Source organism: Oerskovia sp. NPDC060338 (genome assembly GCF_042726295.1).
Taxonomy (GTDB): Bacteria; Actinomycetota; Actinomycetes; order Actinomycetales; family Cellulomonadaceae; genus Oerskovia; species Oerskovia merdavium.
Window position 1 is genome coordinate 1 of sequence record NZ_JBHXCQ010000016.1, and the last position, 57,321, is coordinate 57,321.

51 protein-coding genes and 1 tRNA gene (1 of these 52 only partly in view) are annotated in these 57,321 nt (G+C 71.0%); 25 read left to right on the forward strand and 27 right to left on the reverse strand.

From position 1 onward, the window contains the following. The 4 genes from ACFWGN_RS18555 to ACFWGN_RS18570 form a co-directional block, all read left to right on the forward strand. The coding region (locus tag ACFWGN_RS18555; RefSeq protein WP_377618944.1) for a hypothetical protein at nt 1-1,377 on the forward strand (1,377 nt) is incomplete at its 5' end. A gap of 872 nt (nt 1,378-2,249) precedes the next feature. Beyond that, entirely contained in the window at nt 2,250-2,858 is a 609-nt protein-coding gene (locus ACFWGN_RS18560; RefSeq protein WP_377618945.1) for a hypothetical protein, read from the forward strand. Beyond that, nucleotides 2,858-4,036: a hypothetical protein gene (locus ACFWGN_RS18565; protein ID WP_377618947.1), complete on the forward strand. Its 1,179-nt coding sequence runs from the start codon at nt 2,858-2,860 to the stop codon at nt 4,034-4,036. The genes ACFWGN_RS18560 and ACFWGN_RS18565 overlap by 1 nt, the downstream gene beginning before the upstream one ends. A gap of 1,602 nt (nt 4,037-5,638) precedes the next feature. Further along, nucleotides 5,639-5,950, forward strand: coding sequence for a hypothetical protein (locus ACFWGN_RS18570; protein ID WP_377618949.1), 312 nt, complete (start codon nt 5,639-5,641; stop codon nt 5,948-5,950). Nucleotides 5,951-6,285: 335 nt separating this feature from the next. Here ACFWGN_RS18570 and ACFWGN_RS18575 read toward each other — a convergent pair whose 3' ends face one another. Next, complete coding sequence (locus ACFWGN_RS18575; protein ID WP_377618951.1) at nt 6,286-6,897, reverse strand: LysE/ArgO family amino acid transporter; 612 nt, start codon at nt 6,895-6,897, stop codon at nt 6,286-6,288. A 69-nt stretch (nt 6,898-6,966) separates the two neighbouring features. Between ACFWGN_RS18575 and ACFWGN_RS18580 the strand changes: the two genes are divergently transcribed. The 5 genes from ACFWGN_RS18580 (at nt 6,967) to ACFWGN_RS18600 (ending at nt 12,222) form a co-directional block, all read left to right on the forward strand. Next, on the forward strand, nt 6,967-7,836 hold the full coding sequence (locus tag ACFWGN_RS18580) for a LysR family transcriptional regulator ArgP (protein WP_377618953.1): 870 nt from the start codon (nt 6,967-6,969) through the stop codon (nt 7,834-7,836). 34 nt (nt 7,837-7,870) lie between these two features. Then, the gene (locus tag ACFWGN_RS18585) at nt 7,871-9,157 is read left to right on the forward strand and encodes a class I SAM-dependent methyltransferase (RefSeq protein ID WP_377618955.1); all 1,287 of its coding nucleotides are present in this window, start codon (nt 7,871-7,873) and stop codon (nt 9,155-9,157) included. Nucleotides 9,158-9,279: 122 nt separating this feature from the next. Beyond that, complete coding sequence (locus ACFWGN_RS18590) at nt 9,280-9,504, forward strand: heavy-metal-associated domain-containing protein (protein ID WP_377618957.1); 225 nt, start codon at nt 9,280-9,282, stop codon at nt 9,502-9,504. Beyond that, entirely contained in the window at nt 9,501-11,522 is a 2,022-nt protein-coding gene (locus ACFWGN_RS18595) for a heavy metal translocating P-type ATPase (protein ID WP_377618959.1), read from the forward strand. Before ACFWGN_RS18590 ends, ACFWGN_RS18595 begins: the two co-directional genes overlap by 4 nt. Beyond that, complete coding sequence (locus ACFWGN_RS18600; RefSeq protein ID WP_377618961.1) at nt 11,506-12,222, forward strand: Crp/Fnr family transcriptional regulator; 717 nt, start codon at nt 11,506-11,508, stop codon at nt 12,220-12,222. Before ACFWGN_RS18595 ends, ACFWGN_RS18600 begins: the two co-directional genes overlap by 17 nt. A 70-nt stretch (nt 12,223-12,292) precedes the next feature. Here ACFWGN_RS18600 and ACFWGN_RS18605 read toward each other — a convergent pair whose 3' ends face one another. Next, entirely contained in the window at nt 12,293-12,697 is a 405-nt protein-coding gene (locus ACFWGN_RS18605; RefSeq protein WP_056645814.1) for an FKBP-type peptidyl-prolyl cis-trans isomerase, read from the reverse strand. Between the two features lie 199 nt (nt 12,698-12,896). Between ACFWGN_RS18605 and ACFWGN_RS18610 the strand changes: the two genes are divergently transcribed. From ACFWGN_RS18610 to ACFWGN_RS18625, 4 genes are all read left to right on the forward strand, one after another. Continuing rightward, nucleotides 12,897-14,921, forward strand: a complete 2,025-nt coding sequence (locus ACFWGN_RS18610; protein WP_377618963.1) for a glycoside hydrolase family 15 protein — start codon at nt 12,897-12,899, stop codon at nt 14,919-14,921. An 81-nt stretch (nt 14,922-15,002) separates the two neighbouring features. Further along, nucleotides 15,003-15,863: an alpha/beta fold hydrolase gene (locus tag ACFWGN_RS18615; RefSeq protein ID WP_377618964.1), complete on the forward strand. Its 861-nt coding sequence runs from the start codon at nt 15,003-15,005 to the stop codon at nt 15,861-15,863. Continuing rightward, nucleotides 15,856-16,452, forward strand: coding sequence for a TetR/AcrR family transcriptional regulator (locus ACFWGN_RS18620; RefSeq protein WP_377618965.1), 597 nt, complete (start codon nt 15,856-15,858; stop codon nt 16,450-16,452). The genes ACFWGN_RS18615 and ACFWGN_RS18620 overlap by 8 nt, the downstream gene beginning before the upstream one ends. Before the next feature lie 46 nt (nt 16,453-16,498). Then, nucleotides 16,499-17,197, forward strand: a complete 699-nt coding sequence (locus ACFWGN_RS18625; protein ID WP_377618967.1) for a hypothetical protein — start codon at nt 16,499-16,501, stop codon at nt 17,195-17,197. 76 nt (nt 17,198-17,273) lie between these two features. On the opposite strand, the gene ACFWGN_RS18630 is transcribed toward ACFWGN_RS18625, so the two are convergent. From ACFWGN_RS18630 to ACFWGN_RS18640, 3 genes are read right to left on the reverse strand one after another with little or no spacing between them, the layout of a single operon-like run. Beyond that, entirely contained in the window at nt 17,274-18,680 is a 1,407-nt protein-coding gene (locus ACFWGN_RS18630; RefSeq protein ID WP_377618968.1) for a cystathionine beta-synthase, read from the reverse strand. Nucleotides 18,681-18,687: 7 nt separating this feature from the next. Then, nucleotides 18,688-19,179 carry a hypothetical protein gene (locus tag ACFWGN_RS18635; RefSeq protein WP_377618970.1) on the reverse strand — a complete coding sequence of 164 codons (492 nt, stop codon included), beginning with the start codon at nt 19,177-19,179 and terminating at the stop codon, nt 18,688-18,690. 59 nt (nt 19,180-19,238) lie between these two features. Next, nucleotides 19,239-20,108 carry a Bax inhibitor-1/YccA family protein gene (locus ACFWGN_RS18640; RefSeq protein WP_377618972.1) on the reverse strand — a complete coding sequence of 290 codons (870 nt, stop codon included), beginning with the start codon at nt 20,106-20,108 and terminating at the stop codon, nt 19,239-19,241. Between the two features lie 286 nt (nt 20,109-20,394). On the opposite strand from ACFWGN_RS18640, the gene ACFWGN_RS18645 reads away from it, so the two are divergent. From ACFWGN_RS18645 to ACFWGN_RS18665, 5 genes are all read left to right on the forward strand, one after another. Next, nucleotides 20,395-21,369 carry an ABC transporter ATP-binding protein gene (locus ACFWGN_RS18645; RefSeq protein ID WP_377618973.1) on the forward strand — a complete coding sequence of 325 codons (975 nt, stop codon included), beginning with the start codon at nt 20,395-20,397 and terminating at the stop codon, nt 21,367-21,369. Beyond that, a complete protein-coding gene (locus tag ACFWGN_RS18650) occupies nt 21,366-22,250 on the forward strand; it encodes an ABC transporter permease (RefSeq protein ID WP_377618975.1) in 885 nt (294 codons plus the stop codon). The genes ACFWGN_RS18645 and ACFWGN_RS18650 overlap by 4 nt, the downstream gene beginning before the upstream one ends. Before the next feature lie 65 nt (nt 22,251-22,315). After that, nucleotides 22,316-23,758 (forward strand): sensor histidine kinase, encoded by a 1,443-nt coding sequence (locus ACFWGN_RS18655; protein WP_377618976.1) that lies wholly within the window; start codon nt 22,316-22,318, stop codon nt 23,756-23,758. Between the two features lie 128 nt (nt 23,759-23,886). Next, nucleotides 23,887-24,531, forward strand: coding sequence for a response regulator transcription factor (locus ACFWGN_RS18660; protein ID WP_197486996.1), 645 nt, complete (start codon nt 23,887-23,889; stop codon nt 24,529-24,531). 104 nt (nt 24,532-24,635) lie between these two features. Beyond that, complete coding sequence (locus ACFWGN_RS18665) at nt 24,636-25,913, forward strand: alpha/beta hydrolase family protein (RefSeq protein WP_377618978.1); 1,278 nt, start codon at nt 24,636-24,638, stop codon at nt 25,911-25,913. A gap of 86 nt (nt 25,914-25,999) precedes the next feature. On the opposite strand, the gene ACFWGN_RS18670 is transcribed toward ACFWGN_RS18665, so the two are convergent. Next, complete coding sequence (locus ACFWGN_RS18670; RefSeq protein WP_377618980.1) at nt 26,000-29,206, reverse strand: efflux RND transporter permease subunit; 3,207 nt, start codon at nt 29,204-29,206, stop codon at nt 26,000-26,002. A 166-nt stretch (nt 29,207-29,372) separates the two neighbouring features. Here ACFWGN_RS18670 and ACFWGN_RS18675 point away from each other — a divergent pair, with 166 nt between their 5' ends. Continuing rightward, nucleotides 29,373-29,879 carry a MarR family winged helix-turn-helix transcriptional regulator gene (locus ACFWGN_RS18675; RefSeq protein ID WP_377618982.1) on the forward strand — a complete coding sequence of 169 codons (507 nt, stop codon included), beginning with the start codon at nt 29,373-29,375 and terminating at the stop codon, nt 29,877-29,879. Between the two features lie 78 nt (nt 29,880-29,957). Here the strand turns inward: ACFWGN_RS18675 and ACFWGN_RS18680 are convergent, their stop codons facing one another. Beyond that, the gene (locus ACFWGN_RS18680; protein WP_377618984.1) at nt 29,958-31,193 is read right to left on the reverse strand and encodes an MFS transporter; all 1,236 of its coding nucleotides are present in this window, start codon (nt 31,191-31,193) and stop codon (nt 29,958-29,960) included. Nucleotides 31,194-31,314: 121 nt separating this feature from the next. On the opposite strand from ACFWGN_RS18680, the gene ACFWGN_RS18685 reads away from it, so the two are divergent. Then, nucleotides 31,315-31,842 carry a MarR family winged helix-turn-helix transcriptional regulator gene (locus tag ACFWGN_RS18685; protein WP_377618986.1) on the forward strand — a complete coding sequence of 176 codons (528 nt, stop codon included), beginning with the start codon at nt 31,315-31,317 and terminating at the stop codon, nt 31,840-31,842. Nucleotides 31,843-31,927: 85 nt separating this feature from the next. Here the strand turns inward: ACFWGN_RS18685 and ACFWGN_RS18690 are convergent, their stop codons facing one another. Continuing rightward, complete coding sequence (locus ACFWGN_RS18690) at nt 31,928-32,434, reverse strand: hypothetical protein (RefSeq protein WP_377618988.1); 507 nt, start codon at nt 32,432-32,434, stop codon at nt 31,928-31,930. Nucleotides 32,435-32,541: 107 nt separating this feature from the next. On the opposite strand from ACFWGN_RS18690, the gene ACFWGN_RS18695 reads away from it, so the two are divergent. From ACFWGN_RS18695 to ACFWGN_RS18710, 4 genes are all read left to right on the forward strand, one after another. Further along, complete coding sequence (locus tag ACFWGN_RS18695; RefSeq protein ID WP_377618989.1) at nt 32,542-33,180, forward strand: ArsR/SmtB family transcription factor; 639 nt, start codon at nt 32,542-32,544, stop codon at nt 33,178-33,180. Beyond that, nucleotides 33,177-33,404, forward strand: coding sequence for a hypothetical protein (locus ACFWGN_RS18700; RefSeq protein ID WP_377618990.1), 228 nt, complete (start codon nt 33,177-33,179; stop codon nt 33,402-33,404). The genes ACFWGN_RS18695 and ACFWGN_RS18700 overlap by 4 nt, the downstream gene beginning before the upstream one ends. Before the next feature lie 108 nt (nt 33,405-33,512). Next, complete coding sequence (locus tag ACFWGN_RS18705; protein WP_377618992.1) at nt 33,513-34,148, forward strand: ClpP family protease; 636 nt, start codon at nt 33,513-33,515, stop codon at nt 34,146-34,148. Beyond that, nucleotides 34,148-34,753, forward strand: a complete 606-nt coding sequence (locus ACFWGN_RS18710) for an ATP-dependent Clp protease proteolytic subunit (RefSeq protein WP_377618993.1) — start codon at nt 34,148-34,150, stop codon at nt 34,751-34,753. The genes ACFWGN_RS18705 and ACFWGN_RS18710 overlap by 1 nt, the downstream gene beginning before the upstream one ends. 82 nt (nt 34,754-34,835) lie before the next feature. Here ACFWGN_RS18710 and ACFWGN_RS18715 read toward each other — a convergent pair whose 3' ends face one another. Beyond that, entirely contained in the window at nt 34,836-35,600 is a 765-nt protein-coding gene (locus tag ACFWGN_RS18715) for a DUF6882 domain-containing protein (protein WP_377618995.1), read from the reverse strand. A 229-nt stretch (nt 35,601-35,829) separates the two neighbouring features. Further along, nucleotides 35,830-36,255: a helix-turn-helix domain-containing protein gene (locus ACFWGN_RS18720; protein ID WP_377618996.1), complete on the reverse strand. Its 426-nt coding sequence runs from the start codon at nt 36,253-36,255 to the stop codon at nt 35,830-35,832. Between the two features lie 172 nt (nt 36,256-36,427). Here ACFWGN_RS18720 and ACFWGN_RS18725 point away from each other — a divergent pair, with 172 nt between their 5' ends. Then, entirely contained in the window at nt 36,428-36,643 is a 216-nt protein-coding gene (locus ACFWGN_RS18725; protein ID WP_377618998.1) for a VOC family protein, read from the forward strand. A gap of 554 nt (nt 36,644-37,197) precedes the next feature. Here ACFWGN_RS18725 and ACFWGN_RS18730 read toward each other — a convergent pair. The 17 genes from ACFWGN_RS18730 to mfd all read right to left on the reverse strand — a co-directional run. Continuing rightward, a tRNA-Leu gene (locus ACFWGN_RS18730) sits at nt 37,198-37,271 on the reverse strand. Between the two features lie 63 nt (nt 37,272-37,334). After that, on the reverse strand, nt 37,335-38,189 hold the full coding sequence (locus ACFWGN_RS18735) for an oxygenase MpaB family protein (protein WP_377618999.1): 855 nt from the start codon (nt 38,187-38,189) through the stop codon (nt 37,335-37,337). Nucleotides 38,190-38,283: 94 nt separating this feature from the next. Beyond that, a complete protein-coding gene (locus ACFWGN_RS18740; RefSeq protein ID WP_377619000.1) occupies nt 38,284-39,843 on the reverse strand; it encodes an NAD(P)/FAD-dependent oxidoreductase in 1,560 nt (519 codons plus the stop codon). A gap of 200 nt (nt 39,844-40,043) precedes the next feature. Beyond that, entirely contained in the window at nt 40,044-41,486 is a 1,443-nt protein-coding gene (locus tag ACFWGN_RS18745; RefSeq protein ID WP_377619002.1) for a hypothetical protein, read from the reverse strand. Beyond that, nucleotides 41,486-41,818 carry a PadR family transcriptional regulator gene (locus ACFWGN_RS18750; protein WP_191800339.1) on the reverse strand — a complete coding sequence of 111 codons (333 nt, stop codon included), beginning with the start codon at nt 41,816-41,818 and terminating at the stop codon, nt 41,486-41,488. The genes ACFWGN_RS18745 and ACFWGN_RS18750 overlap by 1 nt, the downstream gene beginning before the upstream one ends. Nucleotides 41,819-41,994: 176 nt before the next feature. Beyond that, nucleotides 41,995-42,948 carry an exopolyphosphatase gene (locus ACFWGN_RS18755; protein WP_377619004.1) on the reverse strand — a complete coding sequence of 318 codons (954 nt, stop codon included), beginning with the start codon at nt 42,946-42,948 and terminating at the stop codon, nt 41,995-41,997. Between the two features lie 68 nt (nt 42,949-43,016). After that, complete coding sequence (locus ACFWGN_RS18760) at nt 43,017-43,526, reverse strand: DUF501 domain-containing protein (RefSeq protein WP_318244329.1); 510 nt, start codon at nt 43,524-43,526, stop codon at nt 43,017-43,019. A 216-nt stretch (nt 43,527-43,742) separates the two neighbouring features. Further along, a complete protein-coding gene (locus ACFWGN_RS18765; protein ID WP_377619005.1) occupies nt 43,743-44,696 on the reverse strand; it encodes a septum formation initiator family protein in 954 nt (317 codons plus the stop codon). Nucleotides 44,697-44,932: 236 nt separating this feature from the next. Next, the gene (gene eno / locus ACFWGN_RS18770; RefSeq protein ID WP_377619007.1) at nt 44,933-46,213 is read right to left on the reverse strand and encodes a phosphopyruvate hydratase; all 1,281 of its coding nucleotides are present in this window, start codon (nt 46,211-46,213) and stop codon (nt 44,933-44,935) included. Between the two features lie 182 nt (nt 46,214-46,395). Further along, entirely contained in the window at nt 46,396-47,202 is an 807-nt protein-coding gene (locus tag ACFWGN_RS18775; RefSeq protein WP_377619009.1) for a MazG family protein, read from the reverse strand. A 67-nt stretch (nt 47,203-47,269) separates the two neighbouring features. After that, a complete protein-coding gene (locus ACFWGN_RS18780; protein ID WP_377619011.1) occupies nt 47,270-49,597 on the reverse strand; it encodes a carbohydrate-binding module family 20 domain-containing protein in 2,328 nt (775 codons plus the stop codon). Nucleotides 49,598-50,022: 425 nt separating this feature from the next. After that, complete coding sequence (locus ACFWGN_RS18785) at nt 50,023-50,850, reverse strand: ABC transporter ATP-binding protein (RefSeq protein ID WP_377619013.1); 828 nt, start codon at nt 50,848-50,850, stop codon at nt 50,023-50,025. Further along, nucleotides 50,847-51,668: an ATP-binding cassette domain-containing protein gene (locus tag ACFWGN_RS18790; protein WP_377619015.1), complete on the reverse strand. Its 822-nt coding sequence runs from the start codon at nt 51,666-51,668 to the stop codon at nt 50,847-50,849. Before ACFWGN_RS18790 ends, ACFWGN_RS18785 begins: the two co-directional genes overlap by 4 nt. Further along, nucleotides 51,665-52,600 (reverse strand): ABC transporter permease, encoded by a 936-nt coding sequence (locus ACFWGN_RS18795; protein WP_377619017.1) that lies wholly within the window; start codon nt 52,598-52,600, stop codon nt 51,665-51,667. Before ACFWGN_RS18795 ends, ACFWGN_RS18790 begins: the two co-directional genes overlap by 4 nt. Beyond that, nucleotides 52,597-53,565 carry an ABC transporter permease gene (locus ACFWGN_RS18800; protein WP_056645730.1) on the reverse strand — a complete coding sequence of 323 codons (969 nt, stop codon included), beginning with the start codon at nt 53,563-53,565 and terminating at the stop codon, nt 52,597-52,599. The genes ACFWGN_RS18795 and ACFWGN_RS18800 overlap by 4 nt, the downstream gene beginning before the upstream one ends. Before the next feature lie 10 nt (nt 53,566-53,575). Then, a complete protein-coding gene (locus tag ACFWGN_RS18805; RefSeq protein ID WP_377619019.1) occupies nt 53,576-55,078 on the reverse strand; it encodes an ABC transporter substrate-binding protein in 1,503 nt (500 codons plus the stop codon). Nucleotides 55,079-55,557: 479 nt separating this feature from the next. After that, nucleotides 55,558-57,321, reverse strand: the final stretch of a protein-coding gene (mfd, locus tag ACFWGN_RS18810; protein WP_377619020.1) for a transcription-repair coupling factor. 1,935 nt of this gene lie beyond the right edge of the window; 1,764 of the gene's 3,699 nt are visible here — the last part of the coding sequence; its start codon lies off the right edge, out of view — the gene reads right to left on this strand; the stop codon is at nt 55,558-55,560.

Consider the following 57,321-nt stretch of genomic DNA (forward strand, 5'->3'; position numbering starts at 1 on the left):
GGGCGGTGTCAGAACTCCCATCATCGGAAGACCTCGACCTCTATCCCCGGATCGACGCGCCGACCCGCTCTACACCCTCAACTGCGAAGAGCCCGACTAGGACCGGCTTTCGAGAGCCTTACAACGTGGATCGAGACCAAGGGTGCTCCCCTTGCTCAGGAACTTGGCGACAAGTTCAAGACCAACGTTCTTCCTCCGCTCAAGGAGTTGGGCAACTTCATCACGGGCACCGTGGTTCCTGGCCTCATCTCCTTTGGAGAGTGGATCGTCAAGAACAAGGATTGGCTCCTAGCCCTAGGCGTATCCGTTGTCACGGTCGTTGCAGGCATCAAGGCCTACCAAACGGCTATGGCTATCTGGAAGACGGCTACAGCAGCAGCAACCGCTGTTCAGTTGGCGCTCAACGTTGCCATGTCCGCAAACCCAATCGGCATCATCATCCTTGCCATCGCGGCACTTGTTGCCGGGTTGGTCTATTTCTTCACACAGACCGAGACCGGCAAGGTCATCATCGAGAAGGTATGGGGAGCCATCAAGACCGCTATCAGTGCGGTAACCGATTGGTGGACCAACACAGCACTCCCAGCGCTCAAGGGCGGCTGGGAAGCCATCAAGGGGTTCTTCACCTCAGGTGGTAAGGCTGTCGGTCAAGTCATGAACACCGCTTGGGACATCATCAAGAAGGTTTGGTCCTACTCCCCTATTGGCCTCATCACAGGCAACTGGGACAAGATCATGGGATTCTTTGCTGGCATCCCCGGCAAGGTCGGTTCGTTCTTCGGCAACGCTATCAACTGGCTCAAGCAAGCCGGTACCAACATCCTGACCGGACTCAAGAACGGTCTTGATTCGTTCTGGGGAAGGATCACCGGATTCTTCGGTGACATCCCCGGCAACATCACACGCTCTCTCGGAGACATGGGCAGCCTGTTGAAGCAAGCGGGTATCCGTATCCTTACCGGCTTCCTCGGAGGTCTCAAGGACAAGTTTGAGGATGTCAAGGACTTCGTAGGCGGCATCGGTTCATGGATCGCAGCCCACAAGGGTCCTAAGGCTTATGACCTTGCCCTCTTGGTTCCTGCCGGTGGCTGGATCATGACCGGTCTTAACAAGGGTCTCAAGGACCAAGTTCCTACTCTCCGCAAGACCCTAGGCGGCATCTCGGACGTCATCAGCGGTTCCGAGTTCGGTTCCCTCACAGCACCGAACCTGGCACTCACGTCCTCCCGCACAACTGAAATTGAACTTAAGAACACACAGCCGGTCGTCAACGTCTACCTCGGCAACGAGGTAATCAACGATCACATCACGGTTGTGGTTGACGGAGCACTTGCAGGTCAAGCCCGCTCCGCATCCGGCTACAGAGGCATTAGATAATGGCAGTATTTACGAATCAAATAGTAAACCCGTCTTTCGAGACAGACCTTACAGGCTGGGCTACCTCAGGCGGTACATCAATCCGCACGGGTGCCTATGATACGCAGATGTGGTCCGCTCTAGGCCTACGCTCCGGTTCCTACATGTTGCAAGCAACAGCCGATGCGACAAGCCGTAACCTGACCATTGCCCGCCTGACTTCCACAGCCTTTGCTGTATCAGCCGGGCAGTGGGTAGCGGTCTCGATGCTTGTTGCATCTGACATCCCCGCTCCTGGCGGGGTGCGTTGCGATGTTGTTTGCTTCGGCACGGCGACGACTTACCACGCCTCGGGAGCCTTTGAGCCTTCCCCGTTCTACGCGGGTCGTCGGATCACGTACTCATTTCAAGTCCCCGCAACGGCAACCACTGGCGCAGTGCGTATCCAAGGTGACTCGGGCAGTGCAACATTCCTCACTGCGACTAACCGCATCTGGGCTGACAACGTTAATGTCTGTGTCGCTTCCACTAAGGCAGAGGCAGAGGCCGGAGTTGCTACGTACTTTGACGGATCAACCCAGAACTACATCGATGGTCAGACGGCTCACGATTTCGCATGGACAGGCACCGCTCACGCGTCTACCTCCACGCACACCGTGCGCCCTGCAACAGGTCTCCACCTAGAGCCATTCACAGATGCTCCCTGCCCTCGCGTCGGGATCACGATTGACGGGCTATCGGACTCGGGACCATCGGTCATCACGGTTACCCGCTACGTCACCGGAGAGCGTCCTAGAGAGGTTCGAGGGATCGTCAAGCGCACCGTCTACGGTGCTGACTATTTCGTTGACTATGAGGCTCCCCTAGGCCGCCCTATTACCTACAGGCTCACCGTGCACTCAGGTGCCATTGTTCCTGAGGTAACCGAGTGGACGACTCAGGTTGACTCCGAATACGGATACGTACAGGACCCTCTACAGCCAACAACGGCTGTGAGTGTCGGGTGCCAACTCGGAGACGGTACAGCCGTCCTTCGAGGCTCCGCATTCACCAACCTTGAGTACGTTGCCGGAGCATCCCGTATCGCAATCATGGGGAGCAACGAGCCGGTAGCGCTAGGCGGTCAGCGCATGGCAGCAGCCGGTGTTGACTTCTCGATGCTCACGGAGGCAGCGGAGCAGAGCACAGCCCTTAGGAACGTCCTCAATGAGGCGTACCCGGTCCTTGTTCGTCCTCTGCCTGAATGGGGAGACCTTCCCTCCGTCCTCTACCTCTCCGTTGATTCGGTGCAGCGTGAGGAACGTAGAGACCTCTCCTTGACGCTCTGGAACCTTGTTGGTAACACCGTTGCCGCACCAACCCTCAACGTCCTTATCCCGCTGTGGACCTACGCACAGGTAGAAGCCCTGTGGGCCACGTACACAGCAGCACAAGCGGCAGCAACAAGCGCTGCCGCTACCTATCTCGACTATCAGCGCGACCCATCCCTAGGAGGTGCCTAATGCGCGACATAACCCCAGAAGCGCTTAGCGCCCTCAACGGGTCTCGACCTGCCGACACGCTCACCATCAACGCATGGCGTGATGGAGAACTCATCGCAGCGAGCCTGCCTGTCCAAGAGTGGCAGATCAGCACAGACTCAACCCGTCAAGTGCAGACACAGGTGCAAGTCACCTTTGCCGACTCCAACGGCACGCTTGCTCCGTGGTCGGTTGACGACATCCTCGGAGTTGCCGGTACTCGCCTACAGATGATCTACACCATCGGTGGCAGCAACGAGACCGTGGATATCGGTTGGTTCCGCATCTCCGCTGTGGAGCCTGTACGCAACTTCCGAGTTATCACGGTCAACGACGGCCAAGAAATCCACTGGGTCTCCGGTGGAGCATCGATCCCCGTAAGCGCAGATGACCTGACCATCAACGCTGTCTACTCACGCCTGTTGGCTCCTGAGTCACCTAAGGCCGGTGCAACGGTCCTCGGGGAGGTTCGCCGCCTGTTGGCTGACGTGTGTGCCGTTGAGGTCGCTGCCGGAGTTACAGACGCCACGGTGCCTACCTCAGTCGTCTATGAGCGTGAGCGCATGGACGCAGTAGAGGACCTTCTGTCCCGCATCAACTGCACACACCGCATGACCGGAGACGGGCTGTTTCAGGTCTACCCATTGGCTGTCTCGGCTCCCGTGTGGACCATCGCTCCTGGACCTGGCGGAGCACTTGTCAGCGTGCAGACTCAGCAGGCTCTAGACGGGCTGTACAACGCAGTTGTGAGCAGCGGGACTACGGCAACCGGTCTGCCTGTCTCAGCGGTCGCTACGGAGGCCGCAGGGCCTTTGCGCTGGGATGGTCCGCACGGACGTCAGCCAATGTTCCACTCATCGCCGCTTATCACCTCAGCAGCGCTGGCACTCAAGGACGCTCAGACCACCCTGAGCAACCGCATTGCCTCACGCTCCGTGATGCTCACGGTCACCTGCCTCCCCAACCCTGCCTTGCAGGTAGGAGACACCGTGGTTGTTGCACAGCCCCTCGTGGGCGCGGAACCGTTCGACCTCATCGGGCAAGTCACTTCCCTCAGCCTCCGTGGCTCTGCGGAAGCATCGACAACTTCCATGACTTTGAACGTCGTCTGCGACTACCGAGACTTGCAGATCATGGCGGGAGTTGAGTCACGTGACTAACGCTCTCGGACCCATGGTCGCTCAGTCGCTAGCCGGAGCATCGTCTACGACGCTCCGTGCTGGGCAGGTCGTCAAGGCCGATGACGGGAGCCTAGGTGTCTCTGTCGGTGGTGTGGTTCAAGCCGCACGCGTGCTTGATCCCATCTCCGTTGCAGACGGTGACCCTGTTCTCGTTGCCATCCTCTCGGCAGGCCTAGGGCAGTCAGAAGCCGTGATCCTCGGACGCACCACCGCGACATTCAGACCAACACAAGGTCTTGTCACAGAGGCTCCCTCGGGTTCGTCAACCATCACGGTTAACGCTGAGGGATCGACAACGGCATTGTTCGTTGCTTCCTACACCCCGGTTGTCGGGGATCGTGTCTTCCTTGACTGGACGGCTTCGCCTCCCACGGTTCTCGGGAAGGTCGGAAGCACACCCGCTCCGACTCCTCCCCCACCGCCACCGCCACCACCGCCACCACCTGCCCAGACAGGTACTAGCGGCTTTGCCGCTACGGACTCGGGAACGGTCAGGAACGGTTCTTCATGGAACAGCCCTTCTGGACAGAACGTCTGGCAAGGCTCCTATGGAGGCTCGAACTACACGGGTGCTTGGTTCTATGGCGGAGCACCCGGCCAGTTGTCCGGACGTGGAGTAACTGGAATGCGTATGTACCTCGGTGCACGTCGTCGCCAAGGTAACTACAACTCAGCAGCAACCCTGCACCTGTACCTGCACACCTCACCCTCTCGCCCTGGCGGAGATGTGAACCGCGTTGCAGGACCACATGACGTGACTCTCCCAGCCGGGTTCGGTGGAGGTTGGATTGATCTTCCAGCCGGTTGGGGAGCAACCATTATCGCCGGAGGCGGCATCGCCGTAGCCGGTAACCCCTACATGGGAATTATCGGACGCGGAGAAGATGCCGGGTCCGGAACGCTACATATTGATTGGACTAAGTAAATGCCTACAACACTCCCAGAGAAGGTGGTAGTACCCGCAGCAGGAGACTCCTACGCTCTAACAAATGACCTCCGCAAGATGGCTGAGACCGCACGTACCATCGTGCCGGTTGCCAACGTCACGGAACGCGCTGCCGTGGTCTCTGCCATGGCGACTGCCGGACGTGCCATCTCACAGGCAAACCCGCTATACGTCTCCCGTGCAGATGCAGGGGCAGGCCTAGAACACGAATACACCACCAATGGCACTACCTGGCGCACGCTAGCGGCAGAGGTCCCATTCACCACCGCAGGCATTACGATCGAACCTAACTGGAATGTTGCCGGTGCATACGGGCAGCCGATGATTCGCCGCGTCGGGGATCGTGTGGAGATGGTCGGTGCCATGTTCCAGCGCTCCACCAACACCACAATTAACGTTGGTCTCGGTTACAACGTCGCTGAGGTTGCAGCGGAGTACCGCCCGACCTCCAACACGGGTGTATTCGTTGGAGCCGGAACACTCGGTGTTGCGAGCACGCTAGGACCTTGCTGGGTAATGGTTACGACCGGTGGAAAGATCCAGTTCCTCTCCATGGTCGCATCCGGAACCATGGCGTCATCGGGAAGCATCCAAAACCACGTAGGCATCCCTACCTGCCATTGGAGAGTGGGCTAATGCTCCACTTCCTAGCAGAGGTCGCTACCGATCCAACGACCATCAACAACATCTACCAACTCGGAGCGCTGTTCCTTGTCCTCATCGCGGGACAGGCAGCCTCATGGATCATGCTGTGGCGCGGACAGAGCAACACCAAGAACGAGGTCAAGGCCGTACAGCACCAGTTCGAGAACAACAGCGGCTCCACCATCCGTGACGCGGTAGACCGTATCGAGAGCAAGGTAGACGACCAGGGCAAGCGCCTTGAGGACCACCTCCGAGACGTAGGAGACGCGGAGAAGCCCTCGGGCTACGACCGTCGCCACTAGCCCCACAGACCGACCCCCTAGGTAGCGTGCTGCCGCCTAGGGGGTCTTGGCATGCGCGTAGTCAAACCGGTTGCCACTGCGTGCAGTAGGTGATCTCCACGCGGGCCGGTGTCTCGGTGCTCTGTTCGTCCACGCGCCCAGCGTGCCAGACGACGGGGCTCGCCGGGGGCCGCGACCGTCCGTGGGCCCCGGCAGCCGAGCACGAGGTTGCGCGCACTCGAGCACGAGGTTGCGCGCACTCGAGCACGAGGTTGCGCGCACTCGAGCACGAGGTTGCGGTCGCCAGACCCGTCATAGCGACCGCAACCTCGTGCTCGGCACCGCGAGCCGACCCGTCAGCGCACGACGAGCACGACCGCGAGCACGGCCATGACGAGCGCGATCCCGCCGTCGAGCACGCGCCACGCGACCGGGCGCGCGAAGAGCGGCGCGAGCACACGCGCCCCGAAGCCCAGCGCCGTGAACCAGACGAGGCTCGCGATCCCGGCCCCGATGCCGAAGACCCAGCGACCGCTCTCCCCGTACGCTGCCGCGAGCGAGCCGAGCAGCAGGACCGTGTCGAGGTAGACGTGCGGGTTGAGCCACGTGAGGGCGAGCGCGGTCCCGACGGCGGCACCCACCGACATCCGCAGCCCACCCTCGGCCGCCTCGAGGGTCGCGGGGCGCAGCGCGCGCCGGGCGGCCTGGACCGCCAGGACGAGCAGGAACGCGGCCCCGCCCCAGCGCACGACCGCGAGCAGCACGGGGGCGCTCGAGACGAGGACGCCCAGGCCGGCGACGCCCGCGGCGATGAGCACCAGGTCCGACAGCGCGCACACCAGGACCACGGGCAGGACGTGCTCGCGCCGCAGCCCTTGCCGCAGGACGAACGCGTTCTGCGACCCGATCGCGACGATCAGGGACAGTCCGGTGCCGAGGCCGGCGAGCAGGGGCGCGAGGGTGGTCACGTCCTCCACGGTAGGCAGGGCCAGCGGTTCAGTACAGCGAATGTTTCTGCAGAACCTTAAGATCTACTCATGGTGGATCTTCAGCCCGACCAGCTCCGGACACTCGACGCGATCGCGACCGCGGGCACGTTCGAGGCCGCCGCGCAGCAGCTCGGAGTGACCCCGTCCGCGATCAGCCAGCGCATGCGCGCGCTCGAGGCCGCCGTGGGCCAGGTGCTGGTGCGCCGGGGACGGCCCGCGACGCTCACGGCGCCGGGCGAGGTGCTCGTGCGCCACGCACGCCGGCTCGCCCTCCAGCACGCCGAGGTCCTGGCCGAGCTCGACCTGGCCGAGGGAGACACCCCCGAGCTCACGCTCGTCATCACGGGCGACGCCCTGACGACCTGGGCCCTTCCCGTGCTCGCCGAGGCCTCGGCCTGGGCCCGGCTGGAGATCCTGCGCGAGGACCAGGACCACTCGATCGACCTCCTGCGGGACGGGAAGGCCGTCGCCACGATCACGTCGGTCGCCGAGGCCGTCCCCGGCTGCCGCTCGACGCGGCTGGGCCGGATGCGCTACCGGCCGTTCGCGAGCCCGGCGTTCGTCGAGCGCTGGTTCCCCGACGGCCCCACCGCCGCCGCACTCGCAGCGGCGCCCGTCCTCGTGTTCGACCGCAAGGACGACCTCCAGGACCGCTACCTGGGCGGGCGCGCGGGCGGCCCGCGCCACCACGTCCCGGCCTCGCACGAGTTCCTGCGCGCGGTCGAGCTCGGCATGGGCTGGGGCATGCTGCCGGACCTCCAGAGCCGGGAGCCGGAGGCGGCGGGCCTGCTCGTGGGGTTCGACGACGCAGCGAGCCTGACCGTGCCGCAGTACTGGCAGCAGTGGCGCCTGCACTCACCCACGCTCGACAGGGTCGCGACGGCCGTCCGCGAGGCCGCGGCCACCCACCTGCGCTGACGCCGGGCACCACGGGGCAGGGCAGACTTGTCCCGTGCCCTCCCCCACTTCCGACGAACGACTTCCCCGCAGCTCCGTCCCGTCCGACGGCCCGGCCGGCCCAGGCCGCGCCGCACAGCCTGACGCCGCGGCGTTCCGGGACCAGGCCGCCCTCGACCGGCTGCTCGCGGGGCTCGAGCGCTTCTCGCCCGACGACGATCCCGCTCACCCGCGCGGCGGCGCCACGGACCCCACGCTCGTCGCCGTTGACGCGACGGACCGGCTGCTGCTCGACGAGGCGGCGAGCGCCCTGGCCGCGAGCGGGCCCGGTGAGGTCGTCGTGATCGACGACCGGTTCGGGGCGCTGACCCTGGGTGCCGCGGTCGCGCACGGGCTCACGGGGATCCGGGTCCACCAGGACGCGCTGGCGAGCGAGCTCGCCCTCGACCGGAACGCGACGGCCCACGGCCAGGCGGGCCTGGCCGCCACCTTCACCCACCTCCCGCTCGGCGAGGACCTGCTGCGGGGCGCGCGCGTCGTCCTGGTCCAGCTCCCGCGCTCGCTCGCCGCGCTGCGCGACGTCGCGGAGCACGTGGCGCGCTTCGCCGCGCCCGACGTGGTGGTGCTCGCCGGTGGCCGCCTCAAGCACATGACCCCGACCATGAACGACGTGCTGGCCGAGTCCTTCACGGACGTGCGGGCGAGCCTCGCGCGGCAGAAGTCGCGCGTCCTGGTGGCGCGCGGGCCCCGGCCCGGCGTCGGCCTCACCTATCCCGTGACCGAGCACCTGGCGGAGCTCGACCTCGACGTGGTCGCGTACGGGGCGGCGTTCGCGGGTGCGAGCCTCGACATCGGCACGCGCTACCTGCTGGGCTTCCTCGACCGGGTCTCGCCCGACGCGCGCGACGCCGTGGACCTGGGCTGCGGCACGGGCATCCTCGCGGTGTCGTTCGCGCGCTCGCGCCCGGACGCCGTGGTCGTGGCGACCGACCAGTCGGAGGCCGCGGTGCGCTCGGCCCGTGCCACGGCAGCGGCCGGCGGTGTGGGCGAGCGGGTGCGCGTGGTGCGCGACGACGTGGGTTCCTCGCTCGCGGACCACAGCGCCGACGTCGTGCTGTGCAACCCGCCCTTCCACCAGGGCGCCGCCCTGAGCACGGGCGTCGCGCACCGCATGTTCGCGGCGGCGGGGCGCGTGCTGCGCCCGGGCGGCGAGCTGTGGACGGTCTACAACTCGCACCTGCGCTACCGCCCCGCGCTCGAGCGCGCGGTGGGCCCCACGACGCAGGCGGGCCGGGGCCCCAAGTTCACGGTGACGCGCAGCGTGCGACCCGGGGCGAGGTGACCCACCTCACCCTGCCTCTGCCAGGGTATTGATCGGGGTCAAGGCCAAAGACGCCGAGACGGGCTGGGATGGAGGCATCGCATCCCGGACCGTCCGGAGGTGCCCGCACCCCAGGAGCAGTCATGCAGACCGCAACCTTCCGCACCGAGCCGTTCACCTGCCCCTCGTGCGTGAAGAAGATCGAGGGAGCCGTCGGCAGGATGCCGGGCGTATCCCTCGCCGAGGTGGGCTTCTCCTCGTCCCGCGTCAAGGTCTCCTTCGACCCGGGCGTCGTCGAGCCCGAGCGCATCGCCCGCACCATCACCGACCTCGGCTACCCCGTGCTGTCGACCAGGGTCAGGTCATGAACGTCCGCACGGGGGCCCGCACCGCCGCGACGGCGGGCGCCTTGCTCCTCGTGGCGCTCGTCGCGCACCTCGTCGGCGGCGGGGCCGCCGACCGGGTGCGGGACGTGGCGCTCGTGGTGGCCGCGCTCGTCGCAGGGGTGCCGACCGCGGTCAAGGCTCTGCGTGCGCTGCGGGCCCGCGCCTTCAGCATCGACCTGCTGGTCACGATCGCGGTCACCGGCGCCCTGGCGATCGGGGAGTACGTCGAGGCCGCGGTCGTGGCGTTCCTCTTCGTCCTGGGGGCATATCTCGAGGCGCGCACCCTGGCCGTGACCCGCGCCTCGCTCCGTGCTCTGATCGACCAGACCCCCCAGGAAGCCGTCCTCCGCCGCCCGGGTCCGCACGGGCCCGAACTCGTGAGCGTCCCTGTCGACGACGTCGCGCCCGGTGATGTCGTCGTCCAGCCCACCGGCAGCAAGATCGCGGTCGACGGAGTCGTCTCGGTCGGTCGGGCTGCGATCGACGAGGCCACCATCACGGGCGAACCGCTCCCCGCCGCCAAGTCCGCCGGGGACGAGGTCTATGCGGGCACGATCGTGACGGACGGCTTCATCGACGTGATCGCACGCAAGACCGGCGACGACACCACGTTCGCGCAGATCATCGAGCTCGTCGAGGACGCCCAGGACTCGAGCACCCGCACACAACGCTTCCTCGACCGGTTCGCCACGATCTACACGCCGGCCATCGTCGTCGCCTCGCTCGTCGTCCTCGCCGTGACCCAGGACGTCCGGTTCGCCCTGACCTTCCTCGTCATCGCCTGCCCCGGCGCCCTGGTGATCGCCACCCCCGTCTCGATGGTCGCAGGCCTGGGCAACGGCGCACGGCACGGCGTGCTCGTCAAGGGCGGTGATGCGCTCGAGCGGCTCGCCCGCGCGGACACGCTCGTCCTCGACAAGACCGGGACCCTCACGCTCGGCCGCCCCACCCTCACGGAGGTCGTCCTGCTCGACACCGACGGCCCTCGGCGGTCCCTGGACCTGACGGGCGACGACGCGCTGGCCCTGGCCGCTCGTCTCGAGGCCGCGTCGGAGCACCCGCTGGGCCGTGCGGTCGTCGAGGCAGCGTCGGTACGCGGCCTCCACGACCCCGCACGCCGCACCGACGGGCCTCTCGACGTCGAGGTCGTCGCCGGTGGAGGCATCCGCGGCACGCTCGACGGACGAGAGATCGTCGTCGGCTCTCCCGTCCTGGCCGAGAGGATCAGCAGGGAGGCGGGATCCTCCCTGACGGTCCGAGCGCAGGGCCTGATCGACAGGCACGAGCGCGCAGGCTCGACGGTCGTGGTGCTCCTGGTCGACGGCACCCCCACCGCGCTGCTCGCCGTCACCGACCAGGTGCGCCCGGGCGCGCGCGATGCCCTCGATCTGCTCCGTCGACGAGGGATCACCGAGATCCACCTGCTGACAGGAGACAACCTGCACGCGGCGCAGGACGTCGCGGACGAGCTCGGGATCGAGCACGTGCAGGCCAGGCTGCTGCCGCAGGACAAGGCGGCGATCGTCGCGAGGCTCCAGTCGCACGGGCGACGTGTGGCGATGGTCGGGGACGGCATCAACGACGCCCCGGCGATCGCGACCGCCGACGTCGGGATCGCCATGGGTGCGGGCACCGACGTCTCGGTGCAGACCGCCGACGTCGTCCTCCTCGGCGATCGGCTCGACCAGCTCGTCCACGCGCGCTCGGTCGCGCGGGCGACGGTACGGACCATGCGCCAGAACACCGCGATCGCCCTGGTCACCGTCGTCGCGCTGCTCGTGGGCGTGCTGGGGCAGGTCGTGCTCATGGCGGGCGGGATGCTCGTCCACGAGGCGAGCGTGCTCCTGGTCGTCCTGAACGCTGTCCGGCTGGTGCGCTACCGTGACCGCGAGCTGTCCAGGCTCGGCCCCACGGCCCTGGCCGTCACCCACCCCTCCGGGTCCGACCGCGCGGAGCGGTCCCCCACGTCCCCTCAGGAGCAGGATGTCCTCCCGGTCTGAGCCTCGACGTTCCACGTCGGGGAGCACGCGCGGCCCGCACGGAGACCACCGCGACCGCTGCGTCGCCGTCGTCCCGCTGTTCGCGGGGTTGAGCCCGGCCGAACGGCACGAGGTCGCACGCTCCGCCCACCAGCGCACGCTCCCGCGCCTCACGGTGCTCTACCCGCAGGGCAGCGACGACCCACCCTTGACGATCGTCCACCGGGGGCGGGTCAAGCTCGTCAGGATCTCTCCGGCCGGGCACGAGCAGATGCTGCGTGTGCTGGGGCCGGGCGACGTCGTCGGCGAGACGGCGTTCCTCACGTCCTCACCGGCCGACCACGTCGCGACGACCCTCGAGGAGACCGAGGTCTGCGAGCTGCACCGCAGCGACGCCCGTCGGCTCCTCGAGCGCTTTCCCTCCGTGAGCAACCGGTTGCTCGTCGAGCTCGCCCGACGGCTCGAGAGCACCGAGCGTCACCTCAGCCGGCTGACGAGCCAGGACACCCGGCAGCGCATCGTGGCCCACCTGCTCGAGGTTGCCGACGGCCGCACGGAGTTCCGGCTCCCCACGACCAAGCGGGACCTCGCATCACTCGTGGGGACGACCCCTGAGACGTTGAGCCGTCAGCTCGCAGCGCTCCAGGACCGCGGGTGGATCCGCCTGGGCCCCCGAGGGGCTGTCAAGCTCGTCGACGCGGCAGCCCTGGCCGAGCTGTGACGCCCGCGCCCGACGCCTGGGCGCGGGCGCGCCTGCGGGAGCCGGACGAGCCGGCCCCCGCAGGTCGATCTCACTGGACCCCGACGACGTCCACCACGAAGACCAGCGTGTCCGTGCCGCCGATGCCCGCCTGGGGGACGCCGCGCATGCCGTAGCCGTGCTCCGGCGGGATCGAGAGCAGGACGCGCGAGCCGACGTTCTGGCCCACGAGGCCCTTGTCCCAGCCGCCGATGACCGCGCCGGTCCCGATGGGGAACGAGATGGTCTGACCGCGGTCGTACGAGGTGTCGAAGATGTCGCCGTCCCAGACCTGACCCAGGTAGTTCACGACGATGGTGCGGCCGGCCGTGACGACCGGGCCGCTGCCCTCCTCGAGGACCTGGACCTGGAGGCCGGCGGGGGCGCCACCCTCGGGGAACGTCAGGACGGGCTTGTCGCCGAACGTGCCGGACGCGGTGGGGAGCTGCGTGCTCATGGTGCTACCTCTCGGTGGGAGTGCAGGGTTTCGGGGACAAGCCTAAGCGCCCGGCACCGGCCTGCACCGGCCGGCACCGTTGCAGCCCTGCCTGGCTCAGCCCGCCCGACGACGGAGCGCACCGCGCGCTCCCGGGTGCGCTCCGCCGTCGGGCACCGCTCCACCTGACAACCGCCGCCCGGAGGCGCACGCTGGCTGCATGAACGCTCCGCGTGCCGATCGCGAGACCACCCAGGGCGCTGCCCCGCTCGCCCCGGCCGACTCCGCCCGGCCGGTCGACGCGGGCGACGGGCTCGACTCGCCCGTGACGCACGCGGGCGGCGCCCAGGTGCCGAGCGGGCGACGCTCGGCGTTCCCCGGGATCGCGGAGTACGCGTTCCTGTCCGACTGCGAGTGCAACGCGCTCGTGGCCCCGAGCGGCGCGATCGAGTGGATGTGCGTGCCGCGCCCCGACGCGCCCAGCATCTTCGCGGCCGTGCTCGACCGGGGGGCGGGCTCGTTCCGCGTGGGACCGTACGGTGCACGGGTGCCCGCGGCCCGCCGCTACGTGCCGGGCACGCTCGTGCTCGAGACGACGTGGCAGACGCCGACGGGCTGGCTCGTCGTGCGCGACGCGATGCTCATGGGGCCCTGGCACAACGTCGACGAACGCTCGCGGACGCACCGGCGCACGCCCACGGACTGCGACGCCGAGCACATGCTGCTGCGCACGATCGTGTGCGTCAACGGCACGGTGGACGTCGAGGTCGTGTGCGAACCGCTCCCGGACTACGGGCGCGAGGCCGCCCGGTGGGAGTACGAGGGGCCCACGTACAGCACGCTCGTGACCCGCTCGCCCCTCACGGCGAGCCCGGACCTGCGCCTGAGCGGCAGCCTGCGGCTCGGCATCGAGGACCGTCGCGCGCAGGGTCGCACACGCATGAGCGCGGGCGAGACCGCGTACGTGACGCTGTCGTGGTCGGACCGCCCGACGCCCGGGACCTGGCCCGAGGCCGCCGACGCCATGGGCCGCACCGAGCAGTACTGGCGCGACTGGATCACGCAGGGCGTCTTCCCCGACCACCCGTGGCGCTCGTACCTCCAGCGCAGCGCGCTCACGCTCAAGGGGCTCACGTACGCACCGACCGGGGCGCTGCTCGCCGCCGCGACCACGTCGCTGCCCGAGGCGCCCCAGGGCGAGCGCAACTGGGACTACCGCTACGCGTGGGTCCGCGACTCGACGTTCGCGCTGTGGGGCCTGTACACGCTGGGTCTCGACCGCGAGGCCGACGACTTCTTCGCGTTCGTGCACGACGTGTGCCGCGACGGGCGCGAGCTGCAGATCATGTACGGCGTGGGGGGCGAGACCGAGCTGACCGAGAGCGCGCTCGACCACCTCGCGGGGTACGACGACGCGCGGCCCGTCCGGGTCGGGAACGCCGCCTACGACCAGCAGCAGCACGACATGTGGGGAGCGGTGCTCGACTCGGTGTACCTGCACGCCAAGTCGCGCGAGCAGCTGCCCGAGTCGCTGTGGCCCGTCCTCAAGGCCCAGGTCGAGGAGGCCGCCGAGCACTGGCGCGAGCCCGACCGGGGACTGTGGGAGATCCGCGGCGAGCCCCAGCACTTCACGTCGTCCAAGGTCATGTGCTGGGTCGCGCTCGACCGCGGTGCCCGGCTGGCCCGGATGTACGACGAACCCGACTACGCCGACCAGTGGCAGGCCGTCGCCGACGAGATCCGGGCCGACGTGCTCGAGCACGGCGTCGACTCGCGGGGCGTGCTCGTCCAGCGTTACGGCGCCGACGCCCTGGACGCGTCGCTGCTGCTCGTCCCGCTCCTGCGGTTCCTGCCGCCCGACGACCCGCGCGTGGTCGCGACCGTGGACGCGATCGCGAGCGAGCTCACGGTCAACGGGCTCGTGCTCCGGTACCGCACCGACGAGACCGACGACGGGCTCTCGGGCGAGGAGGGGACGTTCACGATCTGCTCGTTCTGGCTGGTGTCCGCGCTGGTCGAGGTCGGCGAGCTCGACCGGGCGCGCGTGCTGTGCGAGCGGCTGCTGTCGTTCGCGAGCGAGCTCGACCTGTACGCGGAGGAGATCGACCCGCACTCGGGCCGGCACCTGGGGAACTTCCCGCAGGCGTTCACGCACCTGGCGCTCATCAACGCGGTCGTGCACGTGGTGCGCGCCGAGGAGCGGCGCGACGACGCGGGGCACTTCGAGGCTGCTCGACGACGCTGACGGGCTCGCCTGCCGAGGGCGACGAACCGACCTGTGTACCCCTCTTGCGCACCATTGGCTAATGGAATTAGCCTGGACGCTATGAGCACTCACCAGACCGTGGAGTTCCTCTCCCGCCCCGAGGGGCGCATCGCGTACACCGTCACCGGCACCGGCCCGCTCGTGGTCGCCGTCCCCGGCATGGGCGACCTGCGCTCGACCTACCGCGACCTCGTGCCCCCGCTCGTGGCCGCGGGCTACCGCGTCGCCGTGACGGACCTGCGCGGCCACGGCGACAGCGACACGACCTTCCGCACGCACGGCGACGTCGCGACGGGCCAGGACCTCCTGGCGCTCGTCGATCACCTGGGCGGTCCCGCCGTCCTGGTCGGGAGCTCGATGGGAGCCGGGGCCGCGACCTGGGCCGCCGCCGAGCAGCCCGACGCCGTCGTGGGCCTCGTCCTCCTCGGCCCCTTCCTGCGGGACCCGGCCGTGAGCGCCGCACGCGCCCGGGCGAACAGGTGGCTCTTCCGGGTCACCCTGGCCCGCCCCTGGGGCGCGGCCGCGTGGGCCGCCTTCTACTCGTCGCTGACCAAGGGGCGCAGGGCCCCGTGGCATGCCGAGCACGTGGCTGCGCTCCGCGCCTCGATGCGTGAGCCGGGTCGCCTGCGCAGCTTCCGCGACCTCGCGCTCGCCCTCACGCACGCACCCGTCGAGGCGCGGCTCCGCGAGGTCGAGGCCCCCGCGATCGCCTTCATGGGGTCGCTCGACCCCGACTTCTCGGACCAGGCCGCCGAGCTCGCCTGGATCGAGGAGTCGATCGGCGCGCAGGGCCACCTGGTGCCCGACGTCGGGCACTACCCGCAGCACCAGTCCCCCGAGGTCGTCGCACCCGCGACCCTCGCGTTCCTCGACGGCCTGCGCTCGTCCGCGGGTGCGCGCGGCTGGGTCGCCCGTGGCTAGGGCGGGCCTGAGCCGCGAGGCGGTCACGGCCCTCGCGCTGAGGGTCGTGGACGACGGCGGCCCGCAGGGCTTCGCCGACCTGTCCCTCGCGAAGGTCGCCGCAGCGGCCGGGGTCGCGACCCCGAGCCTCTACAAGCACGTCGGCTCGCTCGCGGACCTGCGGCGGTCGGTCGCCGTCGTCGCGGTCGACGACCTCACGCGCGCTGCGGCAGGGGCGACGATCGGCCGCTCGGGCCCGGACGCGCTCGCCGCGCTCGCGCACGCGATCCGCGACTTCGCGCGCGAGCACCCGGGGCGGTACGCCGCGACCCAGGTCGCTCCCGACCTCGGCGCGGGCGCCGACGACCCGCTCTCGCTCGCGGCCGCCGAGTCCGTCGCGGTCGTCGCGGCAGTCCTGCGCGGGTTCGGTCTCCCGGAGGCCTCGACGGTCGACGCCATCCGCGCGGTGCGGTCGGCGGTCCACGGGTTCGTCTCGCTCGAGCTCCAGGGCGGGTTCGGCATGCCCGACGACGTCGACCACAGCTTCGAGGTCCTCGTCGGTCTGCTCGTGGCCGGGATCGAGGACCTCGCCCGCCCCGCACAGCCCTGACCTGACCTGAAGTCCCCCACCGCCGCACCGCCGAAGGAGAGCCGCCATGGACGCACCGTCGATCGACCGGGCACGGCCCGACCAGGGGCTCGTCCGCCCCCGCACCGGGGCGGTGCTGCTCGCGGTCGCAGGCGTCCTCTTCCTCGCGTTCCCGCTGCTGCGTCCTTGGGTCCCCGAGGACGTCGCCACGCCGGAGCTCGCGACCGCGTTCGCCTCGGGGCGCTGGATCGCTGCACATCTGTGCGGTGCGGCCGGCTTCCTCCTCCTCCCCGCCGTCCTCCTCGCGCTGCGCGAGAAGCTCGTCGGGACGCGGGGCCAGGCTCCTGCGTCGGGCGCGGTCGTCACGAGCTGGCTCGGGGCGGGGCTCGTCCTGCCGTACTTCGGCGCGGAGATCTTCGGGATCCACGCCGTCGCGCGCGACGCGCTCACGACGGGCAGCCCCGACCTCCTGGCGACGGTCGAGGCAATCCGGCTGCAACCGGTCGCGATGACGCTGTTCGGCGTGGGGCTGCTCGCGGTCGGCGTGAGCGGCGTGCTCGTGGCCGTGGCGGCGTGGCGCGGCGGTCTCGCACCGCGGTGGGCGGGGATCGTGCTCGCGGCGGGCCTCGCGACCTACCTGCCGCAGTTCTTCGCCCCGCCCGCGGGAAGGGTCGCGCACGGCGTGCTGCTGGCCGTGGGCTGCTGGCTCGTGGCATGGACGATGCGCGGGCCCGCCGACCGCGACGACCCCGCCCGCCGAGGGTGACGGCTGGCGTCCCCTCGACGGGCGGTTCCGCCGTCCCCGACGGGCAGGTCCGTCACCTTCGACGGACGCGCACGGCTCAGTGCGCCAGGAAGCCCAGCAGGTCGTGGCGCGTGAGCACCCCGACCGGGTCGCCGTCGTCGATCACGAGCAGCGCGTCGGCGTCGTGCAGCGCCGAGCGGATCGCCGCGACGCCCTCGCCCGCCCCGATGAGCGGGAACCGCGCCTCCATGTGCTTGTCCACACGGTCGGCGAGCGACGCCTTGCCCGAGAACACCGCGTCGAGCAGGGCCCGCTCGCTCACGGCCCCCGCGACCTCGCCGATCTTGACGGGCGGCTCGGCCCCGACGACCGGCATCTGCGAGACGCCGTACTCGCGCAGGATCTCGATCGCGTCGCGCACGGTCTCACCCGGGTGGGTGTGGACGAGGCTGGGGAGCTGCCCGCTCTTGGTGCGCAGCATGTCCCCCGCGGTCACGCCCTCCTCGGCGTCGAGGAACCCGTAGGACCGCATCCAGGAGTCGTTGAAGATCTTGGACAGGTAGCCGCGCCCGCCGTCCGGCAGGATCACGACGATCACGGCCTCCGCCGCGGCCTGCGGGTCCTCGTCCTCGAGCCGCTGGGCCAGGCGCAACGCCGCGACGACGGCCATGCCGCACGAGCCGCCCACGAGCAGCCCCTCCTCGCGCGCGAGCCGCCGCGTCATCTCGAACGAGTCGGCGTCGCTCACGGCGATGATCTCGTCGGGGACGGTCGGGTCGTACGCGGCGGGCCAGAAGTCCTCGCCCACGCCCTCGACCAGGTACGGGCGACCGTCGCCGCCCGAGTAGACGGACCCGGCGGGGTCCGCGCCCACGACGTGCACCCGGCCACCGGCCTCGGCCTCCCGCGAGGCGGACGTGTCCTTGAGGAACCGGCCGGTCCCCGTGATGGTCCCGCCCGTCCCGACGCCCGCCACGAGGTGCGTGACACGGCCGTCGGTGTCGGCCCAGATCTCCGGGCCCGTGCTCTCGTAGTGGGACGCGGGGCCGTTGGGGTTGGCGTACTGGTTGGGCTTCCAGGCCCCGGGGATCTCGGCGACGAGCCTGTCCGAGACCGAGTAGTAGGAGTCGGGGTGGTCGGGGGCCACGGCCGTGGGGGTCACGACGACGCGCGCCCCGTAGGCCGCCAGGACGTCGCGCTTGTCCTGGCTCACCTTGTCGGGGCAGACGAACACGCAGTCGTACCCCTTGCGCTGGGCGACGAGAGCGAGCCCGACCCCGGTGTTCCCCGAGGTGGGTTCGACGATCGTGCCACCGGGTGCGAGCTCTCCGGAGGCCTCGGCCGCCTCGATCATCTTGAGTGCGATGCGGTCCTTCACGGAACCGCCCGGGTTGAGGTACTCGACCTTGGCGAGGATCGTCGCAGAGAGGCCGTCGGTCACCGATCCGAGCCGGACCAGGGGTGTCCCGCCGACGAGGTCAGAGATGTGGTGTGCGAACTTCATGCACCGATCATGCGCTGCCGAGGGCCATCCCGCCCAGCACGGCACACAGGGCGACCGCGACCCCGAGGACCACGACGAGCAGGGGACGGTCCGCGGCGTCGCGCGCGAAGTACCGCCCGACGGCGCCGCTCAGCCCTCCCGCCACGGCCAGGTACAGCACCGAGGCCAGGGCGACGCCGCTCGTCGCGGTGCCAGGGTTCCCCGTCGCGGCGCTCAGCAGCGAGCCGAGCACCATGAAGCTCCAGATGCCGGCCCCGACGAAGCCGAGGACGAAGAAGAGCGTGGTCGCCTTGCGGTCGTCCCACTCGCGCGAGATGCGGTGCCCGAGCCAGGCGACGACCGCGCCGGCCGTGAGCATCACGAGCAGGATGACGACCGCGGCGACGGTGATCCACGCGACGGCGTTGGGGAGGCTGCGGCCCACGAGGAGCCCGTACGGCACCTGGAGGGCGAGCAGCGTGAAGGCAGCCAGCACCAGGCCGGCGGCAAAGACCGGCACCCGCGTCGGAACGGGTTCCGAAGCGGGTGCCGGGGACTTCTTCCGGGCGTCGGCCAAGATCAGTCGCTGCTCTGCAGGATCGCGAACAGGCGCAGGAACTCGAGGTACAGCCAGATGAGCGTGACCATGAGACCGAACGCGGCCGACCAGGCGAACTTGGCGGGGACGCCGCCCTCGACGCCGCGCTTGATCGAGTCGAAGTCGACGATGAGCGAGGCGGCGGCGAGACCGACCGCGACGAGCCCGACGATGATGCCGAGCGTGCCGCCACGTGCACCCCAGCCGTCGAGGACGCCCGTCATGATGAGGACCAGGTTGATGAGCGAGAAGGCCAGGTAGCCGACCATCGCGATGAGCAGCCAGCGCGTGAACTTGGGCGTGACGCGCACCTTGCCGGACTTGAAGAGGAAGAGGGCGGCGGTGAACGTCACGACGGTCGCGAGGACCGCCTGGAGCACGACGCCGTCGAACTGCGTGTTGTAGAACGCGCTGATGCCACCCAGGAACGCGCCCTGCGCGATCGTGTACGCCACGATGAGGGCGGGGCTCGGGCTCTTCTTGAACGCGTTGACCAGGCCCAGGACCAGGCCGACGATCGCGCCGCCGATCCACAGGAAGGGCATGGTGTCGACGAGCTGCCAGCTCGCGGCGCCCACGACGACGAGCAGGGCGAGCAGCCCACCGGTCTTGATGATGACGTCGTCGTACGTCAGGCGCTTGGTGTCCGCAGTCGTCGCGGTCGGCGCGTTGTACATGGCGTCGAGCGTCGCGGCGTCGGCTGCCTGCGCACCGTAGCTGCCGTACTGAGCCTGCTGCGGCGGCGTGCCGTACGCGGGGTTCTGCTGGACGGTGCCCGCAGCCCCCTGGTTGGTGCGCGCGCGCTTGGGCTCGCCGAAGATGGCGCTGTTGTTGAAGACGGGGTTGCTCATGCTTCCTCCTGGTCGCGGCGTCCAGTGCCCTCTGGCGAGGCGGGTGTCGCTGGCCGTGTTTCCATCCTATGCAACGAGCGGGTTCGCGCCCGTGTTCCCGCGGCCTTCGTCCGACTTTTCCACCCTCTCGGGGCACAGGATCGCTCCCCTGGTCGACGACGTCATCCTTGCGGCGTACGCGAGCCCGTCGTGAAGATCGACCGTGCGGGGGCATCGCTGCCGGCGTCCCGGTCCCTAGGCTGGAGGACGTACGAGCCACCACACGCAACCCACCCGAGGGGCGAGCATGATCGAAGCACGAGGCCTGACCAAGCGGTACGGGCCCAAGACAGCTGTCGACGGGATCTCCTTCACCGTCCAGCCCGGCCAGGTCACGGGCTTCCTGGGCCCGAACGGCGCCGGCAAGTCGACCACGATGCGCATGATCATGGGGCTCGACCGCCCGACGGCCGGCACCGTGACCGTCAACGGTCAGCCGTACGCCGCGCACCGTTCGCCCCTGACCGAGGTCGGGGCCCTCCTGGACGCCAAGGCCGTGCACACGGGCCGCAGCGCCTACAACCACCTCCTCGCGATGGCGGCCACGCACAACATCCCGAAGACCCGCGTGCAGGAGGTCATCGAGATGACCGGCCTGCAGTCGGTCGCGAAGAAGCGCGTCGGCGGTTTCTCGCTCGGCATGGGCCAGCGCCTGGGCATCGCGTCCGCGCTGCTGGGCGACCCCAAGACGCTCATCCTCGACGAGCCCGTCAACGGCCTCGACCCCGAGGGCGTCCTGTGGGTCCGCAACCTGGCCCGCTACCTCGCGTCCGAGGGCCGGACGGTCTTCCTGTCCAGCCACCTCATGAGCGAGGTCGCGCTGACCGCGGACCACATCATCGTGATCGGCAAGGGGCGCATCATCGCGAACGCGCCCGTCAAGGACATCGTCGACGGCGGCGCCCAGCACACGGTCCGTGTCCGCACCCCGCAGGCCACGCAGCTCGCCGAGCTGCTGACCCGTGACGGCGCGACCGTCACGTCGGACGAGCCCAGCCTGCTCCAGATCACGGGCGTCGAGGCGCCCGGCATCGGCGAGCTGGCCGCCGCGTCGGGCATCGTGCTGCACGAGCTCACGCCCGTGACCTCGACCCTCGAGGAGGCGTACATGCTCCTCACGGCCGACTCGGTCGAGTACCAGACCGAGTCCGCGACCCAGCACGTGGGCCACGGCGTCGACGCTCCGGCCGACGCCCAGATCTCCGAAGGAGCCCAGCGATGACCGCCGCCACCGTCTCCGCAGCACGCCCGACGGCGCAGCGCGCCCCGTCCGCCCGTCTCACCTTCGGCGGAGTCCTCAAGTCCGAGTGGATCAAGCTCTGGACCCTGCGCTCGACCGTGTGGACGTTGTCCATCACGGTCGTGGTCATGGTCGGGATCGCGCTGATGTTCGCCGCGATCCTGAACATCCCGGACGTCGAGGCGGGCGGGGGCGACGGCTCGTCCATGTCGGACTTCTTCCCGTCCGCGACGATCGTGACGATCGGCTACTCGGTCGGGCAGCTCGCGATCGCCGTGCTCGGCGTGCTGGCCATCACGGGCGAGTACTCGACGGGCATGATCCGTTCGACGTTCTCCGCGGTCCCGCGCCGCCTGCCGGCGTTCTTCGCCAAGCTGGCCGTGCTCTTCGTGACGAGCTTCGTCGTCACGCTCCTCGGTGTCGGCCTCTCGGCCCTCGTCACGGCCCCGCTGCTGTCGAACCAGGGCATGGCCCTGGACCTCGGGTCGAGCGACAACGTGCGCATCCTGATCGGGGCGGCGCTCTACGTGGCGACCATCTCGGCGCTCTCGCTCGGCATCGGTGCGCTGCTCCGCAGCACCGCGGGCGCGATCTTCACGGTCGTCGGCCTGCTCATGGTGGTCCCGCAGATCCTGTCGATCGTCGCGATGGCCACGGGCAACAAGGTCGTGGAGAACATCTACAAGTTCCTGCCGGGGGTGGCCGGAGAACGACTCCTCGCCACCGGCGGGTCGATCGACCCCATGACCGGGGCTTCCTCCTCGGGCGCGCTCGAGCCGTGGGTCGGCTACGGCGTCCTCGCCGGCTGGACCGTCCTGGTCCTGGTCGTCGCCGCGGTGATGCTCAAGCGTCGGGACGCCTGACCATCTCCCGCACCGCGCACAGCCCGGCGCCGGACCACGAGACCCGTGGTCCGGCGTCGGGCGCTGTGCGTCCCGGGGCTCCGAGCACCCCCGGTGCCGGCAGGGCACCCAAGTCCTCCCCCAGGCCGCGCTCGGGCAGCATCGCGGTCTTCACCGAGCTCGACGCACGCAAGCTCGGACCGGTCCGCCGGTACTTCGTCCGTCACCCGGTCGTCATGGACTGGTTCGTCGCGGCCTGGTTCACGGTCCCCGGCCTCCTGACGACCCTGCTGCCGCCCGAGCACGCGCGCTACGGTGTCGCCGCAGCGACGCTCGTGGGCGGCGCCGTGCTGCTGTGGCGTCGGCGCAACCCGCTCCTGACCGCAGCGGCCATCGGGGTCCTTGCGGTCCTCACGATCGCCCTCAGCGGCGACTCGGCAGGCTTCGAGCTCGCGGTCGCGTTCGCGATCTACGCGGTCGCGACGACCTACCGCCCGGTCGTGGCGTGGAGCGTGCTCGGGGCCCTGGTCCTGACCGTGTGCACCGCAGAGATGGTCTGGTACGACTTCGCGGTGAGCGAGTCCGGCGCGGTGGTGCGCGCCGAGGTGGGCAGCGGTGAGGTCACGGGGTCCCGGGTCGCGGCCGTCGCGATCACGCTCACGTTCGCGCTGCTGGGCATCGCGATCGGGTCGAGCGTGCGCGGCCGGCGTCTGCACGTCGCGGACCTCGTGGACCGTGCCAACGCGATCGCGCGCGACCGCGACCAGCAGGCGCAGCTCGCGGCCGCCGCAGAGCGGGCGAGGATCTCGCGCGAGATGCACGACGTCGTCGCGCACAGCCTGACCGTCATGGTCGCGCTCGCCGACGGGGCCAAGGCGCTGGGGGCCAAGGACCCCGAGCTCGCGGGCCAGGCGCTCGACGAGCTGACCGAGACGGGCCGGGCCGCGCTCGCCGACATGCGCCGGGTCCTGGGGGTCCTGCGCGACCCCGACGGCTCGATCGCGCCCCTCACGCCCACCGCCGACGTGCCGACCATGGAGGACATCGCGGAGCGCTTCCGGCACGCGGGCCTGCCCGTGCGTCTCGTGCGGGTCGGCGTCCAGCCGGACCCCGACCCGGGACTGCGTCAGGCTGCGCACAGGATCGTGCAGGAGTCGCTGACCAACGTCCTGCGCTATGCGCCCCTGACCCCGATGGTCGTGGTCGAGATCGCCCGGCGTGACGCGGGCGAGGCCGACGGTGGAGACTGGCTCGTGATCACGGTCACCAACAAGGCGGGGCGCGCACCGGGCGGGACGGCCCGGGACGGGGCGGACGCCCGCCCCCTGCCCGCGGGCATCGCGGGCGACCAACCCATCGGCACAGGAAGAGGGATCATCGGGATGCGCGAACGTGCGGCCTTCTACGGGGGGACGGTCACGGCCGGTCCCACGGGCTCGGGCTGGGAGGTCGTGGCGAGGCTGCGCCTCGACGGCACGGGGAGCGACCACGCGTCCCGGCCAGACGGCGGTACGGGGGCCCCGCTGTGAGCCTCCCGTCCACGAGAGGGCCGGGCGGCTCGGACGAGAGCGCGGAGGACGGTGCCCGGACGTCCGTGCCGCACGACGCCACGCACCCGGTCCGGGTCCTGCTCGTCGACGACCAGTCGCTGCTGCGCATGGGTTTCCGCATGATCCTTGCCGCCGAGGACGACATCGAGGTGGTCGGCGAGGCGAGCGACGGCGAGACCGCGTTCGCCCAGGCCACGGCCCTGCGCCCCGACGTGATCCTCATGGACGTGCGTATGCCCGGCGTCAACGGGATCGACGCGACCGAGCGGATCGTCGCCGAGCTGCCCGCGAGCCGGGTCATCATCCTCACGACGTTCGACCTCGACGAGTACGCCTTCGCGGCGCTGCGCGTGGGTGCGAGCGGGTTCCTCCTCAAGGACGCGCGGCCCGCAGAGCTCGTCGGCGCGATCCGCAACGTCGCGAGCGGCGACGCCGCGGTCTCGCCCCGGGTCACGCGCCGGATGCTCGAGATGTTCGCGGGCTACCTGCCCGAGGACGCGCACGCACAGGGTGCTGCGGGTCCCGGGCACGGTGTCGACGACCCGCGCCTGCGCGAGCTGACCGCGCGCGAGCTCGAGGTCTTCGCCGCGCTCGGCGAGGGGCTGTCGAACGCCGAGATCGCGGCGCGCTTCGTGGTCTCCGAAGCCACGGTCAAGACCCACGTGGGGCGGGTACTGGGCAAGCTCGGTCTGCGCGACCGCGTCCAGGCCGTGGTCCTGGCGTACGAGACGGGTGTGGCGCGCCCGAGCTGAGCGGCGCCGTCTGGCCGGGTGGTGGGCCGACGGGATCGGGAGGATCGTCGGAAGGGGCCCGACGCCCGTCGGCTCCGTCCTGCACGTCGCGGAAGAGGATCGCCATGCCAGCCCACCACGACCCGTTCGACGCCGGCTTTTCCGGCGACCACGACCGCGACTACGAGATCCGCACCGTCCTGGGCGGCGCCCCGAGCGGGGCCGCCGACGTGGGCGAGGTGCTCGCCGCCGTCGCGCACGTGCGCGACAAGGACCACCAGGGGTGGTTCGACGCGTGGCACGATCTCGGCGACCGGGTCGCCAGGATCGCCACGGATGCGGCGGCCGCCGGGCACGACACGAGCGCCGCCGCCGCGTTCCTGCGGGCGTCGGCGTACTACGCGGTCGCGGTCGACGCGGTGGCCGCGCTCGAGGACGACAGCCTGCTCCTGCCCACGTTCCGCAAGCATCGCGACGCGTGGGACCGGTGGGTCAGGACGAGCGGGCTCGTCGTCGAACGCATCGACGTCCCGTACGAGGGCACGACCCTGCCCGGGTACTTCTTCAGCGCGTCGGACGCCGCGTCCACCGCAGCGATCGCCGCAGACCCGGGGCAGGTCCGCCCGCGCTCGCTGCTGGTCGCCGTCAACGGGTCCGACGGCTCGTTGACCTCGATGTGGACCGCGTGCCTGGCGGGCGCGCTGCGCCGCGGGTACCACGCCTTCGTGTTCGACGGCCCGGGTCAGCAGTCGATGCTGTTCGAGCACCAGGTGCCGTTCCGCCACGACTTCGAGGCCGTCCTGACCCCCGTGCTCGACGCGCTCGTGGACCGCCACGACGTCGACGCCTCGCGGATCGCGGTCTACGGGTCGAGCCAGGGTGGCTATTGGGTGCCGCGCGCGCTGGCGTTCGAGCACCGTCCTGCCGCTGCCGTCGTCGACCCCGGGGTCGTCCAGGTCGCGGCCTCCTGGACCCGGACGATGCCGAAGACCCTCCTCAAGCTCCTCGACGAGGGCAAGGACCACGCGTTCGACCGGGACATGGACCTGGGCCTGCGCCTGTCGAAGGGCACGGCGGCCACGTGGCGGTTCCGCTCCCGCCCCTACGGCGTCGAGGGCTACGCCGCGACGCTCCGCGAGGTCCAGAAGTACGACCTGCGGGACGTCGCGGCACGCATCACCACTCCCCTGCTCGTGACGGCGCCCGAGGGCGAGCAGTTCTGGCCCGGTCAGTCCGAGGAGCTCGTCCGGCTCGCGCCCGACGTCGCGACCCTCGTGCGGTTCACCGCGGCCGAGGGGGCGAGCCTGCACTGCCAGCCCCTCGCGCGCGCCCTGACCGAGCAGCGGGTCTTCGACTGGCTCGACGAGGCGCTCGCCCCGGTGCTCGTGGCCGACGAGCGGTGAGCGCACGAGGCCCGCCCGTCCGGGAAGGACGGGCGGGCCTCGGCGTGCTGAGCCCTCGCGGGGCCGCGTGCAGGACGCAGCAGGTGTCAGACCGCGGGCTCGACCTCCGGCTTCTCGGTGGTCCTGCCGACGAGCTCGGCGGCCTCGGCGTCACGCTTCGCAGCGCGCCTGGCCGCCCGCTTCTCGCCCGCGCGCTCCGCGATCGTGTAGAGCACGGGCACCACGACGAGCGTGAGCAGCGTCGAGGACAGGAGCCCGCCGATCACGACGAGGGCGAGCGGCTGCGAGATGAACGAGCCGCCGCCCGTGATGCCGATCGCCATGGGCGTGAGCGCGAAGATCGTCGCCGCGGCCGTCATGACGATGGGGCGCAGTCGCTGGCGCGAGCCCTCGATCACGGCCTCGTCCAGCCCGCGCCCCTGCTGGCGGTACTGGTTGATGAGGTCGATGAGGACGATCGCGTTCGAGACCACGATCCCCACCAGCATGAGCATGCCGATGAGCGCCGGCACACCGAGCGGCGTGCCGGTCGCGAGCAGCAGGAGCAGCGCACCGGTCGCGGCGAAGGGGATCGACACGAGCAGGATGAACGGCTGCAGCAGGCTGCGGAACGTCGCGACCATGACGAGATAGACGATCGCGATCGCGACCAGGAGCGCGAGGCCCAGGTCGGCGAACGCGTCGGCCTGCTGGGTCGCGACGCCGCCGAGCTCGACGGTCGCCCCGCCCGGCAGGTCGAGGTCGTCGATCGCGGCCGTGAGGGCCGTCGTGAGCGTGCCGAGGTCCTGGCCCGCGGGCGTGACCGCGATGGTCGCGCTGCGCTCGCCGTTGACCCGGGAGATCGACGTGGGGACCTCGACCTCGTCGATGCTCGCGATCTGCGTGAGCGGGACGACGCCCGCGGCCGTGGGCACCACGAGCGCCTCGAGCTCGTCGACCGTGGCAGGAGCCTGCCCGACGGCGACGCGCACCTGCACAGGGCCGTCACCGAGGTTCACGCTGCCCACGGGCGAGGGCGACATGAGGCTCGCGACGGTCCCGGCGACCTGGGTCTCGGTGAGCCCGACGGCGGCTGCCGCGTCCCGGTCGACCGTCACCTGGATCGTGGACTGGGCGCTCGCCAGGTTGTTGGTGACCTCGGACGCGCCCTCGGTGTCGTCGGCGAGCTGCTGGACCTGGTCGGCCGCGTCGGCCAGCGTCTCGGTGTCGGGAGCACGGACCACGAGGTCGACGGTCGAGCTGCCGAACGCTGCGTCGGCTCCCGCGACCGTGATGCCCTCGGAGTCCTCGCCACCCAGGTCGGCGACCGCGTCACGGACCTCCTGCTGCGCCGCGACGCCGTCGGCGTCGGCCGAGAGCGTGAGCGAGAACGTGGCCTTCGGCGATCCTCCGCCGCCGAAGAACGCGGCCTCGGGGCCGCCCGCGGTACCGACGGTCGTCTGGACGGTGTCCACGGACTCGAGGTCCATGAGCGCCTGCTCGACCTCACGAGCCGCGGCGTCCTGCGTCGCGAGGGACGTGCCCGGCGCGAAGGACTCGGTGACCGTGATCGTGTCCTGACCGGAGTCGCCCAGGAAGTTGGTCTCGAGGCGCGGCACGAGCGCTACCGTGCCCGCGAGGACCGCGACCGCGACCGTCAGCGTGATGGCGGGGTGACGCAGTGCGGCGCCCAGCGTCGGCAGGTAGCCGCGCTGCCACAGTCCGCGGCGCTCCTTGAGCTCGGCCGCCTCGCGGGCCTGCTCCGCCACGATCCGAGCCTGCTCGGGGTCGGCCGGGACCGCGGGGGCCTTGATGAACCAGTAGGCCAGGACGGGGACGATCGTCAGCGCGACGAGCAGCGACGCCGTCATGGCGATCGCGACCGTCATGGCGAACGGACGGAAGAGCTCGCCGACCATGCCGCCGACCAGCGCGATGGGCAGGAAGACCGCGACGGTGCAGACGGTCGAGGCCGTGATCGCGCCGCCGACCTCCTTGACCGCGGTGAGGATCGCGGTGGTCTTCTTCTCGCCGTAGGACAGGTGTCTCTTGATGTTCTCGATCACGACGATCGAGTCGTCGACCACGCGGCCGATCGCGACCGTCATGGCCCCGAGGGTCAGGATGTTCAGGGTGTACCCGGTCGCGTTCATGACGATGAACGTGACGAACAGGGACAGCGGGATCGAGACGGCCGAGACGAGGGTCGAGCGCAGGGACGTGAGGAACAGCAGGATCACGACGACCGCGAACACCAGGCCGAGCAGGCCCTCGGTCGCGAGGCCCTCGATGGACTCCTCGATGAACGGGGCCTGGTCGAACACGACCTCGACGCGCACGTCGCTCGCCTCGAGGGCGCCGTCCATGTCCTCGATCGCGGTCTGGATCGCGTGCGAGACCTCGACCGTGTTGCCGGCCGGGGTCTTGGTGATCGCCACGGCGAGCGCGGGCTCGCCGTCGAGGCGCGAGTAGGAGGTCGCGGGCTGCGGGCCCACGGTCACGGTCGCGACGTCGCCCAGGGTCAGGGGCGTGCTCGGGGCGGCGGGCGCCGTCGGGCCTGCTGCGGCCGAGGGAGAGACGACCAGCGGCAGGTTGATCAGGTCGTCGGCGCTCGTGACCGCCGAGCCGACCTGGACGGACAGGGTGCGGTCGCCCGCGGCGACCGTCCCGGCCGGGACGACCACGCCGTTGTCCTGGAGGATCGTGGTGACCTGGGCCGGGCTCAGGCCCGCGGCGGCGAGAGCCGCGACGTCGAGGTCGATCGTGACCTGCTGGTCGGCGACGCCGCTGACCGCGACGCTGCGCACGTCCGCGACCTCCTCGAGCGCGGGCACCACGACGCTGTCGACCGTCTGGGCGAGCGCTGCCTCGTCGGCTCCCCCGGAGACGGCGAGCTGGATCACGGGGAGGTCGTCGACCGAGCCGGTCACGACGGTCGGGTCCACGTCGGCAGGCAGCTGGCTGCTCACGCGCGTGACCGCGGTCTGGAGCTGCTGCGCGGCGAGGTCCATGTCGGTGCCGTACGTGAACTGCACGGTCGTCACGGACATGCCGGTCGAGGAGCTCGACGTGACGTCCTCGACGCCGTCGACTCCGCGGGCGGCGGTCTCGAGGGGGGTCGTGACCTGCTGCTCGACGATCGCCGGGGCAGATCCGGGGTACACGGCGACGACGGCGGCGGTGGGGATCTGCAGGCTCGGGATGAGCTCCTGCTTGAGCGATCCCATGCTGACGACGCCGAACACGGCTATCGCGATCGTGGCGAGCGCGACGACGGCGCGGTTCGCCAACGACGTTCGGGCGAGACGGAACACGGGGCCTCCAGGGCACGGTGGATTGTCACGACGTCGTCGTCGCGGGGTCGTTAGCCTAACGCTAAGCAATTGCGAGAAGTTCCCGTGTCCCACCAGCCGGGAAACTGCAGGTCACGGGCCCTCAGGGGGCCAGGACGCCCGCCGCGCCTCCGATAGAGTCGGCCGCGTGACCCCGCCCCCCGACCCCGACCGCGCCCGGCTCGAGCACGAGCTCGTCGAGGCGCAGCGCACCCTGCAGGAGCTCGTCCTCGCGCGACGCCTCGAGCCGCTCATGCGCACTCACCTGACGGCTCAGCAGATGCGTGCCCTGGGGATCCTGCTCATCGACGGTGAGCGCAGCACGACCCACCTCGGCGAGGTCCTGGGAGTCAGCCCCGCCACGATCTCCGGGATCGTCGACCGGCTCGAGGCCGCGGGCATGGCGTCCCGTCGCGCCGACCCCGAGGACGGGCGCGTCCGCCTCGTGGCCGCGACCGAGCGCGGGGCCGAGGCGGTGCGCAGCATCGTCGCGAACGACGGGCCCGCGGGTCCTGAGACGCTCGCGCTGCTCACGGTCCCCGAGCTCGAAGGGCTCAAGGCGGGCCTCGGCGGGCTCCTGCGCGTCGCGCGCGAGGGTGGCGCACGGGCCCCGGAGTCCCGCGCCCAGGACGCCTCGCACCCCGGCGAGCAGTAGGCGCGGGGCGGGCTGCGCCGTCGGGCCGACGGCAGGTGCGTCCCGCACGGATGCCCGACGGCGCCTCCCGCCTCCCGCTCAGATCTCGCCGAGCGCTTCCTCGGGAGTCCCCTCGACGGCCCGGGCACGGCGGTTCCAGCGCGACCACAGGACCGACTCCCCCAGCTCGCCCGCCATCTTGTGGGCGGTCGCGAGGAACGCGACGACCCCGACGAGGAGCACGCCCGCGCCGACCCAGTACGGGACCGTGAGCCCGACGGGGTGGAGCAGGCCCGCGATCACGGGAGCCGGGGCAGCGAAGCCCCACCGGACCAGGTTGAAGGCACCCGTGGTCACACGCCGGTCGGGGCTGCCGAGCGCGAGCGAGAGGTCGGTCAGGTTCGCGTTCGCGATGCCCATGAACACCCCGGCGACCACCAGGACGACGACCGACCCGGCCGTGCCGAGGTCGAGCGCGAGGGCCACCGTGGCCAGGAGCACGCCCACGACGGCGATCCCCATGGTCTGGACCGCGCCGACCGTGTGCGCGAGCCTGTGCCCCACGACGAGGATGCCGAACGCGAGCCCGATGCCCCATGCCGTGAAGACGAGGCCGAGCGGGATGACGTCGAGCCCCAGGAACACGGGCGTGTAGCCCAGGATGATGAAGAACACGAAGTTGTAGGCCGCGGTCACGATGCACAGCGCCCGGAAGCCGGGCTTGCGGAAGAGCGCGAAGACCTGCCCCACGTGGAGCGGGGCCGGCTTCTCGGCCGGGTCCTTGAGCCGCGTGATCGAGAGCGCGAGAGCGACGATCATGAACAGGCCGCACGCGAGGAACGGGATGCGCCAGCTGAACTGGCCCAGCAGCCCGCCGATGAGCGGGCCGACCGCGAAGCCCAGGCCCACGCAGGTCTCGAACAGCCCGACGACCCACTCGCGGTCGTTCGCGAGCGAGACGAGCAGGACCATCGCGGTCGCGAAGAACATCGCGTTGCCCAGTCCCCACAGCCCGCGCAGCGCGGCGAGCTGCCCGATGTTCTGCGAGAGGGCCGCGAGGATCGCCGCGACCGCGACCAGGCTCACGCCCGCGCCGAGGACCTTCTTGTACCCGAACCTCCCGGTCGCGAGGACGGCCGGGATCATGCCGATCGCCATGACCGCGATGTAGGCCGTGAAGAGCAGCTCGATCTGCCAGGTGCTCGCGCCGATCTCCTGGCCGATGATCGGCAGGATCGGGTCGACCACGGCGATGCCTGCGATGGCGAAGAAGGCCGTGAGCGCGGTCGCGTAGATCGCGGTCTTGTTGGGCTCGTTCCTGGTGGTTCTGGACACACGTCCCCCGGGTCTGTGGGTGCTGGTACGCGGGCCGTCGCGGCCTCGCCGGATTTACCTGCATCATGCAGATAACTACCTGTAGTTAACACCCATGACAGTTGCTCGGGGTAACAGTTCCGTGGATCGCATCGCCGAGGGAGGTGCGGCGGCACCCGACCCCGCAGCGCGCGAGGTGCTCTCGAGCATCGAGCTCGAGCTCGCCCAGCTCCTGCGACGCGCCGAACGGACCACCGCTGCGGGACGCGCCAAGTCGGCCCGGGCAGGTGGACCGCCGAGCGGCACCCTGGACAGGTCGGCCTACCTCCTGCTCCACGACCTCCTCGTCGACGGGGCCCAGAACGTCAACACTCTCGCCGACCACCTGGGCCTCGACGCCTCGACCGTGACCCGGCAGGTCGTCGCGATGGAGAAGGCCGGCCTCGCCCGCCGCACACGCGACCCCGCGGACGGGCGCGCCGTCCTGGTCGAGGCCACGCCGCAGGGCATCGACGAGCTGGCCCGGCACCGCGAGATGCGCACCGAGCTCTACGCCGAGGTCCTGGCCGACTGGTCACGCCTCGACCGGGCGCTCCTGGGTGAGCTGCTCGAACGGCTCAACGACGACCTGGACGCCTACAAGCGCGGCGGGCGCAGGGTCGCGGACTGACGGCATCGCCACGGCGCAGCCCGGTCGGACGGCCCGCGACCCATGGGCCCGTGCGACAGACGGGCGTCACAGCACCGGACGCAGGTCATGCGAGGCGCTGGGTAGCGAGATGACGCTCGAGCCGACCGACGGCACCCAGCAACCTCGTCCGGTCGGGACTCGTCAGCACTGCGCTCTCGTCCGCGTGCGGCAGATCGAGGATCAGCGTGACGCCGCACCCGCGGACGGCCGCCGAGCGTGCGCGCCCGCTCTTGCCGTCGAGCAGCAGATCGGGCGGAGGCATTCGGATCGCCTGCCAGGCAAAGAGCCAGCCTTGGCCCGCCCGGTCGAGCTCGTCGGCGGCATCGAGCACCTCCGCCGGGCTCATGAGGAGGTCGTACCGGAGCCCCCGCACCCTACGAACCCCCGCGACATCGGGCGCTGCGAGCGGGATGTCGACGTCGTGCCAGCCCGACCGGAAAGGTAGGTGCCCCTCGATCACCACGAACGGGACCTCCAGATCGAGGGCCCGCACGAGCGTCGACGGGTGCATGCCGTGCACGCCGACCGACCACAACCCGTTGGCCATCTCGCGCGGCTCCTCGATGCTCACGGCGAGATCCTAGCCAGGCGGACCCACCACACCGCCCACAACGGCTCCAAAGAACTTGTTGCAAAGAAACTCTTGCAAAGGGGTCTTTGCATCGCTACGGTGGTGCCATGCCCATGAACCACGACTCCGAGCAGACGCCCGAGCCCCGCGCTCAGCGGCCCGTCGGCCCTGACGCGCTCAAGGCGCTGTCGCACCCGTTGCGGATCCAGATCCTCGATCTCCTAGGGCACCACAGCGCGCTGACCGCGAGCGGTCTGGCTGAGCTGCTCGGCGAGTCGAGCGGCGCCACGAGCTACCACCTGCGCCAGCTCGAGCGTCACGGGTTCGTCCAGGAGGTCCCGGGCCGCGGCACCGCGCGCGAGCGCTGGTGGGAGCGGGCGCCCGGCGGGTTCACCATCGAGCTGCCCGACGACGCGTCGGCGTCCGGCGGCGACAGCCAGGCCAACGTCATCGCGACCCTCGCGATCAACCGCGAGTTCGAGGCCATGCGGCAGCGCAAGATCATGGACTTCCTCGACGGCGCCCGCACCCTCGATCGCACCTGGCTCGAGTCCGGCGCCACGCTCGCGACGATCAACATGTGGCTCACCAAGGAGCAGCTCGCCGAGGTCCAGGCCGAGTGGCAACGCTTCAGCGACACGGTCCTCGACCGGTTCGCCGGTCAGCAGGACACCCCCGGGGCCCGCCCCGTCCAGGTCCACTTCAACGCGTTCCCCCTGATCAACGGCAAGGAGAACCCCTCATGAGCACCTACGCACCGACCCGCGCCGACCTCCGTTCACCGTCCCTGCGCGCGCTGCGCCCGAGCGACCGGTTCCTCGTCGCCGTGGGCGAGCGGCTCACGACCTGGGGCGAGCGCCGCGCTGCCGCGCACGCCCTGCAGGTCGTGCGCGGCACCACGCTCGACGCCGCCGCCGACGACCGCGCCCAGCTCACCGCTCGCCTGCACGAGGGCCGCTCGATCGTCTGACCGGGGTCCGCGGTGCGTCGCCGCACCGCGGAGCCCGTCTGCCGTCGGCAGATCCGCCCCGGGCAGATACCCGGGCCCCGACCACCTCACCGGGGAGAGGGTCGGAGCATGACGAACCAGCCACCGCTCCTGCGGACCGAGGCGGCCCCGCTGCCCACCTCCCCGTTCGACGACCAGCTCTCCTCACGCCTGCTGCACCAGCGCATCGTGGTCCTCGGTACCGCCGTGGACGACGCCGTCGCGAACCGCGTGTGCGCGCAGCTCCTCCTGCTCTCCGCCGAGGACCCGCGTGCCGACATCGCGCTCTACATCAACTCTCCCGGCGGTTCGGTGAGCGCAGGCCTCGCGATCTACGACACGATCCAGCTCGTGCCCAACGACGTCAGCACGCTCGCGATGGGCTTCGCCGCGAGCATGGGGCAGTTCCTGCTGTGCACCGGCACCGCGGGCAAGCGCTACTCGCTCCCCCACGCGCGCATCATGATGCACCAGCCCTCGGCCGGGATCGGGGGGACGGCCGTGGACATCGCGATCCAGGCCGAGAACCTCGAGTACACCAAGGGCCTCATGCACCGCCTCACGGCCGAGCACACGGGCCAGACCACCGAGACCGTCACGGCCGACAGCGACCGCGACCGCTGGTTCACGGCCGAGCAGGCCCTCGCCTACGGCATGGTCGACCACATCGTCGCATCGGTCGACGACGTCCGCCCCACCGCCCACTCCCGGAAGGTCGGCCTCTGATGTCCACCTACACGATCCCGACGGTCGTCGAGCGCACCCCGCTCGGCGAGCGCGCGTTCGACGTCTTCAGCCGCCTCCTCTCGGAGCGCATCATCTTCCTCGGCACCGAGATCGACGACGGCGTCGCCAACGTCGTCATGGCCCAGCTCCTGCACCTCGAGTCCGACGCCCCCGACCAGGAGATCGGCCTCTACATCAACTCCCCGGGCGGGTCGATCACCGCGCTCATGGCCATCTACGACACCCTGCAGTTCATCCGCTCGGACGTCTCGACGATCTGCATGGGCCAGGCCGCGTCGGCCGCCGCGGTGCTGCTCGCCGCAGGGACACCCGGCAAGCGGTTCGTGCTCGAGCACTCGCGGGTCCTGCTGCACCAGCCCTCGGGCGGCGCGGAGGGCACCATCTCCGACCTCACGCTCCAGGCCCAGGAGATCCTGCGCCTGCGCTCGGAGACCGAGCTCGTCCTGGCCCGGCACACGGGTCAGAGCGTCGAGCGGCTGCGCGCCGACACCGACCGCGACCGCATCTTCACGGCCCACCAGGCCGTGGAGTACGGGCTCGCCGACGCGGTGGTGACCTCGCGCAAGCTGTCGGTCGCGGCGTAGGTGCGTGACGCCGTCGGGCGCGGTGGTCCCCCTGCCCGACGGCGTCGCTCACCGCGCGCGCCCGGCGCGCCCGAGCCGCGGGCTACTTCTTGCGGCCGAACCACCCGCGACGCTCGGGCCGCTCAGGCGCCGGCGCGGGTGCAGGCTCCGGCTCCGGGGCGGCCGTGAGCGTCGCCGACAGGTTCGTCAGGCGCCCGTGACCGTCGAACGCCACCGTCACCTCGCCGTCCGACGCACCCACGACGGCTGTCTGCTCGTCGAGCCAGCGGATATCGAGGCCGCGCAGGACCGCGTACGCGCGCACCGCTCGGCGGTGGTCGGAGACCGTCGTGCTGCCGATCCCCTCCGGGATCACGCGCAGGACCCGCGGGACCGAGGCCGGCGGGAGCTCGAACCGCGGATGGGTCAGCAGGAACCATGCGCACGTCCCGCCTCCCGTGGGGGCCGCGAAGTGCGTGAAGTGGCCCGTGACGGCCTTGGCGGCGAGCGCGAGGCGGTACGGGACCGCGTCGGTCAGGAGGATCTCGGCCGTGCTGAGCTCGAAGATGCCCCCCGAGACCCCGCGCTGGTGGACGTGCTCGGCCGCGGCCACGACGCCGTCCGGGAAGTTGTTGACGTTGTGCCAGCCCCACAGCCAGCTCTGCGTCCCCGGGGCCGCCGTCCCCAGGAAGTGCGCCCCGCACACGAGCGGGATCTCGCTGTGGAAAGTGAGAGTGCCCGCCTGGAGGTCGGCGTCCCACGCGGACTCACCGCCCAGCTCGGCGAAGTGCACCTGGTGCTCGGTCGAGAGGATCACGGCGCGGTCGACGAGGTCCTGGAGGGTCGGGGCCGGGTTCGTCTGCGACATCCGTTCAGCACACCACCGACGAGCGCGGGGCGCGCGGCGAAACGGACAGATCGACGCGCGAGGAGGGCGGATTCACCCACGGCGGAATCCGGTGGCGCGAGACCCTCGGAGCCGCGGTCGGCTGGTGCCGCGCGCGGTGGGACCGACCGGCCGGGGGCGTCCGGGCAGGGCCGGCCGGTCACGGCGGTGCCACGGGATCGTGCGGCCGCGTGAGCGTGCGGCGTGGCGATCAGGCTGCGAGCAGCAGGACCGTCGTGGTGGGCGTGGTGCTGAGCACCGGTGCCGCGCTGCGGCGCGGCGTACCGAGCGCGTGGAGCTCGCGCTCGGCACGCGGGCGCGACGTGAGGCTGCGGCGCTCGACGCCCGCACGGCGGTTCGCCTCGGCGTCGAACTCGTCCTGGCTGCGCGCCAGCAGGTCGACCACGCGCAGGCCGAGCGCGCGGCAGATCGCGGCGAGCACCTCCGACGAGGCCTCCTTGCGGCCGCGCTCAACCTCCGAGAGGTACGCCGTCGAGACCTGGGCCGCGAGGGCGACGTCGAGCAGCGTGCGCGCCTGCTCGGTGCGCTCGGCCCGCAGGATCCCGCCCAGGACGTGGCGCAGCAACGGTTCGGCGGTCCGGCGCTCGAAGAGCACCACCTGGCCTGCGGCTGCCATCGCGTGCTCCTTCGTCGCGGTCGTGGGCTCGGCGGCCCTCGTCCCCTCAACCTAGCGCCGACCTGCGACCCGGAGGCCCGCAGGAGTGGCTCGTCTGCTGCTGGCGTAACGTGGGAACGACTCCGAGGAGACCTTCGCGAGAGGCGGCCCACCCGTCTACGTCTCGGTCGCCGTGGGCGACGCGTCGCTCGGGATCGGGGTCGACCGCGAGAGCACCGACGTCGGGCACACGCACCTGTGGGTCACGGTCGACGACTGCGACCTGGCCGTGTCGCACCTGGCCGCAGCCGGGGCCGTCGTGGTCTCGCCGCCCGAGGACCAGCCGTGGGGCGAACGCGTCGCCCGGGTGCTGGACCCCGACGGCAACCAGGTGTCGCTCGGCCAGTAGGCCGCCGAGGACCCGGAGCCGGACGGGCCGACGGGGTTGTCGTAGGCCCTCGCGCGTGGGGCCGTGGGGCTGTGGGGCCGTGGCACCGTCATCGCTCGACCCGCCACCGGCGGTCGGGCGGCACGGTCCACCATCCGCGCGCAGGCGGCTCGACGACGAAGGCGCCGCTTGCCAGGATCCTGGCATCGAGGGACGCGAGCAAGAGCCGGAGCTCGCGGGCAGGGCCTCGTGGCATGGCATGGGCGGCGCGCTCGAGGTCAGAGCGTCCTTGGTAGACGTCGGGGCTGCATGCGCAACAGACCGACGGCCACCTCCCCTGGCGTGCGACCGTCTCCAGGAGGGTGAGGTCGGCGTACAACGCCTTGGGCCAGAAGCGGCGAGGGTCCAGCCGTGCGATGGCTGAGTGGACCGAGCCGGACAAGCGGCCGTCCTTCTTCAGGCGAGCGGATCGCCGAGGCATGGTTCGATGCGCTCGAACCTGCGATGGGGGCCTACGCGGCACAGCCCTTCGAGGGGATGTTCATGGGGAGGATCCTGCCATACGAACTCCGAAGTGCCCCCACTGGGACTCGAACCCAGACTGCGCCGATTTTAAGTCGGATGCCTCTGCCGATTGGGCTATGGGGGCCCGGGTGAGGATATCTCGGCGACGGCCAGGGGCGCCGCACGGCCCCTCCGGCGCGCCCCTGCGCTACGACCCCGCGAGCGCCCAGCGGATCGCCTGCGTGACGGTCCGGCCACCCGCCCGCACCAGCACCGACTCACCCCGCATCGGCCACCGCACCGGGATCATGCGCCGCGACCACGGGGGCAACGACGCGACCGAGGCCGCGCCCAGCGCCGCGTACGGGCCCCTGGCGAGGAACGGGAGCGGCGGCTCGGACAGCAGGAAGCGCGCGACGTCGTCGGACTCGGTGGTCCTCGCGAGCTGCGGGCGGAACTCCTCGAAAGCCCTCGCCAGCTCGACGCGCGAGCGCGGCGGGTCCACGGCTCCGAGCCGGTCCGCGACCGTCGCGGCCTGGGCCAGGTACTCGTCGCAGCCCGCGGCGTCGAGGGGACGCTCGCCGTAGCGCTGGTGCGCGGCGAGGAAGCTGTCGGCCTCGGCCACGTGGACCCAGCGCAGCAGCCAGGGGTCGTCGGCAGCGTACGGGCGACCGTCGGGAGCCGTGCCGCGCACGCGGACGTGCACCGAGCGGACCACGTCGATCGCCTGCTGCGCGTGCTCGACCGTCCCGAACGTCGTGACCGCAAGGAAGGTGCTCGTGCGGGCCAGGCGACCCCACGGGTCGCCGCGGTACCCCGAGTGCGCCGCGACCGCCGCCATGGCGAGCGGGTGCAACGACTGGAGCAGCAGGGCCCGCAGCCCGCCCACGAACATCGACGCGTCACCGTGGACGCGCGCGATCGCCGAGTCCGGTGCGAACCAGCGGGGACCCGGGGTGTCGTGGATCCGAGAGCGCTCGGCCGGGCCGTCCGGGCCCGCGACACGCTCGAACAGGGCACGGCCCGCACGGGACCGCAGGTCGTCGACCACGCGAGTGCTCACCCGTCCATTGTGCGCGCCGGTCGGCGTCCCGGGACGCCGCGAGGGCGGCCCCTTCCGGGACCGCCCTCGCGGGACGTGCTGACGTGCGGGTGGCTCAGGCCTTGGTCGAGGCCTTCTTGGTCGCCTTCTTGGCCGGACCGTGGCCCGCGTCGGTGCCCGCTGCCTCGGCGGGAGCAGCCGTGGAGGACTTCGCCTCGGCACCGCCCGACTCGGCCTCGGCGGCCGACGACACTGCCTCCTGCTTGACGGGCTCGCCCGCAGCCTTGGGCGGCACGGACGCCTGGCGGAACTCCGCGCGCGGGTCGTGGAGCGAACCGAGCGAGACGAGCTCGCGGCCCATGAGGAACTGACCCATCCAGCCGATCGCGATGCGGATCTTGCGGTTGCCCGTGGGCATCGCCATCACGTGGTAGCTGCGGTGCATGGCCCAGGCGAGGAAGCCCTTGAGCTTGAAGATGCCGAACAGCTCGGCGACACCCTTGTACAGGCCGAGCGAGGCGACCGTACCGACGCTCTTGTGCTTGTACTCGACGGGCTCGTCGCTGCGCAGCACGGCGACCAGGTTGTCGGCGAGGCGCGTGGCCTCGCGGATCGCGTGCTGAGCGTTCGGCGGGCAGAACTTGCCGGGGTTCAGCAGGTCCGGGACGGCGGCGCAGTCGCCCGCGGCCCAGGCGTCGGGGATGACGTTGCCGTCCTCGTCCGCGACCTGGAGCGTCGGGAGCACGATCACGCGGCCGAGCTTGTCGACCGGCAGGTCCGAGCTCTCCTTGAGGACCGGGTTCGCCTTGACGCCCGCGGTCCACACGATCGTGTCCGTGTCGAACTCGACGCCCGTCGAGGTGACGACGTGACCGTCGACGCACGAGGAAAGGAACGTGTTGAGGTGGAACTCGATGCCGCGCTTCTTGAGCTCCTCGAGCGCGTAGAGGCCCATGGGCTCGGAGACCTCGGGGAGGATGCGTCCCGAGCCCTCGATCATCACGAAGCGCAGGTCCTCGGGGTTGATCGTCGGGTAGTTGCGGGTCGCGTAGCGCGCCATGTCCTCGATCTCGGCGATCGCCTCCATGCCGGCGAAGCCGCCGCCGATGAAGGCGAACGTGAGCATGCGCTTGCGCAGGTCCTGGTCCCAGGTGGACGACGCGACGTCCATCCGGTTGATGACGTGGTTGCAGACCGCGATGGCCTCTTCCACGTTCTTGAAGCCGATCGCGTTCTCCGCGAGGCCCGGGATGGGCAGCGTGCGCGAGACCGAGCCGAGGCCGACGATCAGGTGGTCGTAGGAGACCGAGTAGTCGTCGCCCTCCTCCGGGTGGATCGTGATGTTGCGCCCGGCGTGGTCGATCTCGACGACCTTGCCCTGGAGCACGTCGACACCCTTGAGGGCGCGGCGGTGGGGCGCGACGACGTCGCGCGCGTCGATCGACCCGGCGGCGGCCTCCGGCAGGAAGGGCGCGTACGTCATGTACGGGCGCGGGTCGACGACGACGATGGCCGCCTCGCGCTTGCCGAGCTTCTTGCGGAGACGGCGGGCCGAGTACAGACCGACAGAGCCGCCACCCAGGACGATGATGCGGGGGACCTTGCGGGGACGCGGCGACGCAGCGTTGTCCGCGTTCTGGGCAGGGGTGACCGAGGTCAGGTCATTCTGAGGCATGAAACCAGAGTATTACCGTCTTCAACTTCTTGGTGAACTTCTGTCCGATCCGTGGGCGTGACAACCTTCACAAGCGGCCTTTTCGCGTGTCGTTTGGGGGCGGTACGGCCGCTTTGGCGAGGGTTGCGAGGTCGCCGAACCCGAGGTTCGCCAGGCGACCGACGTGGGTCGGCTGGCGAACCTCGGGTGACGGACGGGGGTCAGCCGCCCGACGACGCAGCTCCCGTCGAGGCCTCGAGCACCGGTCGGGCCGTGGTCGGGGCGGGCGCGCCCTGACCCCGGCCCGAGGGGGCCGTGGTCCCCTCGACCGGCTGGTCGACCGGGGTCTCGCCGCCGGCCGGGGCCTCCGGGGAGGCCGGCGCCTCAGGGGCTGCCGGATCCGGCGACGTGTCCGTCGTGGCGTCAGGTGCAGTGCCCGGCGACGTGCCGGGCGTGGCCGCCTGTCCGCCGCCGCCCGTCGAGGGCACCAGGAGCGGCTGAGCCTGCAGGAACGGCGACGGCATCGACCGGGGCTGCTCTCCCTCGAGCGGCACGGGACGCTCGGAGCCGTCCCACTCGACAGCGTCCTCGGGCAGCCCGCGCAACGGGTACACGTTCCAGCGCTCCCGACCGTCGGTCGAGAACGACGGCTGGAAGTACCAGCCCTGCTCGAAGTCCGGGAGGCTCCAGGCCTGCGTGGTGCCCTCCCCCGTGATGGTCCGGACGGGACGACCCTGGTCGTCGAAGATCTGGACGTCCTGGAGAGCCCGACCGCTCGCGTCGTAGACGAACAGGTTGCTGACCTGCGAGCCGTCGACGAACACGCCGCCGTCCCCGCTCCCTGTGCTGACCTGGCTCATCCCCTCGCGCTGAGCCGCCTCGTAGCCGGCCCCGTAGCCGATCTCGTGGCCGTAGGAGTACAACCCGCCGTCGTCAGAGCCGCCCCAGCCGGTGAGCCCGTTGCTCGCACCGAAGGCTGCCCCCAGGAGGACGGGCACGGCCACGACGACCGCGACGACGTTCACGACCTTGCGCAGGGTGTGCACCGCGCGCCATCGCAGCCACCGGCCCCGTCCCCACTGCACGCTCACGACGATCGCCGCGAGCAGGAGCAGGCGCCAGAAGGGCTCGCGCGGCACCAGGCCGAAGCCGGTCGAGAAGCCGAACCAGGCGTGGAGCACGAGAACCACGACCCACGCCCGCAGCACCCACCACACGGGCCGGAGCACGTCCGCGAACTCCCTGAAGGCGGCCCACTGCGCGGTGGACGTCACCGGAGCCCACAGGGACTTCCACCCCGACTCGAAGATCCCTCCGAGCACGAACAGGCGTCCGCGCACCCCGATCCGCGGGCGGGGCCCCGGGGCTGCAGGATCCAGTCCGGCCGCAGACCGGAGCTCGGCCGCGTACTCGGCAGCCGGACCGAAGCGTGCGGCGACGTCGAGGAACGAGGTCGCTCCGCCGTCGGGCACCTCGCTCCCCGCCTGGCGCGGCCGCAGCGAGCCAGGCATGTCGGCGAGCGCCTCCGCGAGGTCCGCCTCGAGGCCGTCGGTGAGGTCGTCGACCTGCTCGGGCGACAGGTCGGCGAGGTGCGCGCGGACTTCCGCGGCGTAGCGGTGTACCTGGTCGAGGATCACGTCCTCGGGGCTCATGGTCGTGGACATCACGCGGCTCCTTCCGAGGTCCCGAGGAGGCCGGTCAGCGTGCCGGAGAACTCCTGCCACTCCTTGCGCTGGGTGTCGAGCACGGCCCGCCCCTGCGCGTTGATGCCGTAGTACTTGCGGTGCGGGCCCTCGTCGGAGGGGACCACGTAGCTCGTGAGCATCCCGCCCGAGTACAGGCGGCGCAGCGTGCCGTAGACCGACGCGTCACCCACCTCGACGAGCCCTGCGGCTCGCAGGCGGCGCACGACGTCGTACCCGTACCCGTCCTCGTCCGCGACCACGGCGAGGACCGCCGCGTCGAGGACGCCCTTCAACAGCTGTGTGGTGTCCACCCTGACTCCCTGCTCGACCGGCTCCTGTGCGGCAGACACTACTACGCGAACCGCACTACCGGTCAGAGCGAACTACCGCATGTCGCGCTCGTGAGCACACGCCCTCGCCGAGAAGTGAGCAGATGCCCCTGGATCGCGCGATCCAGGGGCATCTACTCACTTCTCGGTAGGAGACCTCACGCGATCGACAGCGCGATCCCGTCCAGGATGTCGTGCTCGCTCGTCACGACCGACGTGAGCTCGCCGCCCGCGGCCGCGACGTCGTCGCGCACCCGGCGCACGACCTCGGACCACACGAGCGCCCCCGCCCCGATCACGTCGATGCGTCCCGGGTGCATGAAGCCCAGCGCCTCGCGCTCGGCGCGCGTGCGCCCCAGCAGGTCCTCGCACGCGTCCAGCGTCTGCTCGACGGTCAGCACCGCGCCGTCGATCCGGTCGCGGTCGTAGCGCTCGAGGCCCAGCGCGTGCGCGGTCACGGTCGTGACCGAGCCCGCGAGCCCGACGAGCGTCGCGGCCTTGCCCAGCGGGACGGTCTGCGTCGCGACGTCGAGCGCGGCCCGCACGTCGGCCCGCGCCGCCGCGATCTCCTCGGCCGTCGGCGGGTCCGAGCGCAGGTGACGCTCGGTCAGGCGCACGCACCCGACGTCCATGGACCACGCCGCCTCGGGGGCATCGGTGCCGAGCACGAGCTCGGTCGACCCTCCCCCGAGGTCCACGACCACGAACGGACCCTCGTGGTGCGCCGCGACCACACCGGTCGCCCCGCGGAACGACAGCTCGGCCTCCTCGTTCCCGGAGACGACCTCCGGCTCGACGCCCAGGCGTGCGAGCACGCCCTCGACGAACTCGCCGCGGTTCTCGGCGTCGCGCGTGGCCGACGTCGCCACGAAGCGCGTGCGCGTCGCCCCGAGCTCCTCGATCACGGTCGCGTACTCGGCCGCCTGGTCGAGCGTGCGGGCCAGGGCCTCGGGAGCCAGCCGCCCCGTACGGTCGACGCCCTGACCGAGCCGCACGACCTCCATGCGGCGGTCGAGCTCGGTGAGGACGCCCGTCGTGGAGTCGACGTCGGCGACGAGGAGGCGGATCGAGTTGGTACCGCAGTCGATCGCGGCGACACGAGAAGAAGTCATGGCATCAAGGGTGCCATCCTCTGCGCCACCGGCGGGCGGCCGGCCCGCCCGTGGACCGGTTCAGGCGGTCAGCAGGTGCAGCGGTCCGCGCGCCACGAGCCGGAGATCATGACGAGCGCCTCGTCGCCGAGCGGGTTGACCCCGGGCCCGGCCGCGAGGGCGTGCCCCACGAGCACGTGCAGGCACTTGACGCGCACGGGCATGCCACCTGCGGAGATGCCCGCGATCTCCTCGACGTGGCCGAGCGACTCGCGGGCCGCGAGGTAGTGCTCGTGCGCGCGGGCGTAGGCCGCCGCGAGCTCCTCGTCCTGCGTGAGGCGCTCCGACATCTCCTTCATCACACTGTTCGCCTCGAGCGTCGAGGCGCCCGCGACCGCTCCCGGGCTCGTCAGGTAGTAGGTCGTGGGGAAGGGCGTGCCGTCGGGCAGGCGCGGGGCCGTGTGCACCACGAGCGGGCGGCCGCACACGCAGCGCGCCGCGATCCCGACGACGCCGCGCGCCGGGCGACCGAGCTGCTCCTGCAGGACCTCGAGGTCCTCGGGGGTCACCTCGGGGCGGGACCGGTCGGCCTGGGGCACGACGGGCGCAGCAGGCGCAGCGTCGGTGCCGTCGGTGGCGGCCGTGGTCGTGTCCGAGGGGTTCCCCGGGACCTGGACGTTCTCCAGGTCGGAGGCGGCGGGGTGCGAGTCGTTCACGAGAGGTTCCGTTCTGCGGCGTGCGGTGCTGGTCCGGCGCCGGGTACCGGCGCTCTCCCATTGTCCCCGCTCCCCCGGGTGGTTCCGCAATCCGCCGTTTCAGCCCGTGGGCGTCGCGGGATCGGTCGGGGTGTCGCTCGCGGGCGGCGGGGTCTGCACGCCGCCCGTGGGGCTCGCCGACCCCGGCTCGGGCTGCTCGCCCGCGAGCTGGACCGAGCGCCACAGCGAGGTGTACCAGGGCGCACCGACGTGCCCCGCGACGTCGACCGGCCCGTCGGTCACGACCTGCCCCGTCTCGGGGTCCAGGTCGTCGACGACGGTGTCCGGGTCGACGACGCGCCAGGACCGTTCGCCCGGCATGACGTAGCTGAGCCGGTCGCGAGCCTGCGCGATCACGTAGGCCTGGTCGTCCCACCGGCCGAGCTCGACCTCGAGCGCGTCGCGCGTCGCCTGCGCCTCGGCCACGTCGGCGCGCAGCGCACGGAGCTCGCCCGTCTGGTTGACGTAGGCGCGCACCGTGGGCAGCAGGAGGATCACGGCCAGGAGCACGACGACGGACATCACCAGGGCGCGGACCGTCACGACCTCGGGGAGCAGCAGGCCGTACCTGCTCCGACGGCGGTCGGCGAGCGCGGGGGCGCGGCCTCCTGCCGTGCTGCGAGCACGCGGAGAACGGGACGACGACGGACGCGCGGCGGCGGGCTTCGTCGCCCCGGACCGGGCGCCTGCACCGCCCGGGGCCGGCGGCTTCTTCGTGCCGTTCCTCGCCGAGCCCTTGGCCGCGGCGGACGCCGAACCTGTCGGGTTCGCGCCCGTGGACTTCGGCGACTTCGGCAGCTTTCCCGCCGGCGCGCCCTTCTTGGCCGGCTTCGCAGCGCCTGACGCGCCCGACGCCGGACCGGACGTCCCCGTGTCGGCGCGTGACGTCGTCGGGCTGGAGCCCGGGCTGCGCGCGCGGCCCGACGACGAACGACCGTCCCCGCGCGATCCCGCGCCGCGACCGCCCGGGCGCGCCGAGGCGCCAGGGGTGGACGGGCGACGGTTCGAGGGCATGGTGCCGATTGTGCCGTCCCGCGGTCCCCGCCCGCCGCAGGGTCTGCGGCGTGCCGGGCAACGTGGTCGGATCCACACCAAGCGTTCACAACCCGCGCCCCCCTGACGTGTCGCGGCGGCGCGCTCCCCCGGGAGGTCACGCCGCCCGGACGCACGGACGCCCGGTGGTTCCGAGGAACCACCGGGCGTCCGGTCGCCGGCCGCGATCAGACCGCGGCTAGCAGGTGAGCGTCAGCTCACGCCTTCCAACGCGGGAACGCCGAGGCGCCGGCGTAGCGAGCCGCGTCGTCCAGGGCCTCCTCGATGCGCAGGAGCTGGTTGTACTTGTTGATGCGCTCGCCACGGGCGGGGGCACCGGTCTTGATCTGGCCGGCGTTGACGGCGACGGACAGGTCCGCGATCGTCGTGTCCTCGGTCTCGCCCGAACGGTGCGAGACCATCGCGGTGAAGCCGTTGCGCTGCGCGAGCTCGACGGCGTCGAGGGTCTCCGACAGCGTGCCGATCTGGTTGAGCTTGACGAGCAGCGAGTTCGCGGCCTTGAGCTCGATGCCCTTGGCGAGGCGCTCCGGGTTGGTGACGAACAGGTCGTCGCCGACGATCTGGACCTTGTCGCCGACCTCGGACACGAGCTGCGACCAGGCGCTCCACTCGTCCTCGGACAGCGGGTCCTCGATCGAGACCAGCGGGTAGTCCGCCACGAGCTGCTTGTAGTACGCGATGATCTCGTCCGAGCTCGTCGCCTTGCCCTCGAACTGGTACGCGCCGTCCTTGAAGAACTCGGTCGCGGCGACGTCGAGCGCGAGGCCCACGTCGACGCCCGGCTTGAAGCCGGCCTGCTCGATCGCGACGAGGATCAGGTCCAGCGCGTCGCGGTTGCTCGGCAGGTTGGGGGCGAAGCCGCCCTCGTCGCCGAGGCCCGTCGCGAGGCCCTTGCTCTTCAGCACGGACTTCAGGGAGTGGTAGACCTCTGCGCCGGTGCGCAGCGCCTCACGGAAGGACGTGGCGCCGATCGGGGCGACCATGAACTCCTGGATGTCGACGTTGGAGTCCGCGTGCGACCCACCGTTGAGGATGTTCATCATGGGGACGGGCAGGACGTGGGCGTTGGGGCCACCGACGTAGCGGTAGAGGTCCAGGCCCGAGCTCTTGGCTGCGGCCTTCGCGACGGCCAGCGAGACACCGAGGATGGCGTTCGCGCCGAGCTTGCCCTTGTTCGGGGTGCCGTCGAGGTCGATCAGGGCCTGGTCGATGAGGCGCTGGTCCTCTGCCTCGTAGCCGATCAGCTCGGGGGCGATCTCGTCGATGACCGCGTTGACCGCGTTCTCGACGCCCTTGCCCAGGTAGCGGGACTTGTCGCCGTCACGGCGCTCGACGGCCTCGAAGGCGCCGGTCGAGGCACCCGAGGGGACGCCTGCGCGCGCAAAGGTACCGTCGTCGAGAACGACCTCGACCTCGACGGTGGGGTTTCCGCGCGAGTCGAGAATCTCGCGTGCTCCAACGGCTTCGATGCTTGCCACGGTTGCTCCTTCAGGCTGCTTCCAGGTCCGGAGCGCAGGGCAGGCGACGATGGCGGTCGGGCGCGTCCGGGGTTGTCGCAACCCAGCCTAGTGGTCGGGAACACATAGTGCTCCCGTCGTCGGCACGTGGACACGATCGCCCGCATGTCGACCGCCCGCGGTCGCCGGGCGTCCGGCGTGCGTCACCCCCGTGGCGCGCTCGCGCTCTTCTCGGCCGCCACGACCGCCTGCTCGACCTCGCGCAGCGCGCGCCGCAGCGCCGTCTCGGCGTCCACGCCGTCGGCCTGCGCACGACGCACCACGTCGAGCAGCTCGTGCCCGTAGGCCCGCTCGGCAGCGTCGACCGGCGCCCCGCCGGGGGCACCCTCGTCGCCCGCGGTCAGGCCGTCCGCAGTGCCCGACGGCGCCGCTCCCCTCCCGGGCCGCGCCTCGCCCGGGGCGGGGGACGGGACCGACGGGAGCTCCGTCGTCGGACCGGGATCCGCGACGAGCCCGGCGCGCTCCGCGCGGGACAGGACCTTCTGCGCGCGGGCCAGCGCACCCTGCGCGAGCGGGATCCCCTCCAGGACCGACTCGCGCTGCTTCTCCTGCTGCTTGATCTGGTCCCACTGGGCGTAGAGGGCCGCGTGGCCGTCGCCCGTGGCGACCGCGGTGTCCGCGAACACGTGGGGATGACGCCTGACGAGCTTGGCGACGAGGTCGGCCGCGACGTCGTCGACCGTGAACGGGTCGACCGGGTCCTCGCTCGCGATGCGCGCGTGGAACAGGACCTGCAGCAGCAGGTCGCCCAGCTCCTCGCGCACGCCCGCGCGGTCTCCCGTCTCGATGGCCTCCGCGAGCTCGTGCGCCTCCTCGAGCAGGTAGCGCACCAGCGACTCGTGGGTCTGCTCCCGGTCCCACGGGCACCCGCCGGGCGAGTACAGGCGGTCCATGACGGTGACGGACTCGCGCAGGGGGTCGACGGGGCTGGACGGCTCGCTCGTGGTCATGCGCCCATCGTAGGAGCGCGGACCGGAGGGCCCCCGGGACGGGGACCCTCCGACCTGACGGCGTCGGCTACTTCCAGGTGTCGTTCAGGGTCACGGCCCCGTTCGCCCCGACCGTCGCGGTGCGGTTGGCCCCGCTCTCCCAGACCACGTTCCCCGCGCCGTCCTTCTTGATGTACTTGTACTCGAAGGTCGTCCCGGCGGGCAGGTCGAGCGTGAGCTTCCAGACGGGGTAGCTCGCGGCCGAGAGCTGCTTGGCCGAGGCCGGAGCCCACGAGCCGAGGGCCGCGATGCTGCCCACGACGTAGACGTTCTGACCCAGGACCGTGGTGGCGTTGACCGAGAAGCTGGCGTCTCCCTGGGTGCCGCCGCCCTCGCAGGGGTTGCCCGCCGTGATCGCTCCGCCGGCGACCTGGACGTGCTGCCCCGTGAGGCTGAAGTCCTTGCCGCCGTTGTTGTCCCAGGTGCCCGACCCGTTGGTGAACGCAGCCGTGACGGTCGCCCCGTTCGTGGGGATCTCGCGGGAGACCCAGCCCGTGCAGGCCGCGGCCATGTCGACGCCGGGGGCCGTGGTCCAGGCGCCCGCACCGACCTTGTAGTGGACCTTGTACGCGTTCCACCCCTTCGAGGTCGAGTAGTAGACCGTCGTGGTCGTGTCGACCGGCAGCGCGCCGGTGGTGGCCGTGGCCGCGGCGCTCGCCGCCGACCTGTTCTTGGCCGCCGACCCGTCGATCGCGGTGACCGTGATCGAGTAGGCGGTCGAGGCCGTGAGACCCGTCAGGGTGGTGGACGTGCCGGTCACGGTCGTCTTCACGGTCGTGCCGCCCGCTGTGCGGGACACCTCGTAGGTGAGGGGCGAGGCGCAGTCGTCGGTCGACGCGGCCCAGGTCACCGCGATCGAGGTCCCGGCCGCGGTGGCCTTGACGTTCTGGGGGACGCTGGGCGCGGTCGTGTCGTTCGCGCACTCGGGCTGGGTCGTCTTGAGCTTCCCGACATGCAGCGCGAGCGCCCCGTACGCGGGGACGGTCGCGGTGAAGGTCCCCGAGGCGCTCACGGTGTAGGTCTTGGAGCAGTCCTTGGCCGCCACGACGTCGCAGTAGGTGTTCGCGGGCAGCGAGGTCTGGTAGGTGCGCGTCACGGCGGAGGCCGTGTTGTTGATCGCCACGTAGCCCTTGGCCCCACGGCCGTAGGCGATGTTGTTGTTGCCGTCGTCCCACCAGTTCGTCACGGACGTGCCCTCGACCGTGTTGTGGAAGCCGACCATGCCGGCGATCTCGGTCCAGCGCTGCGTGCAGGTCCAGGCGCTGTTGGAGCAGCTCGCGTCGGGGACCGACGTGCTGGTGGCGCCGGGGGCTCCGGCGTCCTTGTCGGTCCACGTGTAGCCCGTGTAGACCGAGGGCGAGCCGTAGGGCCAGGAGAGCATGAAGGCGTTGGCGAGCTTGTACTTGGCGCCCCACTTGTAGTTCATGGTCTCGCCGTTGCGCTCGGTGTCGTGGTTGTCCACGAAGACTCCGGCACGGTCCGAGGTGAGCAGCCCGTTGCCGATCTCGTCGAGGCTCGCGATGCTGCCGTCGAAGCGGCTCTTGAGCGTGCGCGCGTAGTTGAACTCGTGCGAGTCCCCGCTGCCCAGGTACTCGGAGGGCTGGATGGGCTCGCCCGCGGCCCCGATGACCTCGTGGACCCAGTAGACGTTCGGGTTGGTGAGCTTGGCCTTGATGGCCTCGAGGTCTGCGGCCGGGATGTGCTTGGCCGCGTCGAAACGGAAGCCGGCGACGCCCAGGCCGATCAGGTCGTTCATGTAGCCCGCGATCTTGCCGCGCACGTAGTCCGAGCCCGTGCGCAGGTCCTGGAGCGAGACGAGGCGACAGTTCTGGACGTTGTACCGGTCGCCGTAGTTGGTGATGTTGGCGCGGCAGTCGTTGAAGTCGTTGGCGCCGTACGGGACGCCGGGGAAGTTGTCGACCGAGTAGCTGGTCCCTCCCGTGCCCGTGCCGGACCCGGTGTCCGCGCCGGCCGTGTGGTTGACGACCGCGTCCACCACGATGCCGACGCCGGCGGTCTTGCAGGTGCTGACCATGTTCTGGAACTCGGCGCGGTTGCCGAGCTTGGACTCGATCTTGTAGCTCACGGGCTGGTAGGAGGTCCACCACGCGGTGCCCTGGATGTGCTCCTGGGGCGGCGAGACCTGGACGTAGCCGAAGCCGGCGGGCCCGATCGTGCTGGCGCACTCGGCCGCGACCGAGTCCCAGGTCCACTGGAACATGTTGAGGACGACGTTCCCCCGACCGTTGTCGGACGCGACCACGGGCGACGGGGTCGGCGCCTTGGCCGAAGCCGGCACCGCCCCCGCCGCGAGGCCCGACGCGATCACGGCGAGCGCCGTGAGCCCGGCGAGCACCCTGTGCCGTGGCTTCCTGCGGACCGGTCTCCCGGTTGTTCGGCTGAGCATCATTGCTGCGTTCTCCGTTCGGTGCTGCGTACAGCCCCGCGTCGGTGCGTGGCTGCCCGTCCGCGCCCCGGCATCGGTGCCGGTGCGTTACCGCTCCCCCTGTTCCCCCTGAACCGGCCTGACCGCCGGCCGAACCCGCGTCTGTCACCTTTGCAGAGAATTGCGAGTTCTTGCTGAAAGATTACACAGACCCGAGGGACGTGTCTCCCTTTCCGGACATGCAAGAAGGTTGCGGGTTCTCGGGCAGGGCGCGGGCACCACGAGAAAGAGGGTTCTTGTCGAGGCAGAGGTCCACAGGCCTCTGTCTCGACAAGAACCCTCTACGTCGACGGGATCTCGCTGCGCCGCCACCGTGCCCGACGGCGGGACGCACCTCAGGGCAGCGTCGGCACCGCCGCGAGCAGCTCGCGCGTGTACGCGGCTGCCGGACGGGTCAGCACCTCGCGCGTGGGGCCGGCCTCGACGACCTCTCCCCCGCGCAGCACCACGGTCTCCTCGCACAGCTGCCCGACGATCGCCATGTCGTGGCTGACCAGGACGAGCGTGAGACCCAGGTCGCGCTGGAGCCCGCGCAGCAGGTCCATGACCTGCTCGCGGACCGACACGTCGAGCGCGCTCACGGGCTCGTCGCCCACCAGGACCGACGGCGAGGGCGCGAGGGCCCGCGCGATCGCGATGCGCTGGCGCTGACCGCCCGAGAACTGGGCCGGGTACTTGGTCCGGACGTCGGGGTCGAGCCCCACCCATCCCAGGACCTCGTCGACGCGCGCCGACACGTCGCCCCCGACCCGGAGCGAGCGCAGCGGCTCGGCGACGATCCGGGCGACCGTCATGCGCGGGTCGAGAGACGTGCGCGGGTCCTGGAGGACGACCTGGACCTCTCGCCGGTACCGCCGCATGAGCGCGCGGTCCCGACGGTCCAGGGGCGCGCCACGGTAGGAGATGGTGCCGCTCGTCGGGCTGTCGAGCCCGAGCAGCAGCCGCAGGAGGGTCGACTTCCCGGCTCCCGACTCGCCGACGATCCCCACGCTGCGCCCGGCCCGGACCGTGAGGTCGACGCCCGCGAGCGCCGTCGTCGGGGGCGTGCGGCGCGACCCGCCGAACTCGCGCCGCGCGCGGTCGAGCGCGATGAGCGGGACGGCGTCGCCTGCCGGCCCGTCACCGGGGACGGGCCGGTCGCCGCTCAGGGGCTGGTCGCTCATCGGTCCTCCAGGATCGGCAGGTGGGTCACGGCGCGCGCCGCGGTGAGCAGCGAGCGCGTGTAGGGGTCCTCGGGCGCGTCGAGGGCGCGTGCGACGCTCGTGGCCTCGACGACCTTCCCGTGCCGCATCACGACGAGGTCGCGCGTGACGCGGGCGACCACGGGCAGGTCGTGCGACACGAACACCAGTGCCGTCCCGGTGCGCTCGATCAGGTCGTCGAGCAGCGCGAGGATCTCGGCCTGGACGGTCACGTCGAGCGCCGTGGTGGGCTCGTCGGCGATCAGCACGTCGGGCTCGCACGCGAGCGCCATGGCGAGGCACGCGCGCTGGCGCTGCCCGCCCGAGAGCTGCCACGGGTAGGACCCGAGGATGCGTTCGGTGTCGTCGAGGCGCACCAGGCGGCACAGGTCCGCGGCGAGCTCGGCGGCCCGGGCGCGCGAGACCTTGCGGTGCAGGCGCAGCGGCCCGGCGATCTGCCGGCCGATCGTCATGAGCGGGTCGAGCGCCGTGAGGGGCTCCTGGAAGACCATCGCGATGCGCGCCCCGCGCACGCGGCGCAGGGCCTTCTCGCCCAGGGGCAGCAGGTCGGTCCCGTCGAGCAGGACCTGTCCGGTCGCGGTCATGCCGTCGGGCAGCAGCCCGAGGATCGCGGCCGCGGTGAGGGACTTGCCCGAGCCGGACTCGCCGATCACACCCAGGCGCTCGCCGGGTGCGACGCGCCAGCTCACGCGGTCGAGCAGCACCCGGCCCGACGACGTCGCCACCGTCAGGTCGCGCACCTCGAGCCCGGCGGTGCTCGTCGTGGGGGTCGCGGTCATCGGTCGCCTCGCAGGCTCGGGTCGGTCTTTTCGCGGATACCGTCGCCCAGGAGGTTCAGGCCGAGCACGGTCCACGCGATGAGGAGCCCGGGCAGGATCGCCCCGAGCGGCTGGACCGCGACGGACTTCTGGGCGGCGCTGAGCAGCCGCCCCCAGGACAGGGCCGACGGCGAGCCGAGGCCCAGGTAGGACAGCGACGCCTCGGCGAGGATCGCCCCGCCCGCGAGCAGCATGAGCTGGACGAGCAGGGTGGGGGCCACGTTGGGCAGGACGTGGCGGAGGATCGTCCCCCACCATCCGGTGCCCGACGCCGTCGCGGCCGTCACGTAGTCCTCGCGCAGCACGCGCGCGGCGTTGACCCGCGTGACGCGCGCGATCACCGCCGCCCCCGAGATCCCGATCGCGACGATCGCCGAGGTCAGCGAGGCCCCGCGGACCGTCACGATGAGCATGGCCAGCAGCAGCGTGGGGAACGCGATCATCAGGTCGATCACGTTGAGCAGCGCGACGTCGGCCCACCGGGTGGTCGCCGCGGCGACCACGCCGATCGTGATGCCCAGGACGCCCGCGATGACGACCGAGGCGATCGCCACGGTCATCGCGACCGTCGCGCCGCCCATGAGCTGGCTCAGCAGGTCGCGTCCCAGCCGGTCGGTGCCGGCCCAGAACTGCGCGCTGGGCCCTTCGAGCCGTCCACCCGTGCCGGCAGCGCCCGCACCCACGTCGTAGGGCGTCCAGAAGATCGCGACGACACCGACGAGCGCGACCAGCCCCACCATGACGAGACCCGCGACGAACGACGGGCTGACGCTCCGTCGTCGGGCACGCGGGGCCTCCCCCGCGCCGCCCGACACGTGCGGCGCGAGCGACTCCTCTACCTCGATGCGGCCCGCAGCGGCCCCGGGGATCTCCCCGCCCAGGTTGATGCTCATCGTGCGCCTCCGAGGGCCGAGCCGGCGCGCAGCCGGGGGTCGATCCCGCGCTGGGCGAGGTCGACCAGGAAGTTCGTGACGAGGACCAGGGCCGTCAGCCCCAGGACGAGGGCCTGCACGACCGGCAGGTCGCGCCCCTCGACCGACGACACGAGGAGCGTGCCGAGGCCCGGCAGCGCGAAGACGTTCTCCACGACCACGGCCCCCAGCAACGACGTCGCGAGCTCGATGCCGAGGATCGCGACGACCGGGACCGCGCCGTTGCGCAGACCGTGCCGCGCGAGGGCGTGCCACCGGCCGTAGCCGAGCGAACGAGCCGTGCGGACGTAGTCCTGGTCCAGCACGTCGAGCGTCGCCGAGCGCACGTAGCGGACCATGACCGACGACATCGCGATGGCCACGGTCGCCACGGGCAGGACCAGCGACCGCACGGCCGCTGCGGGGTCCTCCCAGCCCTGGCGGGGGAACCCGCCGGGCGGCAGGACCCCCGCCTCGAGCGCGAAGATCCACACCAGGATCACGCCGACCCAGAAGACCGGCACCGCGACGCCCAGCTGCGACACGGCCGAGACCGTGACCCCCACGACGCCGCGCCGACGGACCGCCGCGACCACGCCGAGAGGCACCGACACGAGCACCGAGACCACGAAGGCCGCGAGGCTCAGGGGCAGCGTGATCGGGAGCTTGCTCGCGATCAGCTCGCCCACCGGGAGGCGCGAGACGAACGACGTGCCCGCGCTCCCCGAGAACAGTCCCGCGACCCACTGCCCGTACTGCGTCCACAGGGGCTGGTCGGTGCCGAGGTCGGCACGCAGCTGCTCGAGCTGGTCGCTCGTCGTGCCCACGCCGAGCGACGTGCCTGCGCTGTCCCCCGGCAGGAACCGGAGGACGGCGAAGACCACGACGCTCGCGAGGACCAACGACAGCAGCAGCGTGCCGACGCGCGTCAGGAGGTAGCGGGACATGGGTGCTCGGTCAGCCTTCCCGCACGATGTCGGCGACGTAGAAGCTCTCCGTCACCTGGTTCACCGGGAAACCCGTGATCTCGGCGCGCGCGACCCGGATCTGCGGGTCGAGGTACAGCCAGGCGCTCGCCGCCTCCTGCCCGATCGTCTCGTTGACCTGGGTCAGCAGGGCCGTCTGCTCGTCGGTCGTGGTCGCCTGGTCGGCGTCCGCGACCCACTGCTGGACGTCCTTGTTGTCGTAGCCCCAGTAGAAGTCCGGGTTGGCGTACCAGACGACGTCGCGCGGGTTCACGTGGCCCATGAGCGTGGTCTGGAAGTCGTGGTCCGTGTAGATCTTCTGGTACCAGGTCGCGTCGTCGACCGGGTTGAGCGTGAGCGTGACGCCCACGGCCTGGAGGTCGGCCTGGAGGAGCTGGGCGATCGTCTCGGACGGGTCGCCCGCGACGTAGTCGACCGCGATCGTCAGGTCGCTCACGCCGGCCTGCGCGAGCAGGTCCTTCGCGGCCTGCGGGTCGTACGCGTGCACGTCGGCCTGGTCGACGAACCACGGGTCGGTCGGGGGGACCATCGAGCCGATGACCTGGCCGTAGCCGTCCCACACGGCGTCGAGCACCTTCTCGCGGTCGATCGCCTTGTACAGCGCCTGGCGGACGCGGACGTCGTCGAACGGCGCGACGCGGTCGTTGAAGGCCCAGATCTGCTTGGTCGTCGACGTGCCCTCGGTGATGGTGAACGCGTCGTTCCCCTCGAACTGCACGAGCTGGTCCGGGGAGTCCTCCGCGATGACCAGGTCGAGGTCGCCGGTCAGCAGCGCGTTGTTGAGCGCGGTCGTGTCCTTGAAGAAGCGGAACGTGACACCCGAGTTCTTGGCGGGGGTGCCCCAGTAGTCGTCGTTGCGCTCGATCGTCAGGTGGTCGCCCTGCGTCCACTCGACGAACCGGTACGGGCCCGTGCCGTTCTCGCTCGACAGCTCGGTGTCACCGTCCTGCACGATCGTCACGGACGCGAGGTAGAACGGCAGCGACTGGCTGCGGCGCGACAGGTCGAGCTGGACCGTGGCGTCGTCGGGCGCCGTGATCGAGGAGATGACCGACAGGTCGTTCTTGCGTGCGCTCTTGGACTCGGGCGCGATGGTCTGCGAGATGCTCCAGACGACGTCCTGCGCCGTGAGGTCCGACCCGTCGTGGAAGTGGACGCCCGGCTGCAGGTGGAACGTGTAGACCAGGCCGTCCTCGGACACGTCCCAGTCCTTCGCGAGGGTCGGGACCACCTGACCGTCGACGTCGACCGAGGTCAGGCCCTCGAAGACGTTGCGGGTCATGGTCTGCGAGACGCCCGAGCTGCCGCCGACGTTGCGGACGAGGCCCGTGGGCTCGTTGGTCGAGCCGATGACGATCTCGGCGTCGGCTCCGGCCGCGGAGCTGCTGCTCGCGCCACCGGACCCGCCCGAGCCGCACGCGGCGAGCAGGAGGGTCGTCGCCAGGACCGCGGCGGCTGCCTTGAGGGTTCTCATGGGGGTTCTTCCGTTCCAGGAGGTGCAGCACGGCTGCACGGGGACCACCCCGGACGCGGCCGGTGGCCGACGGACGGTGTGGTGAAGGGGTTCGTGGAGCGTCGGCGGGGCTGTGGCGAGAGATACGCGGGGAGCCGGTGGCCGAGGAGGCCCGGGGACGTCGCTCGTTGGGGGACCGTGCGGGGGCACGGTCGGCACGAGGGGTCGACGACCGAAGGGCCGGGGAAGGATCAGACCTGTGCGAGAGGGGCGGTCACGTCGGGATGGTCCCGCGACGGACGCCGCCTGTCAGCGGCTGTTCAGAGACAGCGACAACAGCGGGCGGCGCTCGTCGAGCCGTGCCGTCCGGTGCTGGGGGTGCGCGTGGAAGCGCTCAGGTCGAGAAACATGATGCGACAACTATCTCACCTACCGTGCGGTCTGGATATGCACCGACGGTGTGGTGGTGGTCACGTCGACCGCCACCACACCGGAGACGGCTACCGCTTCGTCGTCCCCACCTTCGCCGCCGCGCTGACGTCTCCCGTGATGACCGCGTCGATGAGCTGGCGCGCCCAGGCGAGCACCTCCATGCCCCGCAGCGGACGGCCACCGATGCGCGCCGTCGTCGGGAAGGGCACGAGGAACGCGCGGATCGCGGGCTTGAGCATGGTGCCCGGGTAGAGCCGCTTGAGGCGCAGCTCCGCGGACTCCGGGAGGTCGACCGGCGCGAAGCGCACGAACTTGCCCTGCGCCGTGACGTCCGCGAGCCCCGCGCGGCGCGCGTGGTTGCGGAAGTCGGCGACGGCGAACAGCGCCTCGACGACCTCCGGGAGCGCGCCGTAGCGGTCGACGAGCTCGGCCCGCACCTCGGCGAGCGCGGGCTCGTCCTGGGCCGCCGCGATCTTGCGGTACGCCTCGAGGCGCAGGCGCTCGTGCGCGATGTAGTCGTGAGGGATGTGCGCGTCGACCGGGAGCTCGATCGACACCTCGGGAGCTTCTTCCTCGACCTCGCCCTTGAACGACGCCACGGCCTCCCCGACCATGCGCACGTACAGGTCGAAACCGACGCCCGCGATGTGCCCCGACTGCTCGCCGCCCAGGAGGTTGCCCGCGCCGCGGATCTCGAGGTCCTTCATGGCGATCTGCATGCCCGCGCCCAGGTCCGTGTTGGCGGCCATGGTCGCGAGGCGGTCGTGCGCGGTGTCCGTCAGGGGGCGCTCGGGCGGGTACAGGAAGTACGCGTAGGCGCGCTCGCGCCCACGACCCACGCGACCACGGAGCTGGTGGAGCTGGGACAGGCCCAGCATGTCGGCGCGCTCCAGGATGAGCGTGTTGGCGTTGGAGATGTCGAGGCCGGTCTCGATGATCGTGGTGCAGACCAGGACGTCGAGCTCCTTCTCCCAGAACGCCGTGATCGTCTGGTCGAGCTGGGACTCGCTCATCTTGCCGTGCGCGACGCCGATACGGGCCTCGGGGACCAGCTCCCGCAGACGCTGGGCCGTGCGGTCGATCGTCTCGACCTTGTTGTGCACGTAGAAGACCTGGCCCTCGCGGAGCAGCTCGCGCCGGATCGACGCGGAAATCTGCTTCTCCTCGTACGCGCCCACGTACGTGAGCACGGGGTGGCGCTCCTCGGGCGGGGTCGCGAGCGTCGACATCTCGCGGATACCCGTGACGGCCATCTCGAGCGTGCGCGGGATGGGGGTCGCGCTCATCGCGAGCACGTCGACGTTGGTGCGCAACTGCTTGAGCGTCTCCTTGTGCTCGACGCCGAACCGCTGCTCCTCGTCGATGATGACCAGGCCCAGGTCCTTGAACTTGATGGACCCGGAGATGATGCGGTGCGTGCCGATGACGACGTCGACCGAGCCGTCCTTGAGCCCTTCTACCGTCTCCTTGGACTCGGCCTCGGTCTGGAAGCGTGACAGTGCCTTGACCGTCACGGGGAACGCCGAGTAGCGCTCGGCGAACGTCTGGAAGTGCTGCTGGACCAGGAGCGTCGTGGGGACCAGGACTGCGACCTGCTTGCCGTCCTGCACGGCCTTGAACGCCGCGCGGACCGCGATCTCGGTCTTGCCGTACCCGACGTCGCCGCACACGAGCCGGTCCATGGGGACGGGCTTCTCCATGTCGGCCTTGACCTCGTCGATCGTGACGAGCTGGTCGGGCGTCTCGACGTACGCGAACGCGTCCTCGAGCTCGCGCTGCCACGGGGTGTCGGGGCCGAACGCGTGCCCCTGCGTGGCCATGCGGGCGCTGTA

What these genes read in the sequence shown, in the direction of transcription:
- ACFWGN_RS18565 (WP_377618947.1), top strand. Translation starts at nt 2,858, where the DNA reads ATGCGCGACATAACCCCAGAAGCGCTTAGCGCCCTCAACGGGTCTCGA.
- ACFWGN_RS18570 (WP_377618949.1), top strand. Translation starts at nt 5,639, where the DNA reads ATGCTCCACTTCCTAGCAGAGGTCGCTACCGATCCAACGACCATCAAC.
- ACFWGN_RS18580 (WP_377618953.1), top strand. Translation starts at nt 6,967, where the DNA reads ATGGTGGATCTTCAGCCCGACCAGCTCCGGACACTCGACGCGATCGCG.
- ACFWGN_RS18590 (WP_377618957.1), top strand. Translation starts at nt 9,280, where the DNA reads ATGCAGACCGCAACCTTCCGCACCGAGCCGTTCACCTGCCCCTCGTGC.
- ACFWGN_RS18595 (WP_377618959.1), top strand. Translation starts at nt 9,501, where the DNA reads ATGAACGTCCGCACGGGGGCCCGCACCGCCGCGACGGCGGGCGCCTTG.
- ACFWGN_RS18600 (WP_377618961.1), top strand. Translation starts at nt 11,506, where the DNA reads ATGTCCTCCCGGTCTGAGCCTCGACGTTCCACGTCGGGGAGCACGCGC.
- ACFWGN_RS18605 (WP_056645814.1), bottom strand. Translation starts at nt 12,697, where the DNA reads ATGAGCACGCAGCTCCCCACCGCGTCCGGCACGTTCGGCGACAAGCCC.
- ACFWGN_RS18610 (WP_377618963.1), top strand. Translation starts at nt 12,897, where the DNA reads ATGAACGCTCCGCGTGCCGATCGCGAGACCACCCAGGGCGCTGCCCCG.
- ACFWGN_RS18615 (WP_377618964.1), top strand. Translation starts at nt 15,003, where the DNA reads ATGAGCACTCACCAGACCGTGGAGTTCCTCTCCCGCCCCGAGGGGCGC.
- ACFWGN_RS18625 (WP_377618967.1), top strand. Translation starts at nt 16,499, where the DNA reads ATGGACGCACCGTCGATCGACCGGGCACGGCCCGACCAGGGGCTCGTC.
- ACFWGN_RS18630 (WP_377618968.1), bottom strand. Translation starts at nt 18,680, where the DNA reads ATGAAGTTCGCACACCACATCTCTGACCTCGTCGGCGGGACACCCCTG.
- ACFWGN_RS18640 (WP_377618972.1), bottom strand. Translation starts at nt 20,108, where the DNA reads ATGAGCAACCCCGTCTTCAACAACAGCGCCATCTTCGGCGAGCCCAAG.
- ACFWGN_RS18645 (WP_377618973.1), top strand. Translation starts at nt 20,395, where the DNA reads ATGATCGAAGCACGAGGCCTGACCAAGCGGTACGGGCCCAAGACAGCT.
- ACFWGN_RS18650 (WP_377618975.1), top strand. Translation starts at nt 21,366, where the DNA reads ATGACCGCCGCCACCGTCTCCGCAGCACGCCCGACGGCGCAGCGCGCC.
- ACFWGN_RS18660 (WP_197486996.1), top strand. Translation starts at nt 23,887, where the DNA reads ATGGGTTTCCGCATGATCCTTGCCGCCGAGGACGACATCGAGGTGGTC.
- ACFWGN_RS18665 (WP_377618978.1), top strand. Translation starts at nt 24,636, where the DNA reads ATGCCAGCCCACCACGACCCGTTCGACGCCGGCTTTTCCGGCGACCAC.
- ACFWGN_RS18695 (WP_377618989.1), top strand. Translation starts at nt 32,542, where the DNA reads ATGCCCATGAACCACGACTCCGAGCAGACGCCCGAGCCCCGCGCTCAG.
- ACFWGN_RS18700 (WP_377618990.1), top strand. Translation starts at nt 33,177, where the DNA reads ATGAGCACCTACGCACCGACCCGCGCCGACCTCCGTTCACCGTCCCTG.
- ACFWGN_RS18705 (WP_377618992.1), top strand. Translation starts at nt 33,513, where the DNA reads ATGACGAACCAGCCACCGCTCCTGCGGACCGAGGCGGCCCCGCTGCCC.
- ACFWGN_RS18710 (WP_377618993.1), top strand. Translation starts at nt 34,148, where the DNA reads ATGTCCACCTACACGATCCCGACGGTCGTCGAGCGCACCCCGCTCGGC.
- ACFWGN_RS18715 (WP_377618995.1), bottom strand. Translation starts at nt 35,600, where the DNA reads ATGTCGCAGACGAACCCGGCCCCGACCCTCCAGGACCTCGTCGACCGC.
- ACFWGN_RS18720 (WP_377618996.1), bottom strand. Translation starts at nt 36,255, where the DNA reads ATGGCAGCCGCAGGCCAGGTGGTGCTCTTCGAGCGCCGGACCGCCGAA.
- ACFWGN_RS18740 (WP_377619000.1), bottom strand. Translation starts at nt 39,843, where the DNA reads ATGCCTCAGAATGACCTGACCTCGGTCACCCCTGCCCAGAACGCGGAC.
- ACFWGN_RS18745 (WP_377619002.1), bottom strand. Translation starts at nt 41,486, where the DNA reads ATGTCCACGACCATGAGCCCCGAGGACGTGATCCTCGACCAGGTACAC.
- ACFWGN_RS18755 (WP_377619004.1), bottom strand. Translation starts at nt 42,948, where the DNA reads ATGACTTCTTCTCGTGTCGCCGCGATCGACTGCGGTACCAACTCGATC.
- ACFWGN_RS18765 (WP_377619005.1), bottom strand. Translation starts at nt 44,696, where the DNA reads ATGCCCTCGAACCGTCGCCCGTCCACCCCTGGCGCCTCGGCGCGCCCG.
- ACFWGN_RS18775 (WP_377619009.1), bottom strand. Translation starts at nt 47,202, where the DNA reads ATGACCACGAGCGAGCCGTCCAGCCCCGTCGACCCCCTGCGCGAGTCC.
- ACFWGN_RS18785 (WP_377619013.1), bottom strand. Translation starts at nt 50,850, where the DNA reads ATGAGCGACCAGCCCCTGAGCGGCGACCGGCCCGTCCCCGGTGACGGG.
- ACFWGN_RS18790 (WP_377619015.1), bottom strand. Translation starts at nt 51,668, where the DNA reads ATGACCGCGACCCCCACGACGAGCACCGCCGGGCTCGAGGTGCGCGAC.
- ACFWGN_RS18795 (WP_377619017.1), bottom strand. Translation starts at nt 52,600, where the DNA reads ATGAGCATCAACCTGGGCGGGGAGATCCCCGGGGCCGCTGCGGGCCGC.
- ACFWGN_RS18800 (WP_056645730.1), bottom strand. Translation starts at nt 53,565, where the DNA reads ATGTCCCGCTACCTCCTGACGCGCGTCGGCACGCTGCTGCTGTCGTTG.
- ACFWGN_RS18805 (WP_377619019.1), bottom strand. Translation starts at nt 55,078, where the DNA reads ATGAGAACCCTCAAGGCAGCCGCCGCGGTCCTGGCGACGACCCTCCTG.